This window comes from Pseudomonas sp. BNK-44-b (assembly GCF_047456245.1).
Taxonomy (GTDB): domain Bacteria; phylum Pseudomonadota; class Gammaproteobacteria; order Pseudomonadales; family Pseudomonadaceae; genus Aquipseudomonas; species Aquipseudomonas machongensis.
This window is the reverse complement of record NZ_CP179908.1, coordinates 4487223-4543925: the sequence shown is the minus strand read 5'-3', so window position 1 is coordinate 4543925 and position 56703 is coordinate 4487223. Positions and strand designations below refer to the sequence as shown.

Annotated in this window: 46 protein-coding genes, 2 tRNA genes, 2 rRNA genes and 2 pseudogenes (2 of these 52 running past the window's edge); 28 read left to right on the top strand and 24 right to left on the bottom strand. The window is 63.4% G+C overall.

Features of this window, described 5'->3' with window-relative positions:
• Positions 1–2847, top strand: the 3' portion of a protein-coding gene (locus ACMGGG_RS20725) for an alpha-2-macroglobulin family protein (RefSeq protein WP_414154345.1). It extends 2055 nt beyond the left edge of the window; 2847 of the gene's 4902 nt are visible here — the last part of the coding sequence; its start codon lies off the left edge, out of view; the stop codon is at positions 2845–2847.
• A gap of 58 nt (positions 2848–2905) precedes the next feature.
• Here the strand turns inward: ACMGGG_RS20725 and ACMGGG_RS20720 are convergent, their stop codons facing one another.
• Positions 2906–3199 (bottom strand): hypothetical protein, encoded by a 294-nt coding sequence (locus tag ACMGGG_RS20720; protein WP_063546294.1) that lies wholly within the window; start codon positions 3197–3199, stop codon positions 2906–2908.
• 59 nt (positions 3200–3258) lie between these two features.
• On the opposite strand from ACMGGG_RS20720, the gene pbpC reads away from it, so the two are divergent.
• The 5 genes from pbpC (at position 3259) to ACMGGG_RS20695 (ending at position 10477) form a co-directional block, all read left to right on the top strand.
• Positions 3259–5619 carry a peptidoglycan glycosyltransferase PbpC gene (gene pbpC, locus ACMGGG_RS20715; protein WP_414154344.1) on the top strand — a complete coding sequence of 787 codons (2361 nt, stop codon included), beginning with the start codon at positions 3259–3261 and terminating at the stop codon, positions 5617–5619.
• Between the two features lie 252 nt (positions 5620–5871).
• Positions 5872–7458 (top strand): collagen-like triple helix repeat-containing protein, encoded by a 1587-nt coding sequence (locus ACMGGG_RS20710; RefSeq protein ID WP_414154343.1) that lies wholly within the window; start codon positions 5872–5874, stop codon positions 7456–7458.
• A 136-nt stretch (positions 7459–7594) separates the two neighbouring features.
• Positions 7595–9265 (top strand): ShlB/FhaC/HecB family hemolysin secretion/activation protein, encoded by a 1671-nt coding sequence (locus ACMGGG_RS20705; protein WP_151926114.1) that lies wholly within the window; start codon positions 7595–7597, stop codon positions 9263–9265.
• Between the two features lie 178 nt (positions 9266–9443).
• Positions 9444–9902: a helix-turn-helix domain-containing protein gene (locus tag ACMGGG_RS20700; RefSeq protein WP_125931330.1), complete on the top strand. Its 459-nt coding sequence runs from the start codon at positions 9444–9446 to the stop codon at positions 9900–9902.
• A complete protein-coding gene (locus ACMGGG_RS20695; protein ID WP_414154342.1) occupies positions 9902–10477 on the top strand; it encodes a PIN domain-containing protein in 576 nt (191 codons plus the stop codon). The genes ACMGGG_RS20700 and ACMGGG_RS20695 overlap by 1 nt, the downstream gene beginning before the upstream one ends.
• Positions 10478–10487: 10 nt before the next feature.
• On the opposite strand, the gene ACMGGG_RS20690 is transcribed toward ACMGGG_RS20695, so the two are convergent.
• Both ACMGGG_RS20690 and ACMGGG_RS20685 read right to left on the bottom strand, forming a co-directional pair.
• A complete protein-coding gene (locus tag ACMGGG_RS20690; protein ID WP_054894187.1) occupies positions 10488–10898 on the bottom strand; it encodes a response regulator in 411 nt (136 codons plus the stop codon).
• A gap of 48 nt (positions 10899–10946) precedes the next feature.
• Positions 10947–11123, bottom strand: coding sequence for a Flp family type IVb pilin (locus ACMGGG_RS20685; protein WP_112899257.1), 177 nt, complete (start codon positions 11121–11123; stop codon positions 10947–10949).
• A 283-nt stretch (positions 11124–11406) separates the two neighbouring features.
• Between ACMGGG_RS20685 and cpaB the strand changes: the two genes are divergently transcribed.
• Genes cpaB through ACMGGG_RS20645 form a run of 8 tightly spaced genes read left to right on the top strand, consistent with a single transcriptional unit; the run spans position 11407 to position 18814 of the window.
• On the top strand, positions 11407–12354 hold the full coding sequence (cpaB, locus tag ACMGGG_RS20680; protein ID WP_063546280.1) for a Flp pilus assembly protein CpaB: 948 nt from the start codon (positions 11407–11409) through the stop codon (positions 12352–12354).
• 18 nt (positions 12355–12372) lie between these two features.
• Positions 12373–13617, top strand: a complete 1245-nt coding sequence (locus tag ACMGGG_RS20675) for a type II and III secretion system protein family protein (protein WP_414154341.1) — start codon at positions 12373–12375, stop codon at positions 13615–13617.
• Entirely contained in the window at positions 13614–14804 is a 1191-nt protein-coding gene (locus ACMGGG_RS20670; RefSeq protein ID WP_112899255.1) for a pilus assembly protein, read from the top strand. Before ACMGGG_RS20675 ends, ACMGGG_RS20670 begins: the two co-directional genes overlap by 4 nt.
• The gene (locus ACMGGG_RS20665) at positions 14801–16057 is read left to right on the top strand and encodes a CpaF family protein (protein ID WP_054894182.1); all 1257 of its coding nucleotides are present in this window, start codon (positions 14801–14803) and stop codon (positions 16055–16057) included. The genes ACMGGG_RS20670 and ACMGGG_RS20665 overlap by 4 nt, the downstream gene beginning before the upstream one ends.
• Positions 16054–16935 carry a type II secretion system F family protein gene (locus tag ACMGGG_RS20660; RefSeq protein WP_414154340.1) on the top strand — a complete coding sequence of 294 codons (882 nt, stop codon included), beginning with the start codon at positions 16054–16056 and terminating at the stop codon, positions 16933–16935. The genes ACMGGG_RS20665 and ACMGGG_RS20660 overlap by 4 nt, the downstream gene beginning before the upstream one ends.
• Before the next feature lies 1 nt (position 16936).
• Positions 16937–17824 (top strand): type II secretion system F family protein, encoded by an 888-nt coding sequence (locus ACMGGG_RS20655; RefSeq protein ID WP_414154339.1) that lies wholly within the window; start codon positions 16937–16939, stop codon positions 17822–17824.
• A 10-nt stretch (positions 17825–17834) separates the two neighbouring features.
• Positions 17835–18536 (top strand): tetratricopeptide repeat protein, encoded by a 702-nt coding sequence (locus ACMGGG_RS20650; protein ID WP_063546270.1) that lies wholly within the window; start codon positions 17835–17837, stop codon positions 18534–18536.
• 17 nt (positions 18537–18553) lie between these two features.
• Positions 18554–18814 (top strand): DUF3613 domain-containing protein, encoded by a 261-nt coding sequence (locus ACMGGG_RS20645; protein ID WP_414154338.1) that lies wholly within the window; start codon positions 18554–18556, stop codon positions 18812–18814.
• A gap of 127 nt (positions 18815–18941) precedes the next feature.
• Here ACMGGG_RS20645 and ACMGGG_RS20640 read toward each other — a convergent pair whose 3' ends face one another.
• Positions 18942–19718 (bottom strand): response regulator transcription factor, encoded by a 777-nt coding sequence (locus ACMGGG_RS20640; RefSeq protein WP_054895205.1) that lies wholly within the window; start codon positions 19716–19718, stop codon positions 18942–18944.
• A 122-nt stretch (positions 19719–19840) separates the two neighbouring features.
• Positions 19841–20311: a prepilin peptidase gene (locus ACMGGG_RS20635; protein ID WP_054895204.1), complete on the bottom strand. Its 471-nt coding sequence runs from the start codon at positions 20309–20311 to the stop codon at positions 19841–19843.
• Positions 20312–20387: 76 nt separating this feature from the next.
• On the opposite strand from ACMGGG_RS20635, the gene ACMGGG_RS20630 reads away from it, so the two are divergent.
• Both ACMGGG_RS20630 and ACMGGG_RS20625 read left to right on the top strand, forming a co-directional pair.
• On the top strand, positions 20388–20831 hold the full coding sequence (locus tag ACMGGG_RS20630) for a TadE/TadG family type IV pilus assembly protein (protein WP_063546264.1): 444 nt from the start codon (positions 20388–20390) through the stop codon (positions 20829–20831).
• Positions 20828–23467 (top strand): ATP-binding protein, encoded by a 2640-nt coding sequence (locus ACMGGG_RS20625; RefSeq protein ID WP_414154337.1) that lies wholly within the window; start codon positions 20828–20830, stop codon positions 23465–23467. Before ACMGGG_RS20630 ends, ACMGGG_RS20625 begins: the two co-directional genes overlap by 4 nt.
• Here the strand turns inward: ACMGGG_RS20625 and ACMGGG_RS20620 are convergent.
• From ACMGGG_RS20620 to ACMGGG_RS20590, 7 genes are all read right to left on the bottom strand, one after another.
• Positions 23452–25416 carry a pilus assembly protein TadG-related protein gene (locus ACMGGG_RS20620; RefSeq protein ID WP_414154336.1) on the bottom strand — a complete coding sequence of 655 codons (1965 nt, stop codon included), beginning with the start codon at positions 25414–25416 and terminating at the stop codon, positions 23452–23454. The genes ACMGGG_RS20625 and ACMGGG_RS20620 overlap by 16 nt on opposite strands.
• A gap of 253 nt (positions 25417–25669) precedes the next feature.
• Positions 25670–26230, bottom strand: a complete 561-nt coding sequence (locus ACMGGG_RS20615; protein ID WP_054895201.1) for a DUF4136 domain-containing protein — start codon at positions 26228–26230, stop codon at positions 25670–25672.
• Positions 26231–26248: 18 nt separating this feature from the next.
• The gene (locus tag ACMGGG_RS20610; protein ID WP_151926126.1) at positions 26249–26881 is read right to left on the bottom strand and encodes a DUF4136 domain-containing protein; all 633 of its coding nucleotides are present in this window, start codon (positions 26879–26881) and stop codon (positions 26249–26251) included.
• A gap of 22 nt (positions 26882–26903) precedes the next feature.
• Positions 26904–27653, bottom strand: a complete 750-nt coding sequence (locus ACMGGG_RS20605; protein WP_414154335.1) for a methyltransferase domain-containing protein — start codon at positions 27651–27653, stop codon at positions 26904–26906.
• Complete coding sequence (locus ACMGGG_RS20600; RefSeq protein WP_054895198.1) at positions 27650–27955, bottom strand: MazG-like family protein; 306 nt, start codon at positions 27953–27955, stop codon at positions 27650–27652. The genes ACMGGG_RS20605 and ACMGGG_RS20600 overlap by 4 nt, the downstream gene beginning before the upstream one ends.
• A 110-nt stretch (positions 27956–28065) precedes the next feature.
• Positions 28066–28917, bottom strand: coding sequence for a MaoC family dehydratase (locus ACMGGG_RS20595; protein WP_414154334.1), 852 nt, complete (start codon positions 28915–28917; stop codon positions 28066–28068).
• A 2-nt stretch (positions 28918–28919) separates the two neighbouring features.
• Entirely contained in the window at positions 28920–30272 is a 1353-nt protein-coding gene (locus tag ACMGGG_RS20590; RefSeq protein ID WP_414154333.1) for a 3-oxoacyl-ACP reductase, read from the bottom strand.
• A gap of 162 nt (positions 30273–30434) precedes the next feature.
• Between ACMGGG_RS20590 and ACMGGG_RS20585 the strand changes: the two genes are divergently transcribed.
• The 3 genes from ACMGGG_RS20585 (at position 30435) to ACMGGG_RS20575 (ending at position 34826) form a co-directional block, all read left to right on the top strand.
• Positions 30435–31712, top strand: a complete 1278-nt coding sequence (locus ACMGGG_RS20585; RefSeq protein WP_414154332.1) for an acetyl-CoA C-acetyltransferase — start codon at positions 30435–30437, stop codon at positions 31710–31712.
• A 39-nt stretch (positions 31713–31751) separates the two neighbouring features.
• Positions 31752–32540 carry an AraC family transcriptional regulator gene (locus ACMGGG_RS20580; protein ID WP_054895195.1) on the top strand — a complete coding sequence of 263 codons (789 nt, stop codon included), beginning with the start codon at positions 31752–31754 and terminating at the stop codon, positions 32538–32540.
• 150 nt (positions 32541–32690) lie between these two features.
• The gene (locus ACMGGG_RS20575) at positions 32691–34826 is read left to right on the top strand and encodes an autotransporter outer membrane beta-barrel domain-containing protein (RefSeq protein WP_414154331.1); all 2136 of its coding nucleotides are present in this window, start codon (positions 32691–32693) and stop codon (positions 34824–34826) included.
• Between the two features lie 43 nt (positions 34827–34869).
• On the opposite strand, the pseudogene ACMGGG_RS20570 reads toward ACMGGG_RS20575, so the two are convergent.
• From ACMGGG_RS20570 to ACMGGG_RS20550, 5 genes and pseudogenes are all read right to left on the bottom strand, one after another.
• Positions 34870–35466, bottom strand: a pseudogene (locus ACMGGG_RS20570) (methyl-accepting chemotaxis protein); the annotation flags it as partial.
• Between the two features lie 261 nt (positions 35467–35727).
• Positions 35728–36660, bottom strand: a pseudogene (locus ACMGGG_RS20565) (cache domain-containing protein); the annotation flags it as partial.
• A gap of 346 nt (positions 36661–37006) precedes the next feature.
• Complete coding sequence (gene cueR, locus ACMGGG_RS20560; RefSeq protein WP_414154330.1) at positions 37007–37411, bottom strand: Cu(I)-responsive transcriptional regulator; 405 nt, start codon at positions 37409–37411, stop codon at positions 37007–37009.
• A complete protein-coding gene (locus ACMGGG_RS20555) occupies positions 37408–39810 on the bottom strand; it encodes a heavy metal translocating P-type ATPase (protein ID WP_414154329.1) in 2403 nt (800 codons plus the stop codon). Before ACMGGG_RS20555 ends, cueR begins: the two co-directional genes overlap by 4 nt.
• 53 nt (positions 39811–39863) lie before the next feature.
• Entirely contained in the window at positions 39864–40250 is a 387-nt protein-coding gene (locus ACMGGG_RS20550; RefSeq protein WP_054895190.1) for a hypothetical protein, read from the bottom strand.
• Positions 40251–40397: 147 nt separating this feature from the next.
• Here ACMGGG_RS20550 and ACMGGG_RS20545 point away from each other — a divergent pair, with 147 nt between their 5' ends.
• Positions 40398–40595 (top strand): heavy-metal-associated domain-containing protein, encoded by a 198-nt coding sequence (locus ACMGGG_RS20545; protein ID WP_323453441.1) that lies wholly within the window; start codon positions 40398–40400, stop codon positions 40593–40595.
• Positions 40596–40723: 128 nt separating this feature from the next.
• On the top strand, positions 40724–41905 hold the full coding sequence (locus tag ACMGGG_RS20540; RefSeq protein ID WP_054895188.1) for a multidrug effflux MFS transporter: 1182 nt from the start codon (positions 40724–40726) through the stop codon (positions 41903–41905).
• Here ACMGGG_RS20540 and ACMGGG_RS20535 read toward each other — a convergent pair.
• Positions 41856–42053, bottom strand: coding sequence for a hypothetical protein (locus ACMGGG_RS20535; protein WP_081255318.1), 198 nt, complete (start codon positions 42051–42053; stop codon positions 41856–41858). The two genes, ACMGGG_RS20540 and ACMGGG_RS20535, sit on opposite strands and share 50 nt — an antisense overlap.
• 510 nt (positions 42054–42563) lie before the next feature.
• Here ACMGGG_RS20535 and ACMGGG_RS20530 point away from each other — a divergent pair.
• Complete coding sequence (locus ACMGGG_RS20530) at positions 42564–43277, top strand: ArsR/SmtB family transcription factor (protein ID WP_063546244.1); 714 nt, start codon at positions 42564–42566, stop codon at positions 43275–43277.
• Between the two features lie 33 nt (positions 43278–43310).
• Here the strand turns inward: ACMGGG_RS20530 and ACMGGG_RS20525 are convergent, their stop codons facing one another.
• From ACMGGG_RS20525 to ACMGGG_RS20500, 6 genes are all read right to left on the bottom strand, one after another.
• Positions 43311–44258, bottom strand: coding sequence for an adenosine deaminase (locus ACMGGG_RS20525; RefSeq protein ID WP_063546242.1), 948 nt, complete (start codon positions 44256–44258; stop codon positions 43311–43313).
• Between the two features lie 94 nt (positions 44259–44352).
• Positions 44353–45708 (bottom strand): 8-oxoguanine deaminase, encoded by a 1356-nt coding sequence (locus ACMGGG_RS20520; protein ID WP_414154328.1) that lies wholly within the window; start codon positions 45706–45708, stop codon positions 44353–44355.
• Positions 45709–45828: 120 nt separating this feature from the next.
• Positions 45829–46515 carry an SDR family oxidoreductase gene (locus ACMGGG_RS20515; protein WP_414154327.1) on the bottom strand — a complete coding sequence of 229 codons (687 nt, stop codon included), beginning with the start codon at positions 46513–46515 and terminating at the stop codon, positions 45829–45831.
• 365 nt (positions 46516–46880) lie between these two features.
• Complete coding sequence (locus ACMGGG_RS20510) at positions 46881–47465, bottom strand: IMPACT family protein (protein ID WP_112899241.1); 585 nt, start codon at positions 47463–47465, stop codon at positions 46881–46883.
• Positions 47466–47474: 9 nt separating this feature from the next.
• Positions 47475–48137: a TetR/AcrR family transcriptional regulator gene (locus ACMGGG_RS20505; RefSeq protein ID WP_414154326.1), complete on the bottom strand. Its 663-nt coding sequence runs from the start codon at positions 48135–48137 to the stop codon at positions 47475–47477.
• A 72-nt stretch (positions 48138–48209) separates the two neighbouring features.
• Positions 48210–49127 carry a LysR family transcriptional regulator gene (locus tag ACMGGG_RS20500; protein ID WP_414154325.1) on the bottom strand — a complete coding sequence of 306 codons (918 nt, stop codon included), beginning with the start codon at positions 49125–49127 and terminating at the stop codon, positions 48210–48212.
• Positions 49128–49245: 118 nt separating this feature from the next.
• On the opposite strand from ACMGGG_RS20500, the gene ACMGGG_RS20495 reads away from it, so the two are divergent.
• The 6 genes from ACMGGG_RS20495 to ACMGGG_RS20470 form a co-directional block, all read left to right on the top strand.
• Positions 49246–50592 carry an aspartate aminotransferase family protein gene (locus ACMGGG_RS20495; protein ID WP_414154324.1) on the top strand — a complete coding sequence of 449 codons (1347 nt, stop codon included), beginning with the start codon at positions 49246–49248 and terminating at the stop codon, positions 50590–50592.
• Positions 50593–50658: 66 nt separating this feature from the next.
• Entirely contained in the window at positions 50659–52152 is a 1494-nt protein-coding gene (locus ACMGGG_RS20490; RefSeq protein WP_063546230.1) for a CoA-acylating methylmalonate-semialdehyde dehydrogenase, read from the top strand.
• Between the two features lie 932 nt (positions 52153–53084).
• Positions 53085–54621, top strand: a 16S ribosomal RNA gene (locus tag ACMGGG_RS20485).
• A 76-nt stretch (positions 54622–54697) separates the two neighbouring features.
• Positions 54698–54774 (top strand) — tRNA-Ile (locus tag ACMGGG_RS20480).
• 6 nt (positions 54775–54780) lie between these two features.
• Positions 54781–54856: transfer RNA gene (locus tag ACMGGG_RS20475), tRNA-Ala, on the top strand.
• A 222-nt stretch (positions 54857–55078) separates the two neighbouring features.
• Positions 55079–56703 (top strand): 23S ribosomal RNA (locus ACMGGG_RS20470); it runs 1268 nt beyond the window's last position.
• The 16S and 23S rRNA genes sit together here with 2 tRNA genes alongside, the layout of an rRNA operon.

The window sequence follows — 56703 nt, the reverse complement described above, 5'->3', positions numbered from 1 at the left end:
GCCGGTTCCACCGCCAAGCTGACCTTCCCGGTGGAATGGGGTCCATACCGCGTCGAGGTCGAGGACCCCGAGACTGGGCTGGTATCCAGCGAGCGCTTCTGGGCTGGCTACCGCGCCCAGGACAACGCCGAAGGCGGCGCGGTACGCCCGGACCAGGTCAAGCTGGCACTGGACAAACCGTCCTACGCCGACGGTGCTACCGCCAAGGTCACCGTCACCCCGCCTGCCGCAGGCAGCGGCTACCTGATGATCGAGTCCAGCGACGGCCCGCTGTGGTGGCAGGAGATCGACGTACCTGCCGAGGGCAAGACCTTCGAGATCGAGCTGGACAAGAAATGGGCCCGTCACGACCTCTATATCAGCGCCCTGGTGATTCGTCCGGGTGAGCGCAAGGTCAATGCGACGCCCAAGCGCGCCGTCGGTGTGCTTCACCTGCCGCTGGACCGTGCCGAGCGCAAGCTGGCGGTCAGCCTGCAGGCGCCGGAGAAGATGCGTCCCAAGCAGCCCCTGACCGTCAAGCTCAAGGCCGTCAATGCCGATGGCAGCGTGCCGAAACAGGTGCATGTGCTGTTGTCTGCGGTGGATGTGGGCATCCTCAACATCACCGACTTCAAGACCCCCGACCCCTTCGCCAGCCTGTTCGGCCGCAAGGCCTACGGCGCCGACCAGTTGGACATCTACGGCCAACTGATCGAAGCCGGCCAGGGGCGTCTGGCGAGCCTGGCCTTTGGTGGCGACGCCGCCATGGCCAAGGGCGGCAAGCGCCCGAACACCACGGTCACCATCGTCGCCCAGCAGAGCCTGCCGGTAACGCTCGATGAGAAAGGCGAAGGCCAGGCCACGGTCGATATTCCTGACTTCAACGGCGAACTGCGCCTGATGGCGCAAGCCTGGACCGACGAGCACTTCGGCATGGCCGAAGGCAAGACGGTCGTAGCGGCACCGCTGATTGCCGAGCTGTCGGCGCCGCGCTTCCTTGCCGGTGGCGACCAGACCCGCCTGGCCCTGGACCTGGCCAACCTATCTGGCCGCGCCCAGCAGCTCAACGTGCAGGTGACCACCGACGGGCAGCTCGACCTCGCTGGGGCTGCCCAACAGAACATCAACCTCGCCGAGGGCCAGCGCAGCACGTTGATGATCCCTGTCCAGGCCCGTGGTGGCCTGGGGCAGGGCAAGGTACACGTGCGTGTCGATGGCCTGCAGTTGCCGGGCGAGACGGCCACCGGCTTCGAGCGCGAATGGACCCTGGGTGTGCGCCCGGCGTATCCGGCCATGCTCAAGCACTACCGCGTGGCGCTGAAGGACCAGCCTTGGACCCTGCCAGAGAACGAGCTGGCCGAGTTCGAATCGGCAGGCCTTGAAGCCAGCCTGGCGCTGTCGAGTCGCCCGCCGCTGAACCTGGCCGAACAGATCCGCGCTCTGGAAGCCTACCCTTACGGATGCCTGGAGCAGACCACCAGCGGCCTGTACCCCTCGCTCTATGCCGATGCCGACAGTCTCAAGCGTCTGGGTATCAAGGGCGAACCGGCCGATGTGCGCAAGCGCAAGATCGAAATGGGCATCGAGCACCTGCTGGGCATGCAGCGCTACAACGGCAGCTTCGGCCTGTGGAGTTCGGACAGCGAGGAAGAGTACTGGCTGACCGCCTACGTCACCGACTTCCTCCTGCGTGCGCGTGAGCAAGGCTACGGCGTGCCTGCCGATGCCTTGAAGAAGGCCAACGAGCGGCTGCTGCGCTACCTGCAGGAACGCAACCTGATCGAGGTCGACTACAGCCAGGACGCCGAGCACACCCGCTTCGCCGTGCAGGCCTACGCCGCCCTGGTGCTCGCCCGCAGCCAGCAGGCGCCGCTGGGTGCGCTGCGCAGCCTGTTCGAGCGCCGCAGCGACGCCCGCTCCGGCCTGCCGCTCGTGCAACTGGCGGTGGCACTGGACAAGATGGGCGACAAGCCGCGTTCGCAGCAGGCGTTGCAGGCAGGTCTTTCCATCGGCCGCGGCAAGGGTTGGCTGGCCGACTACGGCAGCGCCGTGCGTGACCAGGCACTGATCCTGGCCCTGCTGCAGGAGAACAACCTGGCCAGCAACCAGGTCGATCAGCGGCTGTTTGCGCTGTCCGACGAACTGGCCTCCAACCGCTGGCTGTCGACCCAGGAGCGCAACGCGCTGTTCCTCGCCGGTCGTGGCCTGCTGGGCAAGCCCGAAGGCAACTGGCAGGCGCGCCTGGACAGCGCCGGCGAGGTTCGCGAGTTCAACAACGCCGAATCGGGCATGAAGCTCGAAGGCCCGTTGCTGGCATCGCCGCTGAGCATCCAGAACCAGGGCAGCGAGACCCTCTACCAGCAACTGACCCTGTCCGGTTATCCGCGCCAGGCACCTGCGGCCAGCAGCAATGGCATGGAGATCCGTCGCGAATACCTGGGCATGAACGGCCAGGCCCTGGACCTGCGCAACCTGCGCAGTGGCGACCTGGTGCTGGTGCACCTGGCGCTCAAGGCCCAGAGCCAGGTGCCAGATGCGCTGGTGGTCGACCTGCTGCCGGCGGGCCTGGAGCTGGAAAACCAGAACCTGGCGCAGAGCGCGGCCAGCCTCGACAACGCCAGCAGTGCGGTCAAGCAATGGCGCGAATCGATGCAGAACGCCAGCGTGGTTCACCAGGAGTACCGCGACGACCGTTATGTGGCCGCCCTCAAGCTCGACAGCTATGGCACCACGCACCTGTTGTACCTGGCGCGTGCGGTAACGCCGGGCAGCTATCGCATTCCGCCGCCGCAGGTGGAGTCGATGTACCGGCCGAACCTGCAGGCAGTGGGGGATAGCCAGGGCGAGATGGTGGTGCGTAGCCGTTGATGCGACTGTGGGAGCGGGTGAATCCGCTCCCACAGGTTCATGGATGGCGGGCCTTGGGTCAGTGAATGATCCAGCTCAACACCCACAAGCCCAGCACCAGCCAGATGATGCCCATCACGATCGACGCCCGCATGAACGCCCGGATCGCCGAGTACAACAGCATCAGCCCGACGATCAGCGCAAGGATGCTGACCAGCGAGGTGTCCATGCCCAAGGTGCGCGCCAGCCCGTCGATGAAATTGCCGCCGGCATTGGCCAGCAGATTGAACAGCCCGCTCATGACATCGACGATGAACTTGATCACCGCGCCCAGCGCCTGGCCCAACCACTCGAAAAACCCTTCTACATGCATAGCTGCTTCCTGATGATCATCCCAAGCCTTTGGCCATCGTTCGATGGGGTCGGTTCCCGATGCCAGGCGCAAGCATAGTTCGCCCGCGTACGCGCAGCGCAAGGATCTTGCGTGGTATCGGCATTACTGTGTTGTCGAGCGTCGTCTTGCTGTGGCTGGCGGATCGCCTGTGGCCGTTGCCGATGCCGGGTGACGACCTGGCGCGGGTGGTGCTCGCCGAGGACGGCACGCCGCTGTGGCGCTTCGCCGATGCCGATGGCGTGTGGCGCTATCCGGTCAGCCCCGAGGAAGTATCGCCTTTGTATCTGGAGGCGCTGCTCACCTACGAAGATCGCTGGTTCTACGACCATCCCGGGGTCAACCCGCTGGCCCTGGCGCGCGCGGCCTGGCTGAACCTGCGTGGCGGGCGCGTGGTGTCCGGCGGCAGCACGCTGTCGATGCAGGTGGCACGTTTGCTCGACCCCCATGATCGCACCCTGGCCGGCAAGCTGCGTCAGCTGTGGCGTACGGCGCAGCTGGAGTGGCACCTGTCCAAGCGCGAGATCCTGCAGATCTACCTCGATCGCGCGCCCTTCGGCGGCACCCTGCAGGGCGTCGCTGCCGCCAGTTGGGCCTACCTGGGCAAGTCGCCCAAGCACCTCACGCCTGCCGAGGCGGCATTGCTCGCCGTACTGCCCCAGGCGCCCAGCCGCCTGCGCCCGGATCGCCATCCCGAGCGTGCGCAGCGTGCCCGCGACAAGGTGCTGCAACGCCTGGCCGATTACCAGGTGTGGCCTGAGCAGCGGATTGCCGAGGCGCGCGAGGAGCCTTTGCTGCTCGCCCCACGCCAGGAGCCAGCGCTGGCGCCACTGCTGGCTCGGCGCCTGAACACGGCGGACAGCCCGACGCTGATCCGCACCACGCTCGATGCATCGTTGCAGCGTCGTCTCGAAGACCTGCTGCTCGGGTGGCGTGCACGCTTGCCCGAGCGCACCTCGGCGGCAATCCTGGTGGTCGAGGCGCAGACCATGGCCGTGCGTGCCTACCTGGGTTCCATCGACCTGGGCGATGAGCGCCGCTTCGGCCATGTCGACATGGTGCATGCCCTGCGCTCGCCAGGCTCGACCCTCAAGCCGTTTCTCTATGGCATGGCCCTGGACGATGGGCTGATCCACTCCGAATCGTTGTTGCAGGATGTGCCGCGTCGCTATGGCGACTATCGTCCGGGCAACTTCTCGATGGGCTTCACTGGGCCGGTGTCGGCCAGTTCGGCGCTGGCGTTGTCGCTCAACTTGCCTGCGGTTCAGTTGCTCGAGGCCTATGGGCCCAAACGCTTTGCCGCGCAGATGCGTATCGGTGGGGTGCCGCTGATACTGCCGCCACTGGCCGAGCCGAACCTGTCGCTGATCCTCGGCGGCGCGGGCAGCCGCCTGGAGGACCTGGTGGGTGGCTATGCCGCGCTGGCGCGTGAAGGCAAGAGCGCGAGGATCCGCCTGCAGCCCCAGGACCCGCTGCTGGAGCGGCGCCTGTTGTCGCCGGGTTCGGCGTGGATCGTGCGGCGTATTCTCAGCGGCCAGGCACGTCCGGACCGCGATCCGCACGCCGAGCTGGTGCAGCGCCCGCAACTGGCCTGGAAGACTGGCACCAGCTATGGCTTTCGCGATGCCTGGTCGGTCGGGGTCGGCCCGCGGTACATCATTGGCGTTTGGATAGGCAGGCCCGATGGCACGCCGGTACCGGGCCAGTTCGGCCTGGCTTCGGCAGCGCCGCTGATGCTGCAGGTGCACGACCTGCTGAGCAACCGCGACAGCCAGCGCGGTGTTGCCGTGCCCGTGGAGAACGTGCCGGGCAGTGTCGGCGTCGCAGCGATCTGCTGGCCGCTGGGGCAGCCGATGAATCGTCAGGACCCGCAATGCCGCCGCCAGCGTTTTGCCTGGACCCTCGACGGCACCACGCCACCGACCTTGCAGGCTGCCGACCAGCCGCTGGGGTTGGGCCTGCGGGAAACGGTATGGGTCAATGAGCGCGGCTTGCGGGTCGATGCCAGCTGTCCTGGGGCGAAAGCACTGGAAATTGCCCTCTGGCCTGCGCCTCTGGAACCTTGGCTGCCACGGGTAGAGCGCCGTAGTGCGCGGCTGCCGATGGTCGATCCTGCCTGTCCACCGCAGGTGCCGCCCAGCGCGCCGCCGCTGTCGATCGTCGGTGTGCGCGCAGGCGACAACTTGCGCCGGCCGCTCACCAGTCACGAGCCACTGCAACTGCACGTATCGGCACTGGGTGGGGCTGGGCGGCGCTGGTGGTTCCTCAATGGCCGGCCGCTGGGCGAGACCGAAGGGCAGGACAGCCTGCTGGTGCGTTTCGAGCAGTCAGGACGCATCGAGTTGAGTGCGTTGGATGAGAGCGGCGAGACGGCACGGGTCGAGTTCCAGGTGGCGGAGTAGCCGCTCTCAGCCAGCGCTTCCTTGTACTAATGACATGGTATTAAACCTTTCGGTCAGCCATTCGGGCTGCCCTCACAACTCACTGAATTTCATAGGCTTTCCAGCGCCGTCAGCGCCTTATTCCCCCGTATTAATACCAACTTACGACCTACCGCCGGCGAACCGCCAGAGCTTCACTGCTGACTGAAGGCATAACGCTGGCCAGCCTGGCCAGCGCGCCTATCCAACAACAAAGCAGTGCGGGAGTCGCCCATGAAAACTCAGGTTTGGATGAAAGCGAGTACGGCATTGGCGCTGGTCATGGCCCTTGGGCTTGCCGGGTGCAGCAGCGGTGGTGGTGGTCATCACAGCGAGGTTGATGGCTCGTCCACCGATGGTGGCGCTGGTGCAGGTGCAGGCGGCGGCTCCGACGGATCGGGCGGCAGCGGTGGTGATGGCGGCGGTATGGCGGGTGGTGGCAACGGCGCAGGCAACGGTGGCACTGGTGGTGGCACCGGTGGTGGAGGAGATGGTACGGGAGGCGGCGGTACCAATCCTGGTAACGGTGGCGGAACGCCAGGCGGTGGTGATGGTGGTACGGGTGGCGGTAATACGCCGACCCCGCTGGTCACCGGTCAGGTCGTCGGCCAGGTCGGCAATACTGTTTCCGGCTTGGGCGATGGTGTCAGCAACCTGGGTGAGATGATCGGCTCGCTGCCGGTGGCGGGGAACACTTCGCTGACCGGCGGCGTAGGTTCGTTGGTGTCGTCCACGGGTGATGCCGTCAGTAGTGTCGGCTCCGGCTTGAGCGAGGGGCTTGGGCAACTGGGCACCGGAAACAATGCCGTTGGTACGACACTCGGCGTGGTGGGGGCAGCTACCTCCGACCTCGGGACCGGCGTATCCGGCCTGGGACAGGGCATAGGGGCGTTGGCAACGAGCTCACCGGTCGAGCAGGTTCCGTTGGTCAACCAAGTGGTGGCAGGCGCCGGGCAAGGCGTGGACCGTGTCGGTCAGGCGGTCACCATGCTGGGCAATACCCTGACACCGGTCGGCACCAGTGGGCCGCTTTCCGGTGCCACGCAAGGTGTGAGCGATGCCCTGGTACCGGTGGTGTCGCTGGTGGAAAACACCACAGCCAACGTCACCCGGCAAACCGGGCTCGCGGGCCCCCTGAACCAGACCCTCAACCAGGTCGGCGGGGCCCTCGACCAGGCCGGGCAACAGGTTGCAGGTACCGGCAACGGCAATCCATTGACCAGTACGCTCGGGCAAGTGGTGAGCAATGTGGGTAGCACCGTCAGCACCACCAGCGGCCTGGCCCCGACAACCGGCGGCGCACGCACTGGCCTGCTGGAAACCGTTGGCGGCGTGGTTGCTGGCGCTGGCAGCGGGCTGGCGGCGGGCACTGGTAATCCGGCGGTAGCGTCGGTAGGTGGCAGCACGGGTCAGGTTGGCAACACCGTCGCTGCGCTCGGCACGGTGCTCGGTGGCAATGGCGTCACCAATACGGCAGCAGGTGCTCCGGTGGCCGCGGTGACGCAACAGGTGAGCGCCGGTGTGACGCCGGTCGTCAGTGGCGTGGCCAGTGTCACCCAGCAGGTTGGTGCTGCGACGGGCGTCGGTGCGCCGGTCGCCGGTTTGCTCAATCAGGTGGGCGGTGCGGTGGCCAGTGCAGGCAGCCAGCTTGGCGCGGCCACCGGCAACCCGGTAGTCAGCCAGGTGGGCACGACGGTCAGCGCAGTCGGTGGCACCGTTGGCCAGGCCGGCACGCTGGTCAATGCCAGCGGTAGCCAGGGTGGCGGGCTCGGCGGCGTACTGGGCGGTGTGACCGGTGCCTTGGGCGGCGCGCAGCGCTGATAAAGTGCCCGGCGGATCTTTTTCGCTGATCCGCCGGGCGCTCGGTTAGACGACGGCGCGCTCAGCACCTACGCTTGCATTGACAAGGGCGTCCCTGCCGGGCGCCCCTGGTTCCACAGGATCATGGAGTGTCCGAATGCGTCCACTGCTGGTGACGATGCTGGCGCTGTCCTGGGCCTGCGTGGCCCGCGCCGAACCCCTCCCGAGTTTTCTCAACAGCAACGAAACCGAACGCCGCCTGCCCACGCCGAATCTACCGGTGGACGCCTACCGTCCGGGCAAGCCTGGGCTGAATGTACCGGCACCAGCGGCACCCCAACAAACGCCATTGCAGATGAACACCCAGGTCCTGGTGCGCAAGGTGCGCTTCGAGGGCGGGACCGTCTACCCCTTGGCAGATCTGCGCGAGCATTACCAACCGATACTCAATCGCAGCGTGACCCTCGCTGAACTGATCGAGGTCACCCGACGCCTGACCCAGCGCTATCAGCAGGACGGCTATCTGTTGTCGTACGCCTATCTTCCGCCGCAAGACTTCGCCGATGGCCGCGTGCGGGTGGTGCTGGTGGAAGGTTATATCCGCGACTACGAGGTTCAGGGCGATATCGGCTCCGCATCGGGCTATGTCGAGCGTCTGGTGAACAAGCTCAAGGCCGAACGGCCGCTGACGCGCAAGACCTTCGAGCGCTACACCAGCCTGATCAGCCGTATCCCCGGTGTCACCTTCCAGGCCCAGGTGCCGCCACCAGGCACCACCGACGGTGCCACGCGCCTGATTGCCCAGGCTTCGCGCAAGCCCTTCACCACCACGCTCAACCTCAGCGACGGCAACCGTGACGACCTGCAAGCGCTGCTGGGCGCCAGCAGCAATGCCCAGACTCGCTTCGCCGAGCAGTTGAGCGCCAGCGTGCTGGTGCCACCGGGCGAGGACAAGGAACACTATTACCGCGTCGACTACAGCCAGTTCCTGGATGACGAGGGTACGCAACTGCTGTTGTCGGCATCGCGCTATCGCAGCGACCCGAAGGCGCGCATTCGCCTGGACAACGGTATCGACCTGACCCAGCACCGCGAGAACGAGCGTTACTCGATCGGGCTCAGCCAGGCGTTGATCGCCTCGCCGACCGAATGGCTGGATGTGGTCGGGCGCTTCTATGCGGTCAATGACCAGATCGACTACCAGGTCGTGGGCTTCCCGCTGAAGCTCGACAGCCACACCGACATTCGCGCGCTGTCGTTCGAGGGTGATTGGCGCAAGGCCGAGGCCAAGCGCCTGCGCATCCTCAGCGCCGGGGTTTACCAGGGCCTCGACCATTTTGGCGCACGCACCAATGCAGGCTACGACCTGGACTTCCTGCGCCTGCGCCTGTCCGGGGTGCAGAGCGACAATTTCCTCGAACACTGGCAAGGGGTCGTGTCCGCTGCCGGTTACTGGAGCAACGACAGTTTGCCCGACAGCGAACGGGCGGTGTTCGGCGGGCAGAATTTCGGCCGTGGCTACCCCAGCGACCAGGCATCCGGCGACAAGGGCTGGGGCCTGGCCTATGAGCTGAACTACAGCATCCAGCGTGAGGGCCAGTGGCTGAAGGTGCTGCAGCCCTATGTGGTGCTCGATACCGCGCGGGCTTGGTTCAACGAACTGGAGGTGCAGAAGGCGAAGATGTCGTCGGCGGCGGTAGGGCTGCGGTTTGGCGATGCGCGCTATTACAACATCGCGCTGGAGGTAGCCAAGCCCATGTCGGACATCGCCCTCGACAGCCTGAACCGGCGGCCGCGGTTCACGGTGAGCTTCAGTTATCAACTGTAGGGGGGATGGATCTTCCTAGGAACTGTCTGACCTGATCTGTCGAATAGCGTCTGATTGCCGCTCATGGGGGGCCTGTCTAGTCTTTGCGAGGACGTCAGGGAAGGGAAGTTGGTGATACTTGATTTTTCGTTTATTTCGAATATGTTGAAGTGAACAGAAGTCTTCAGCGAGAAAGTTCATGACTGTGCCTATCCGTACCGAGTTTCCCGAGGCCCGTGAAGTAGCAGCCGCTGTGCAGGGGCAACGAGACCTGGCAGCCGTGCTATGCACCCAGGCTGACATGCAGCGCATCGAGATCTACGACGCCGATAACAAGGCGCATGCCGTCGAACTGCCAACCAGTGCGCTGCGGTTGCTCCTGGACATACTGGGAGAGTTGGCACAGGGCAACTCTGTGCGGGTAGTGCCGGTCCACGCGGAGCTGACCACGCAGGAGGCCGCGGATCTGCTGAGCGTTTCGCGCCCTCATCTGGTGAAACTGCTCGAGGAAGGAGCATTGCCCCATCACAAGGCCGGTCGACATCGTCGTGTTCTCTTCTCTGACCTGATGACCTACAAACAGCAGCGGGATCAGGCCAGCCGCAAGGCGATGGACGACTTGACCGCGCTATCGGAAGAGCTTGACCTGGGGTATTGATGCGTCACTCACCGTTCACCACGATTTACGACGCATGCGTTCTTTATCCCGCCCCTTTGCGCGACTTGTTGGTCAGGCTCGCTGGCAAGGGCCTTTACAGAGCCAGATGGAGCGCCCAGATCGATGATGAATGGAAAAGGAATCTATTGCTGAAACGGCGGGATCTTACCCGGGGGCAATTGGACCGTATTTCCACACTGATGGAAGCGGCGATTCCCGATGCACTGGTTGTCGGTCATGAATCCTTGTACCCGGCTCTGAATCTGCCCGACCCCGATGACGTACATGTTCTTGCCGCCGCGATCAGAAGCAACGCGGAAGTCATCGTGACGTTCAACCTGAAAGTCTTTCCCCCATCCGCATTGCGCTGTTTCGGTGTAGAGGCACAGCACCCTGACGAATTCATCATGGACTTGTGGGACCTCGATCAGGCTGCTGTTCTGGAGGCTGTGGCTGAAATGCGGCGCAGCTTGGTTCGTATGCCTTACACCGCCGAAGCCCTGCTGGAGTGCTATTCGAGGCAAGGCCTACCGCAGACGGCAGGAGTTTTGCGCGACTTCGCCTTGTTGATCTGAACGCATTGGCCTACCGCCCCACCACCTGCATCACCGACTTGGGAAACAGATTGTCGAGTGTCTCCAGCAAGCGGGCGTGGTAGATCGGTTTGCGAAACAGGTCAAGTACGTGCAGGCGCAGCAGGTCGCTGACGTCGTCCATATCGGCATGGCCGGACATGACGATCACCGGCAGATGCTGGCGGGCGGTGTGGTCGCGCAGGCGCTTGATCAGGCCGATGCCGCTTTCTTCGGGCATGCGCAGATCGGTGATCACCAGGGCCACATCAGGGTAGCGGGTGAGCTGTTGCAGGGCGGTCTTCACCGAGTTGGCGGTGTGGCACTTGAAACCTTCGTTTTCCAGCAGTTCAGCCAGCTCTTGCAGTGCCTCTTCCTCGTCGTCCACCAAAAGAATCTGCTGGCGCGAGGAAGAGTTCGGCATGCTTGGCTCCTGTTGGCCTGGCGTTATGCTGCGGCGTGCTGCTCAAGGTCATAGCGCCCCGGAGATGGCGGTGAACATCGTGGTGATCTTGCCGGAGATCGTCGGTACGAATGGCACCAGCACCACCGCGACCATTGCGGCGATCAGCGCGTATTCGATACCGGACGCGCCGTCCTTGCGGGTGATGAAGTTCTTGCAGTGCTGAAGGATCCGTTGCAGTTGCATGGCACATCTCCTTGCGCCGACGGCGCGGGGTAAGGACGTGGCTAAGTAACGTCCATTTGCCATCATAGAATTGCCAAGCTGGCGAAGCCTGCAAATGTAAAAAGGCATTAACCCTAAAGTATTGGAAGCCAAGGCTTTTTCTAAGTACCTGTTTTCCCTGCATGTGCGCGTGCCAGACGAAAAAATCCCGTTTCCGCTCATGGCGAACGGTGAGGTCTGCGCTACCGTTCAATAGCGAAATAGTTTCGTTTTGCCAGCAATCTAATGGCGCAGGGGGGCGGAGATGAGCAGTCGCTTGACCATGGTCCTGGCTGTCCTGTTTCTTCTCGGCGCAGTACTCGCAGGTTACTGGGGGCTGGTGCTCAGCCGCCCGTCCACACCCCCCGTCAGTCCTGCTCCCACAGTCGCCGAAGCGCCTGCCGAAGTGATTGCGCCACCTTCCCAACCGCCCGAACCGGCACGTACATCCATCGTTGTGTTGCGCAGGGCGCTCCCGGCGAACACGCCCCTGACCGAGGACGATGTGCTGCTCGAGCGCCTGCAAGTGGTGCCTGCCGGGGCGTTCCAGCACATCGACCAGGTGCTCGGTCGCTCCAGCGCGCGTGCGCTGTCGGCGGGCAGTTGGCTGGACGAGGCGAGCTTTCAGGCGGGCGGGCCACTGTCGCGGATGATTCGTGCCCACGAGCGCGCGGTGGCCGTGGGCGTCGACGATGTGGTGGGGGCGGCCGGACTGCTGCGCCCAGGCGACTACGTGGATGTGTTGCTGTTTCTGCGCGAGGAGAACAACAACCCGCAGTCTTCAGCCCAGGTGGTGCTGCCGGCCCTGCGCGTGCTGAGTGTTGGCGAGCAGATGGGGCTGGCCAACGATGGCCGGCCGGCGCAAACCGTCGAGGAGGAACAGGCCCGGCGCGAACAGCACGGGAGCCAAGGCAGCGTCGGCGCTACCCGCACCGTCACCTTGGCCGTACCCGAAGCTCTGGCCAGCCGACTGATGCTCGCTGCCCAGGCCGGTACCCTGCGCCTGGCCGTACGCAGCGCCGATGAACAGCGCTTGGCGCGTTACTGGGCCGAACCTGAGGCGCGACCGCAGGTCGAGAGTGCCGGACGCGAGCTCTATCGCTTCAGCCAGTTGTCCCAGTCTCCCGTGGCCAGCGCTGCTCCCGCCAACGCTGCGCCCAGCATGCAGATCATTCGTGGCGCCAAGGCTGCCGACACCGACAAGACTCCCTGACCAGGCAAGGATGCAGCGATGCGACGTTCCGAGCGTAGTTTCCGACATGCGTGCCGTGCACTGCTCCTGACGGCACTGGTGCCCCACGCCCAGGCGGCGGTGAAGGGGTGCGAGGCTTTCGGCCAGTTGCCCTCGGTGATCGAGATGGACCAGGGCCTGCAGCAGGAACTGCGCCTGCCGCTGGCGATCAGCCGGGCGGCGGTGGGCGAGCCCAAGGTCGCCGACGTGCAGGCCAGCGGCGATCACGCGGTGTTGCTGACCGCCGTGGGGCCGGGCAATACCACGTTGATGCTGTGGACCGCCTGCGCGCCAGCGCCGCATCGGACCATGCTGTTCGTCAAGGGGCGCGCCAGTGCCGACATGGCAGAAGGCAGCCTGCTACCGTCCCAGGATGCGCAGTTGCCAAGCCAGGTGCAGGCCGATATCCGCTTCGTCGAAGTGCGCCGCAGCAAGTACAAGGAGGCAGGTGCGCGGCTGTTCTTCAAAGGCTCGAACAACAGCCTGATCGGCTCGCCGGGAACGGTGCCGAATACTGCTGTCACTCCAGGCTCGGTGCCGATCACCCGCCCCGCGATCCCGCTCGACGACACCGTCTTCAACATCGTCTGGGGCGGTGGCAGCAGCAAGTTCCTGGCGGCGATCAACGCCCTGGAAAACAGCGGCTTCGCCTACACCCTGGCGCGCCCCAGCCTCACTGTGCTCAGCGGCCTGACTGCCAGTTTCCTGGCCGGTGGCGAGATCCCGGTTCCGGTGCCCAGCTCTGGCAGCGACAACGTGTCGATCGAATACAAGGAGTTCGGCGTACGCCTGGCGCTGACCCCGACCGTGGTCAGCCGCGACCGTATCACGCTCAAGGTCGCCCCCGAGGTCAGCGAGCTGGACTACAACAACGCGGTGAACATCGCCGGCACCCTGGTGCCGGGGCTCAGCGTGCGGCGCACCGACACCAGCATTTCCCTGGCCGATGGCGAGAGCTTCATCATCAGCGGCCTGGTCAGCAACAACACCCGCTCCTCGGTGGACAAGCTCCCCGGCCTGGGCAACCTGCCGATCCTCGGCGCGTTCTTCCGCCAGTCGGCGCTGGTGCGCGAAGAGACCGAACTGTTGATGATCGTCACCCCGCACCTGGTCCAGCCGCTGGCGGCCAATGCGCGCCTGCCGCAGTTGCCGGGCGAAGCGCTGCGCACCTACGACCCGAGCTGGGGCCAGCTGTTCTTCATGGAAAACGGCAACTTCGAAGGTCAGGGGGGGTTATCACGATGAACGACAGCCTCAACCAGACTTACCTGGCCATCACCCGCAACGAAGACGACCTGCAGTGGCTGCAGGACGCCCTGGCGCCGCAGGGGCAGGTGATCGGCGCCAGCGCAGGCACCCTCGACGAATTGCTGGCGCTGCTGGATGTGACGTTCAGCAACCTGGTGTTCATCGGCCTCGACCGCGAGCAGTTGGTCAGCCAGTGCGCGCTGATCGAAGGCGTGCTGGAAGCAAAGCCGATGCTGGCCATCGTCGCGCTGGGCGATGGCATGGACAATCAATTGGTGCTGCATGCCATGCGTGCCGGTGCGCGCGATTTCGTCGCCTACGGCTCGCGTGCCAGCGAGGTGGCCGGGCTGGTGCGCAGGCTCGGCAAGCGCCTGCCGACGGTGACCAACAACCCCAAACTGGGTGGCCTGACCGTGCTCTATGGTGCCCAGCGCGGCGCCGATGGCGCGCTGCTGACCACCCACCTGGCGCGGGTGGTGCAGGAGAGCGGCCAGCAGACCCTGCTGCTCGACCTGGGTCTGCCGCGCGGCGACAGCCTGGCCCTGCTCGGGCTGGAGGCGTCATTCTATTTCGGCGATGCCTTGCGCCACCTGCGCCGGCTCGACACCACGCTGATCGACAGCGCCTTCACCCGCGACAAAGGCGGCCTGCGCTTGCTGAGCTATGCCGAGAACGACGATCCGCTGCGCCAGACCAGCGCCGCCGAGCTGTACATGCTGCTCAGTGCATTGCGCCAACACTTCCAGCACATCGTCGTGAACCTGACCGGGCATGCCGACAGCGAAGCGCTGCGTACCATCGTCAGCCATTGCGACAAGCTGATCGTCTACACCGACCAGAACATCCTCGACTGCCGGCGCAACCTGGAAGTGCTCGAACAGTGGCGCGACCGCGGCATCAAGCTCGAGCATGCCAGCTTGCTGGTGGACCGCTACCTGCGCAACGTCGCCCCGGATGCCGAGGCGCTCGCCAAGCGCTATGGCCTGCCGCTGCTCAAGGTGATGCCGGACTGCCCCGAGGTGCGCCTGAACGTGAAGAACCAAGGCCTGAGCCTGTTCGAACTGGCCCCACGCGAAGGCCTGACCCAAGCCCTGCGTGCCCTCGGCGAGCGCCTGGCCCGGCGCTCGGAAAACCTCGCCCCACCGAGCTTCCCCTGGCTGCGTCGGCTGTGGGGTAGCAAATGAGCGGCGACGAACCCTTCGGCGGTCAGCGCCACGCCTCGGGCGACCCGCACGCGCTCAAGCGTGCGCTGCATCGCTTCGCGATCGACGCCATCGAAGACAGCGGGCGCAACCTGCTCGAAGGCGCACGCCCGGCGTTGACCCAGTTCGTCCTCGAACAGGTGGGTGACTATGTCGGGCGCTTGCGTCTGGCGTTGTCGCGCTACGAGATGGAGCGCCTGGCCGAGGAACTGGTCGATGAACTCACCGGCTTCGGCCCGCTGGAAGTGCTGCTGCGCGATGCCAGCGTCACCGAGATCCTGGTCAATGGCCCGCACCGGGTGTTCGTCGAGCGGGCCGGGTTGTTGCAGCAGACCGACCTGCGCTTCATCGATGCGCACCATGTCGAACGGGTCATGCAACGCATCCTTGCGCCCCTGGGGCGACGCCTGGACGAGTCTTCGCCGATGGTCGATGCACGTCTGCCCGATGGCAGCCGGGTCAACGCGATCATCCCGCCAGTGGCGCTGGACGGGCCGTGCCTGTCAATCCGCAAGTTCCGCCAGGACATGCTCAAGAGTGCCGACTTGCTGGCCACCCGCGCCATCGATCAACCCATCTTCGATTTCTTCGAGCGCGCCGTGGGCCGTCGTTGCAACATCCTGGTCAGCGGCGGCACTGGTACTGGCAAGACCACGCTGCTCAATATCCTCAGCCAGATGATCGCGCCGCGCGAGCGCCTGGTGACTATCGAGGATGTTGCCGAGCTGCAGCTTCACCACCCCCACGTGGTGCGTCTGGAAACCCGGCCACCGAACGCCGAGGGCCATGGCGAGATCAAGCCCAGCGAGCTGATCCGCAACGCCCTGCGCATGCGCCCTGACCGCATCATTCTTGGCGAGATTCGCGGCGCCGAGGTGCTCGATGTGCTCACCGCGATGAACACCGGCCACGACGGCTCGATGAGCACCGTACACGCCAACACTGCACAGGACGCCCTGCTGCGCCTGGAGACCCTGGTCGGCCTCAGCGGCCGACAGATCGCCGAGAAGACCTTGCGCCAGATGATCTGCGCGGCGCTGGATGTGGTGATCCAGTTGACGCGTTTGCCTGATGGCAGGCGTTGCGTCAGTGAAGTGCTGGAGGTGGTCGGCGTACGTGAGGATGTGTATGTGACCAATACCCTGTTCCGCCTCGACCGGCGCGGCGGCGAGACCTTCCAGCGCGAGGCGCCGAACCCGGCAGGCAGCAAACTGCGTCAGGACGGTGTGTCGTGATCGGGCCTTTGCTGCTGGCGCTGGCGCCGCTGCTGCTGGGGGCCGCCATGCTGCTGTTTCGCCTGGGCTTGTACAAGCGCGGCGAGGAGCGCGTCCTGCAGCGTCTGGGGCGCGCCTACCAGACGATTCGAACGGGCAGCGCCCGGCGCGACTGGCTCGACCCGCTGCTGCAACGGGCCGGCCTGATCAGCGCTGATGTGCGTCCGCAACGCTGGCTGCTGGCGTGGTGCGGGCTGGTGCTGGTGGCGGTGCTGCTGGCCGGTTGGCTGGCCGGCCTGATGGTGCTGCTCGGTGCGCCGCTGTCGGGCTATCTGTACTTGAGTTGGCGATGCCGTCGGCGCATGCGTCAGCTCGTCGAGCAACTGCCCGGTCTGCTCGACTACAGCGTGCGCAGCCTCAAGGCCGGTCGGACCCTGAGCGATGCGGTGCTCGGCGGCATCGACGGCACCCGCGAACCGTTGCATTCGACCATGGGCCGTGTGCGCCGCAATGTGCAGATGGGCGTGCCATTGGAGGATGCGCTGAGCGAGCTGGCCGAGCTGTACGACCAGGACGAATTGCGCCTGTTCGCCCTGGGCCTGCGCATCAATCAGCGCTATGGCGGCAATGCCAGCGAACTGATGGAAAACCTGATCAAGCTGATCCGCGAACGTGAGCAAGGCGCGCGCCAGCTCAAGGCCATGACCGGCGAAACTCGCGTTACTGCGTGGGTGCTGGGGGCCTTGCCGCTGTTCATGGTCGGCTACTTCCTGACGGTCAACCCCAACTACCTGATGAGCCTGTGGCGCGACAGCAGTGGGCAGTGGCTACTGTTCCTGGCCTTTGCCCTGCAGGCGATCGGCTGCCTGGTGCTGTGGCGCATGATGAGGAGTCTTTGACATGGCCCTGTTGATCTGCGCCTTGTGCCTGCTCGTCGTCGCCCTGTTGCTGGGGCTGCAGGCCTCGCGCCAGTTGCGTGCGCGCTACCTGGTTACACGGCGCCTGCAAGGGCGCCTGGCCCGCGATGAACGCCTAGGCGACATGCTCCACTGGCTGGGCAGCAGCCCGCTGGGGCAGCGCTTGCAGACGCTCGATGGGGAAACCCAGGGCCTGCTCGAACGGATCGGCTGGCGTCGCAGTCGCCAGCGCGCGCTGTTCGCCGCCGTGCAACTGGGATTGCCGTTGCTGGCCATGGGGCTGGCGTTGCTGCTGCAGCATGCCTTCATCGGCGTCGATGCCCTGCATTGGCTGGTGCTGCCAGTGTGCGCGCTGGTGATCGGCTACCTGTTGCCCAAGCGCCTGTTGGCGCTGGCTGCCACGCGCCGGCAACAGCGTATCGCCCAGGAGGTCAGCCTGATGATTCCGCTGCTGCGTATTCTCTTCGAGACGGGGCTGGCCGTGGAGCAGGCGTTGCGTGTGCTCAGCCAGGAGGGACGGACACTGGTGCCGGAGATCAGCGAAGAGCTGCGGCAGGTGTTGCAACGGGTGGATTCGGGGCTGTCGCTTGGCCCGGAGCTGGAGAAGACTGCGCGGGTGCTGGCAGTGGATGAGTTCGTCGACACCTGCGTGATCCTTCAGCAACTGCTGGTGCAGGGCAGTGGCGGGATGAAGTCGCTGCTGGCGCTCAAGGCGCTGCTCGACGATCGACGCCTCACGCACCTGCAGGAGCGAGTGTCGAAGATGTCGGCAAAGATGTCGGCGGTGATGATGGTATTCCTGTTCCCGGCCTTGCTCATCGTCCTGGCCGGGCCAGGTTTTTCTGCGTTGGCACGGGCCTTGGGCGTCTAGGGAGAGATGGATGAAAACGATCCTGTTGTTCACCGGCATGCTGCTGCTGGGCGGTTGTGCCGGGCAGTCGGCGCAGGGGCTGGGTGCATTGTTCGGCGGCCCGGGCTGTGGCAAGCCGGATGCCGATCAGCAACTGGCGTTGAACCTGGCGGACGAGATGCTCAATGAGGGGCGCCCGCATGCCAGCCTGGCGCACCTTGAGCAGTTGCCGAACACCCTCGACCAGGTGCGCCTGCGCAAGGCCAGGGTTTCGCGCCTGCTGGGGCGCAGCGAGGCCGAGCCCCTGTACCGTAGCCTGCTGGGGGGCTGCCTGGCGGCCGAGGGCGAGCATGGTCTGGGCCAGCTCGCCTCGGCGCGTGGGGACGATGCCCAGGCCTTGCAGAGCCTGCAGCGCGCGGTGCGCCTGGCGCCCACTGACGAGCGCGTGCGCAACGACCTGGGCGTGGTGCTGATGAACCTGGGGCGTTACGAGCAGGCACGCTTCGAGTTCCTCACGGCCATCGAGCTGAAGGACGACAACGCTTTGGCGGCGGTAAACCTGGTGACCCTGTCGCTGGTACAGGACAACTGGCAACAGGCGACCGATCTGGTCGGTCGCCTGCACTTGCGCCCTGAGCAGTTCGCCGATGCCCAGGCCCGGGCCAGGCAGGTGAAATCCACCGGGCGTGGTCCCATTGCGTTGGCCAATGGTGCCGAGGCGGTGGTCAATTGAGCAGGAGGAGGGTGGTCATGTTCAGGTATCTGATGGTGCTTGCCGGGTGTGCTTGCGTGTCAATGGCGATGGCCCAGGAGCCACCTCGCCAGGCAGAGGCGCAGACGGCCACCGAGGCGTTGCTGCGGGTGCAGTCCAGTGGTGAGCAGGCGTCGAACCGGTTGCAGGTGCAAACGGCGCAGGAGCGCGACCAGTCGATGCAGCGCTGGCTGGACACCTACAAGTATGTGATCCCGGATTTCTATCGTTGGACCAAGATGACGTCTTCGAACGACTGAGTGCGATAGCTGCTGGAGCGGCGGTTCGGCGCTCCGACATGTCCCGCGAGCACGGGCGTAGCCCGTGCCAGGCAGCGCGGTGTCTTTTTCGCGGGCAAGTCGGGGCGCCGAACCGCCGCTCCTGCACCTAGTGGGTAGTGAACCGCTGATGCACAGGCGAGGAGCGCGGCGTCAGAGCCAGGGCCAACTGGGTGCGGTTGTGCATATGGGTCAGGCGCAGCACCTGCGACACATAGAGTTTTACCGTGTTCTCGGTGATCCCCAGCTCACAGGCAATCTGGTAGTTGGTCTTGCCCTTGCTGACCAGCTTGGCCACTTCGAGTTGGCGCGGCGAGAGCTTTTCGAACACCGGTGGCAGTTCGCTCTCGAGCTCTTCCCCGTCACCGGCCCGGCGATGGGCACCCTGGCCACGGGCCTTTTCCAGGTCGTGGTAGAGGTCGTCGATGGATTCGGCCAGCTCCTGCAGGCGCTGGTTCAGGCTACCCAGCTCGCGGAAGTTGCGGCGCCGCTCCATCAGCGCTGCTTCCTGGCGGCGCAGGCCTTCGAGCAGTTCTGCCAGGTCCATGGGCTTCTGGTAGTAATCGGAAAACCCTTCGCGCAGCGCGCGAATGACATCCTGCTTGTCGGCGCGGCCGGTCAGCATGATCGCCTCGAACAGCCGTTGCTGCCCGGCGATGTCCTTCAGCGCGCGCATCAGCGCGATGCCGTCCTGTTCGGGCATGTGCAGGTCGCACAGCACCAGGCCAATGGACTCGTCCGCGCCGTAGCGCTCGATGGCCTGCGCAGTGGAGTGCGCTGGCACACAGTGGTAGCCCGCGCTTTCGAGATATTCGCAAAGCTCTTCGACGATCAACGGCTGATCGTCCACAACCAGTACTTTCACCTCACTAGCAGACTTGTTCACGTTCAACTCCCTGTTCGTACGTGCCCCGCTCCGTTGGCCAGACAGCCTGGCCCTTAAGAAAAGTAGTCGCACTTTGCAATTATGTACAAGGTCTATACACGCCGAATCGACCCACTGGTCATTCATTGGATCCAGACGGCGGTCAGGAGAAACCCGGCCAGCACATAGGGCGCGAACGGTTGCTTGTCGCCCACCTGTTCGGCCAGGCGCTGCAGGCGCTTCTTCACCTTGGGGTTGGCCAGGGTCCACAGGCGGCGTCGGCCAAGCATCCACACCAGCACTGTCACGCCTGCACCGATGAAGGTGCCGAGCACGTACTGGTGGCTGGTGGCCAGGGCCAGGGCGCCGAGCAGTTTCACATCGCCGGCGCCGAAGCGGCCGAGCATGTAGCCGGGAAGGGTCAACAGCATGACGATGGCCAAGGCCCAGCCCGCATCGCTGGCATCGGCACCTATCCAGCTGTGTCCGGTGGCGAACAGCCAGGCCAGGGCGCAGGCGGCGACACCCAGGGTCAGGGTGTTGGAGATCTGCCGTTCACGGACATCTTGTTCGGTGCACAAGGCAAGCCACATCAGGAGAACAATGCTTTGCATTGGCAATTGGCCATCCCTATTCGTTGAACGGGTTCTATGCTGTCACTCAGGACTTCTAGTCAGGGTAGACGTGAACATGCGAGCAAGCTTGGCAGTACGGCAAAAAGGCGCGGCAGCCATCGAGTTTGTCGCAGTCTTCATGATCTTTTTCGCGGTGTTCTACGGATTGGTCAGCTACAGCCTGCCGATGCTCATGCTGCAGTCGTTCAATCAGGCCAGCAGCGAGGCGGTACGGCGCTGCGTGGCGCTGGACCCGAACAGCGCGACCTATGCCAGCGATGTGCAGAACCTGGCGCGCCAGGTGATCGCCCAGCAACTGAGCTGGATGCCCGCTGCGCTGGACTTTCAGCCCGCCACCGATGCACGGATCGTACTGGCCCCCGGCAACCTGCTGACCGTGACCATCGACTACCCGAAAAACAAACTGACCAATGTCATGCCGGTGCTGGTGCTGCCGTTGATCGGCGAAGTGCCGCGGCTGCCCCAGCGCTTGCAGGCCCAAGCGAGCCTGCAACTGTGAGCGGCGTTTTCGATCGCTGGTTGGGTGGCCAGACATCGGTGGCCGAGGCGCCGTTGGCGGTCGGTCTGCAGGTGTGGCTCGACGAGCAGGGTGAGGTGCTGCGCTTGTCTGGCCCGCTGCGTACCCTGTTGGCCATGCCGCCCCAGCATGCCAGACGGGTGCAGGATTACCTGCAGCACCATAGCTGGCTGGTGCTCGAAGGTGATCCCGCCGATTGGCAGGGACAGCCGCTGGATCTGGATTTTCGTACCGTGTACGGCCATGCACTGCACACCCGTGGCTGGCTGCAACGACAGGCCGAGGGCTGGCTGCTGCAGTTGTTCGATATCGGCGACCTGGTGCGCGCGCACGACTACGAGGGGCAGCGCTTGAGCCTGCAGCGCCTGGCTGGCGACATCGGCCGAGCGGTACGCGACTGCGGCGAGGAGCGCCTGGCGCAGGTGACCGGCGAGCAGTTGCAGCGCCTGGTCGAGTACTGGCAGGCCGATTCGGTGCGGCTGATGCTGCTGGAGGCCGGCGTCTGGCGCAGCCATGCCGACAGTGGCGATGACTGGCCCTGGGCCGATGACGGGCAACTGCGGCCGTGGCTTGAAAAGTATGCGCTACGGGGCGAGCTCGATGCGTCCGAGCGCTACGAATTGCAGGTCTTGTGCGGCGGCTTGCCGGTGTCGCTGCTGCCCTATCGGCTGGGGCCGGACATCCAGGCCTGCCTGCTGTGCGTGGCGAGCGGGGCGCCGCCTGTACACGAGGCGGGAGAGCGGCTCTTGCAGGCGTTGCTGGACCCGTTGCTGGCGCGTCTTCGACAGCGCCAGTTGCAGCGCAGCGACCAGCACCTCGACGCGCTGCAGCGGCAGTTGGGCGCCGGTTGGTGGGAGTGGCCATTGCAGGGGCCGCTGCAGTTGGACCCAGCGTTGGCGGCGAGTTTCGACCTGCCGCGTGAAATCACCGTCGAGCAATGGCTGGCGCGAGTGCACCCGGCGGATCGCGAGGCCGCGCAGCTGGCGCTCGAGCAACTGCGTGAAGGTCGTGCCCTGAGTCTCAGCCTGCGCCTGCAGGAGCACGCCCCGCAGATCAGTCCGCGTTGGCTGCACTGGGTGGGGCAGATGCAGGGTCGCCAGGTCCGCGGTTTTTTACTCGACATCAGTGCGCTCAAGGCTCAGGAGCTGCAGGCTGGCGCCGCCCGTGCACGGCTGGAGAACCTGATCGCCAGCTCGCCGGCCGTGATCTATATCCAGCGCTATGCCGAGGGCGCGCTGCACAGCGAGTTCTTCAGCGCCAGCCTGGCCCCGATGCTGGGCTGGCACAGCGACAGCGAACAGGCTCGTCAGCCGGGGCTGGCAGTGCACCCTGACGACCGCAGCCTGTGGCTGGAGCGCACGCGCACACTGCTGCGCGATGGCCAGGCGCGCTGCCGCTACCGCCTGCGCGACCAGTCGGGTGGCTATCACTGGGTACTCGATGAAGCCCGTCTGCTGCGCGACGACCTCGGCCAGCCCGTGGAGGTGGTCGGGCTGTGGCTGGACGTCAGCGAGGCGACCGAGGCTGCCGAGCGCGTGCGCCACAGCGAGGAGCGTTATCGAGTGCTGGTGGAGGATTCGCCGGCGATGATCTGCCGCTATCGTCCAGATCTCGAACTCCTGTTCGGTAATCGTCCGCTGGCTGACCACCTGGAGTGTGCGCCGGAGCAACTTGCCGGCATGAACCTTGGCCAGTGGATGTCCGACGCGCAACGCAGTGCGTTCCAGCAGCGCCTGGCAACGTTGACTCCTGAGCAGCCCTTGAGCAGCGCGGAGATCTGTCTGCAACTGCCGGGGCGGGAAAACGCCTGGTGGGTGTGGGCTGACCGCGGCCTGTTCGACGCGCAGGGGCGGCTCCAGGAGATCCAGGCGGTGGGGCGTGACAACACCGAGGTACGACGCAGCCAGCGCCAGTTGCTGCAGGGCGCGAAGATGGCGACGCTCGGTGAGCTGGCGACCGGGCTGGTGCATGAGATCAATCAGCCGCTGAACGTGATGCGCATGGCCGTGGCCAATACCTTGAAGCGTCTGGAGAACGGCGCGGCGGATACCGATTACCTGACCGACAAGCTGCACCGCATCGAGGCGCAGGTGGAGCGGGCGGCGCGGCTGGTGGAGCACATGCGCGTTTATGGCCGTCGCTCTGAACTGGAGCGTCAGGCATTCGTGGCCTGGGACGCGGTGGAAGGTGCGGCCGCGTTGCTGGCCGAGGGGCTTCGGGGCAAGGGTGTGGCCTTGCATATCGTGGCGCCCGAGTCGGCGTTGACGGTGCTGGGGCATCAGGACCAGCTCGAGCAGGTGTTGATCAACCTGATGATCAATGCCCGCGACGCGTTGCTCGAACGCCAAGCCCTGGCGCCGGCCATACGGGTCAGCCAACAGCGGGTCGAGGGGCGCGTCTGCCTGCAGGTCGAGGACAACGCGGGCGGCATCGACCCGCGCCTGCTCGGGCGCATCTTCGAGCCCTTCTTCACCACCAAGCCCGCGGGTGTCGGCACGGGGCTCGGGCTTTCGGTGAGTCATGGCATCGTCGAGGCCATGGGCGGCAGCCTCGAGGTGCGCAACGGCCCGGACGGCGCGTGCTTCTGGATACTGCTGCCGCTCTACAGTGCCAGTTGAGCGCGGCCTGTCGAGCAACTGAGGTTGGCGCCGACTTCGGCGTTGACCAGGTCGACGCCCAGCACTTTCAGCAGCACGTTCAGCAAGGGGTCGAGCAGCGGGCTGAGCAGGCCTTTGATCAGCGGCTCGAGTATCGCCTTGACGCCATCGAGCACCCCACCCACGAGCACCAGCACCTGGCCCAGACCGCTGTTATTGGCGGTCGGCCGGTAGGCCTCCAACTGAATGCCCAGCAGGGTGTCGCTGAGGCTGCCGACCACGTTGTCGTTGGCGCTTCTCATGGGTAGATAGGCAGGTTGGAGACCGATGTTCGGCGGTACGCTGTCGGGGGCCTGGAAGGTCAGCGCGCGCTCCTGGGCGCCGCTGCCCAGCACCTTGCTGTCCACCCGCAGGCCGATGCCGCCGCCGACGAAGGGGATGCGCTCCTCGCACTGGCCGAGCGGCAGGATCAAAAGCCGGGTGCAGCGCTTGGTGCCGATGTCGATCAGGGGCAGCGCCTTCACCGCAGTGGTGCCGTTGGTGAAGAACTCATCCGGTGAGGCGAACTGGCCCACCGCGATCTTGACCGCCGAGCTCTGGTTGCGGGTGGTCAGGCGCTTGGGTGAGCAACTGAAGGTATCGGGGGCTGCAGGATTGAGGCGGGTGCTGGCTTCGGCGACTTCCAGGCCGATGTCCAGGTGCAGCTTGCCGGGCACCAGGACGATATCGCTGACCGTACAGGGCACGCCGAGCAGGCAGAGCACCGATTGCACGGTGGCGGCGAGGTTCAGGCTGAGCAGGTTGTTGATCACGTTGGTCAGCGGCGCGGCGAGGTCGAGCACGGCGTTGACCAGGCCGAAGATGCCATCGAGCAAGGGCAGGTCGAGGGAGATCATCGCCCGCACCTGGGCAGTGTGCACACGCAGTTCGTCGGTACGCGGGTCGCCGACCGAGGAGATCTGCTGCGGCTCGATGACCTTCAGGCGAACCCGCCCGTTGACCAGGCCGAGCACGTTGAGCGGCAGGTCGACGTTGGCGGCGCTTTCGCTGGCGGCCAGCTGGATCACCCCTTGCACCAGTTGCAGCAACTGGATGCTGGCATCCAGGCCGGCCTGGGCGGTGCCGTTCTGGATGTCGAGGATATCGCCCAGGCGCACCAGCGTGCCGTTGCCGGCCCCCAGGGCGACCTTGCCCAGGTTGGTCACCACCTCCAGCGCCGCACCGCTTTGTTGCAACACCTTGACCGCTGCCTGCAGCAGTTGGGTGGCGGTGGCGTTGGCGTTGAGCAACTGCTTGTAGTCGCCGACCGTGAGGTTGAGGTCGACTGCCAGTTGATCGAGATAGCTGAGCAACTTGATGTCTGTGGCGGCGATGCCTTTCCAGCCGGCGAGGTCCAGCTGCACACCACCACCGAGGGCGCCGAGCAGGGCGTTGAGCAGTACCGACTGGCGCGAATCGACCGTGGCCAGGGTGGTGCGGATGCTGAGCATCGCCTGCGGCGGCAGTGGCGCCGAGGCGACAGCGTGGGCCTGCAGGGTGGTGGTCAGCGGCACGCCGTTGCCCTGGACCAGGGCATACACCCCCGCCGCGACACTGGTGGTGACGGTGTTGCTGACATCGACCCGGATCGCTTCGTTGCGGTTGTCGTCGCGGGTAAAGCTGCGCAGGCTGTTGGCGCCGGTCTGCACGTAGCCGCAACTGGCCTGCAGCGGGTTGCCGGGGGCGTGCCCGTTGCGGGTGGCTGCATTGCGGGCGATGGCATTGGCCTGTGGGCCGGTGCCGATGCACACGGCGAACTGCCCGGCGGCTTCCAGCGCAGCCATGTCGGCGATGCGCTGCAGCTTGCGTTGTTCGAGGTAGAGCCGCCCACTGTCGATTGCCAGCAACAGGAACAGCAGGGCCATACCGAGGGTGATCACGGCCATCAGGCCGATCGCGCCGCGTTGGCGCGCAGCGGAAGAGGAAACCACGGGCACTCCTTTGCAGGCCGAAGGCCAGGCATCGCGATTGCGATTACAGGAGTGTAGTCAGGGTGATGGCATCTTGCCTTTTCTCTGCCTTCACGCCGCCCGGTTGTAGGAGCGGGCTTGCCCGCGAAAAAAACACCGCGCTGCCTGGCACGGGCTACGCCCGTGTTCGCGGGACCAGCCCGCTCCCACAGGGATTGGGCTGGTCTTTAGATTTTGAGCAAGACAGTTGCTCCTACAGATAGGGCGTCGGGTCTCAACGCGGTGGGTAGTTGCTCATCACCTGGGTCACTGTCTTCTGGATCGCGGCATTGCGCTCCTGCGGGCTTGGCGGGTAACTGTTCATGATCTGCTCGGCACTGCCGCGCCAGACCAACTTGCCGTCACGGCCATCGAACAGGTCGACCTGGATGGTCGCCACCTTGTAGTCGACGCTACGGGTCTCGTTGTACATCGGCCCCCCCCAGTAACCGCCCCAGTAGCCACCCCAGGCCCCGCCATAGTTGGTGGTGACCTGCTGCTGGCGGTCTTCGACGATCAGGTAGGCGCGCACTTTCACATCGGGCCGGGCGCTGCCTTGTGCCGGACGCAGGCCGCGCTGGTCGAGCTGGTCGGCCACGGCCTGGCGGATGCGCTGCTCGGTGAGATCGCTCTTGATCCGCGGATCGTCCGGGCGGTATTGCAGGGCCGGCTCCTGCCAGGCCCAGCTGCGGTAGGCGGCGAAGTCACGGCTGGCATCGAAATCCTGGGTGACGTTGTTGCTGGAGCAGGCGGCGACCAGCAGCGCGAAGGACAGCAGAACGAGGCGGCGCAACATGATGATTCTCCTGACGCGTTAACTGGGAGGGTACCCACTGAGGGCCTTGCGTACCGACTCGCGCAAGGCGTTTTCACGGTCGCGCGGCGAACCTTTTTCGCTGCCGCTTTCGGCGCTGGCACTCCACACCGGCTGGCCGTTGCGGGCATCGAACAGGTCGATGCGCACCACCATCACCTCGACTTCGTAGGTGCGCACGATCGGTACGCTGCCGTAGGCACCATAGCCGTTGCGGTAGCCGCCATAGCCGATGCCGCCGTAGGGGGCGGGGCCGTAGTAGGGATCGTAGTCGTAATCGCGGACCTGGCGCAGGCGACGTTCCAGACGCAGGTTCGCGCTGACCAGCAGATCGCCGCTGGCGCCGCGTGCCGGGCGCAGGCCATGCTGGTCGAGCGCACCGCTGATGGCATCGGCCAGTTGCGCGGGATCGGCATTGGCACTGCCGCTGGGTAACTGGCCGTTGCGCCAGCTCCAGCTGCGATAGCGCCCATAGTCGCGTGGCGCGGCCGGGTAGGCGCTGGCATCGAAGGTGGTCGCAGCCTGGGGCGGTGCCGGTGGCAGTGGCCGGGAACTGGCGACATAGGGATTGCTGCTCTGGCACGCCGCCAGGGCGAAGGAAAGCAAGGCCAGGCACAACAGACGGTACGGCATGTATTCCTCCCGGCAGGCGAGATCAGCGTGGGCGACAGGTCCAGTGCAGGTAACGGCCGAGCCCGGCGAAGCTCGGATGACGGCGGTGGGCCAATTCCATTTCCAGCAGGTCGAGCAGCTCGGCCTTGTCCTGGAATTCCTTGGGCATGTAATCGTGGAAAACCCTGACCCCACTCTCGCTTTCGACCTGCCACATGGGTTCAAGTTGCGTGCGCAGTTCTCGCGGATCAAGAGGTTTTTGCGGGGTGAGACTCTGTTTTTCGCCGGCCAGGCGGTCGCTGCGCAGCTTGCGGAAGTGACCCTTGAGCAAGTTGCGGTAGACCAGCGCATCGCGGTTGTAGAACGCCAGCGACAGCCAGCCGCCCGGTGTGGTCAGCTGGTGCAGCACCGGCAGGATGCTGTGTGGTTCGGCCAGCCATTCGAGCACGGCGTGGCACAGCACCACATCGAAGGGCTCGGTGAGCTGACCGAGCAGGTCCTGCCAGGGCGCCTGGATGAAGGTGGCGGGTTGGTTGGCCTCGGCGAAGCGCGCGCGGGCGCCGTCGAGCATCGGCGCGGCGGGCTCGGCCAGGGTTACCTGGTGCCCGCGCTGTGCCAGCCACAGCGCCATGTGGCCCAGACCCGCGCCGATATCGAGGATGCGCAGGGGGCGGTCGGGCAGGCTTTCGGCGAGGTCCGCCTGCAGCACCGCCAGGCGGATCGCGCCTTTGGCACCGCCGTAGATCTTCTCGGCGAAGCGGCTGGCCAGCTCATCGAAATGACGGTCGTTCATCGGGCGAAGCGCCTCTCGCTGTCGGCGAGCTTGGCCCGCACCACGGTTTCCATGTCCAGCCCCAGCTCGCTGCACAGCAGCAACAGATAGAGCACCACGTCGCCGACTTCCTGGCCGGCATGGGCGAGCTGCTCGGGAGCGAGCTGGCGTGACTGGTCTTCACTCAGCCACTGGAAGATTTCCACCAGCTCGGCCATCTCGACGCTGGCGGCCATGGCCAGGTTCTTCGGGCTGTGGAAGCCGCGCCAGTCGTTGTTGTCGCGGATCCGGTGCAGGCGGTCGGTCAGTTCTTGCAGGTTCATCGAGGGCTCTCCTTCTGGCGCATAGCTTCGGGGGCGCCAGGGAGCAAATCAAGTGAATTGGCGGCCATTGTTGAAGCCGAGGCAGAGGCCCTGGCGCGTGCTTGATTTGGTTACAGGGCGCTCCATTTGCCGGTCATGTGCAGCAGGCCCCCGTGCCCGGTCAGATTCAGTTGCCCTTGCTGCCCAGCGGCAGTCGCGCCGAGTACCACCTCCGAGGGCAGGCGCACCGGCTTGTGGAAGTCCACCGCGAACTCATAGCCCGCCACCGGCAGGTGCCCGCGCAGTGCCGCCAGCGCCATGGCCTTGTTCCACATGCCGTGGGCGATGGCCTTGGGGAAGCCGAACAGCCGGGCACTCGCCGCGCTCAGGTGGATGGGGTTGTAGTCGCCGCACACCTTGGCGTAGCGGCGGCCGATATCGCTGTCGGCATACCAGCGCGTCACTTCCGGCGTTTCGATGGCTGGCTCGTCGTCGTCCTCGTGCGTTTCGCCTTCGAGCTTCAGCCCCCGCACCAGCATGCGGCTGGTTTCGCGCCAGAGCAGACCCAGCCCGTCCTGGGCCTCGGTGACCAGGTCGAAGGTGCCACCCTTGGGATGTGCCTGCAGGTTGTCGGCATGCACGGCAAAACGTAGGCCTTCGATGGCGCCCAACGGGCGCAGCACCTGGATCTCGTTGTGCAGGTGCACCAGCCCGAGCAGGGGGAAGGGAAAGTCGCTGGCGGTCAGCAGTTGCAACTGCAGGTTGAACGCGATCACGTGCGGATAGGTGGGCGGCAGGCGACCATCGTCGCTGAAGTGGCACAGGCGACGATAAGCCGCAAGGTTTGTCGGGTCGACCCGCAGGAAACAACGCAGGCCACCTGTGGGCAGGCGGTCGCCACTGATCTTGCGCTTGCCGAGCGCTCGCAGGTAAAGCCGGGTGCGAGTATCGGGGGTGTGCAGGTCCTGCCATGTCCGGTTCATGTTCATGCCCCCATCAGTGCTTGCCCGCAGACGCGCAGGTACTGGCCGCTGACCGCACCAGTGCCGGGCTGGGCGAGCCAGGCGACAGCCTCGGCGACGTCTTGTGGGCGTCCGCCCTGGCCCAGCGAACTCAGGCGACGGCCAGCCTCGCGCAGACCCATGGGCATGGCGGCGGTCATGTGGGTTTCGATGAAGCCGGGTGCCACTGCGTTGATGCTGATGCCGTGCGCACCGAGTTTAGGCGCCCATGCCTGGGCGAAACCGATCAGGCCGGCCTTGCTCGCGGCGTAGTTGGCCTGGCCCCGGTTACCGGCGATGCCACTGACCGAGGCGAGCAACACGATGCGCGCGTTGTCGTGCAACTGGCCGGCGTCGAGCAGGGCCTGGGTCAGTACCTGGGGAGCCTTGAGGTTCACTGCCATGACCGCGTCCCAGTATTCCGGGGTCATGTTGACGAGGGTCTTGTCGCGGGTAATGCCGGCGTTGTGCACCACGATGTCGATGCCCTCAGGTAACCCTTCGAGCAGTTTGGCCGAGGCATCGCTGGCGCAAATGTCCAGGGCCAGGGCGTGGCCGCCGATACGTGCGGCGAGGGCATCGAGGTCCTTCTGCGCGGGCGGCACGTCCAGCAGGATCACCTCGGCGCCGTCACGGGCGAGGGTTTCGGCGATGGATGCACCAATGCCGCGGGCAGCCCCGGTGACCAATGCGCGTTTGCCTGCCAGCGGTCGCGTCCAGTCCTGCACCTGGCTTGCACAGGCTTCAAGACGTAGCACCTGGCCGGAAATGAACGCGCTCTTGGGTGAAAGGAAGAACCGCAGCGCGCCTTCGAGCTGATCCTCCGCGCCGGACGCGACATACAGCAGTTGCGCCGTTGCGCCGTTGCGCAGCTCCTTGGCCAGCGAGCGGCTGAAGCCTTCAAGGGCGCGCTGGGCGACGCTGGCCTGGGGCGCTTCGACCTGCTCAGGGGGGCGCCCGAGGATCACTACGTGGGCACAGGGTGCCAGGCTGCGCAGCAGCGGCTGGAAGAATTCGCGCAACTGCCGAAGCTCGTCGCTGTCGGACAGATGACTGGCATCGAACACCACCGCCTTGAGTTTCGGGCCGAGCCCGGCGACCCAGGCGGGAGCCTCGAGGTCTTCGCCGGCAAAGCTGTAGCGCTCGTCGGTGAGTGCCGGGGCGATGGCTTCGACCTTGCGTACCAGCGGCCCGCCGCCCAGCACCAGCGCGCCTTCGATCGGGCGCAGGCGTCCGGCCTGCCAGCGCTCCAGCGGCGCCGGGCGCGGCAGGCCGAGGGCATCGACCAGGCGGCGGCCGAGGTTGGAGTTGGCAAAGCCGAGATAGCGGTCACTCATGGTGCGGGTCTCCCTGAAGGCAAGCATGCAAGTGTGGACCATGTTTGTGGCAAGGTCGTTCGAATGCGGCAAAAACGCCTAGGCTGTAGCCAACCTAGCCGAAGTGACAGGCCTTGAGCTCGTCATCCAATCGGATCAAATTGTTTCAGGAGGAATCAGCGCATGCATTCACCTCGACGGGTCGCGATCCTGGGAGGCAACCGTATTCCCTTCGCCCGCTCCAATGGCGCCTACGCCACCGCCAGCAACCAGGCGATGCTCACTGCCACTCTCGAAGGCCTGGTGGAGCGTTACCGCCTGCATGGCCAGCGCCTGGGCGAGGTGGTGGCGGGGGCGGTGCTCAAGCATTCGCGGGACATGAACCTGACCCGCGAGTGTGTGCTCGGTTCACGCCTGTCGCCGCAAACCCCTGCCTACGATATCCAGCAAGCCTGTGGCACGGGCCTTGAGGCGGCGCTGCTGGTGGCCAACAAGATCGCTCTAGGGCAGATCGACAGTGGTATTGCTGGCGGCGTGGATACCACCTCGGACGCGCCGATTGCCATCAATGAAGGGCTGCGCCGAGTCTTGCTGCAGGCGAACCGGGGCAAGCAGTTGAGCGAGCGCCTGAAGCCCTTCCTGAAGGTGCGTCCGAGCTTCCTGAAACCTGAGTTTCCACGCAACGGCGAGCCACGCACTGGGCTGTCGATGGGCGAGCACTGCGAGCGCATGGCGCAGACCTGGCAGATCGGCCGTGCCGAACAGGACGAACTGGCACTGCTCAGTCATCGCCATCTGGCTGCGTCCTACACCGAAGGCTGGCACGACGACCTGCTCACGCCCTACCTCGGCCTGACCCGCGACAATAACCTGCGCCCGGACCTCACCCCTGAGCAGTTGACCAAGCTCAGACCGGTGTTCGACAAGGACGCTCAAGGCACCCTGACTGCCGGCAACTCCACACCGCTGACCGATGGCGCCTCGCTGGTGTTGCTGGGCAGCGAGGCATGGGCCGAGGCGCGCGGGTTGCCTGTACTCGCCTATCTGGTCGATGGCGAGACCGCGGCGGTGGACTTCGTCAAAGGCCAGGAGGGGCTGCTGATGGCGCCGGTTCATGCCGTGCCGCGGCTGCTGGCGCGCAATGGCCTGAGCCTGCAGGACTTCGACTACTACGAAATCCACGAGGCCTTCGCGGCCCAGGTGCTGTGCACGCTCAAGGCCTGGGAGGACGAGCGCTACTGTCGCGAGACACTGGGGCTGGAGGGCGCGCTAGGCTCGATTGATCGCAGCAAACTCAACGTCAAGGGTAGCTCGCTTGCGGCAGGGCACCCGTTCGCCGCCACCGGCGGGCGCATTCTGGCCAACATGGCCAAGCTGCTGGCCACGGCGGGCAAGGGGCGCGGTTTGATCTCGATCTGCGCGGCGAGCGGGCAGGGGGTGACCGCGATCGTCGAGCGTTGAGGTGTTAACCTTGTCGGACCCACGACAATAAACAGTGCCATGCAGACCCTCGGACAGATTTCCGCCCCCCGCGCCATCCCCGACCTCGAGCAACTGCCCAGGCCACTCTACGCCCGTGCCGAAAGCCTCGGCGCGGGTTCCTGGACCACCCGCCACCGGCACGATTGGGTGCAGTTTTCCTACGCGATCAGCGGTGTGCTGGGGGTCTACACCAGCGGTGGCAGCTACTTCGCGCCACCGCAGTGGGGGGTATGGATCCCGGCCGGTCTCGAACACGAAGTGGTGACCTCGATGCAGGCCGAGATGCGCAGCCTGTATGTGCGTCGCGATGCCTGTACCTGGGCTGCCGACGAATGCCGGGTACTCGAAGTGACTCCGCTGGCGCGGGAGCTGATCAAGCAGTTCTGCCAGATGCCCGCGTCGTATCCCGAAGGCGACAGCGCCGAGGCGCGCCTGGTAGCCGTCTTGCTCGACCAGTTGCAGGCGTTGCCGCAGGTGGGGTTTTCGCTGCCGCTGCCACGCCATGCCGGGTTGCTCGCACTGTGCAATCAGTTGATCGCCGCGCCAGACCAGGCACAGACCCTGCAGCAATGGGCGCTGCAGTTGGGCTGCTCGGAGAAGACCCTGATGCGCCTGTTTCAGCGCGAAACGGGGCTGAGCTTCCGTAACTGGCGTCAGCGCATGCGGCTGTTGTCATCGCTGGCGTTGCTGGAGGCGGGGGAGAGCGTGACCGATGCAGCACTAGGCTGCGGGTATGACTCGACATCGGCCTATATCGCGGCGTTCAAGCAACTGTTCGGTGCGACGCCTGGGGAGCTTCGTTTCTAGCGACGACCGACCAAGTCTTACCCGGCGTTACTTCGAACGGTTAATGCGAACAACTCGCTTCTCACGTTCAATACGGAACTGTCTGACCGATCTTCCTTTTGCTCCAACGTAACGTCCGCCTCTCGAGCCAATATCCTGAGAGGCATTTCCATGACTGGATCACTGATTTTACTGCGGCGCCATCCGCTGGCGGCAACCCTGACGTTCACCTTGGGCGCAAGTCTGGCTGCCAATGCCGCGGACTTGGGGCCTGGCGAGTTTGCGCAGGTCTCCCCTGGAGACCCTGTCGAGGATTGGCACCTGGGCAGCGGAGCGCGTCTTGACGTGCGCCCGGGCGCCGAGACCGGGCGTATCACTGGATTCGACGGCGGTCAGGTCAACGTCGAGGGAGCCAAGGTGAGTTCGACCGACAGGGCTGCAATCAGCATCGTGGATGGTGCGGTCAACCTGACCAATGCCACGGTAGTCAGCACCGGCTCCATCGGTATGGCCCTTGGAACGCTGGGCGATGACACTTTGACGTCTACGGCAATCTTGAGCGGCAGCAGTGTGCGCGGTGCCACCACTGGGGTGGAGTTGGACTCGGCTGATCTGCACGCGCGCAGTTCGCGCATCCACGGTGACAGAGCAGGTGTTGTACTCAAGGGCGGAACACTTGCGTTGCATGAAGGGACCGTGGTGTCGGGGGGCGTCGGCCTGGAAGTTGGTACACCGGAGTTCTGGCAAAAGGATCTGTCCAATCAGGTCGTTGTTCAAGCAAGTCTGATCGAGGGTCTGCAGGGTAGTGCGGTAGTGGTTCGTGACGCACAGGTGGACATCCGGGTGGCCGACGGAGGCCAACTCAAAGGCGCCAACGGCGTGCTGCTTGAGGTCATCGAGGGGGGCGAGGCCTCGCTTCACGTGAGCAACAGTCGCCTGGAAGGCGACATCCGCGTCGAGCAGGGTGCCAGTGCTGATATCACCCTGGACAATGCGGCGCAGTTACGCGGTCAGCTACATAATGTCCAGCAGTTGCAGATTGGCGCGCAGTCCAGGTGGGAGACGGTAGCGGACGCTCAGGTCGGCGCTCTCGACTTGCGCCAGGGTTCGGTAGTCGTGCAGTCAGGCAGTATTTTGCGAGCCGAGACCTTGCAAGGAGAAGGCACGTTCTGGCTCGACCATGGCCGCTTGCAGATAGACAGTCATGCCAGCGGCAGCTTTGCTTTGCACCTGGCAAGTTCTGGCCATGAGCCACAGGGGCCGGTGGTCGGAATCGGCAGTGGTGATGCGACGTTCGATCTGGCATCCGGCCCGGTCGATGCAGGGGCCTTTGCTCACGAGTTGGTCCGCGAAGGCGACCAGTGGAGTTTGCGGCCACAGGTCGACATGCGGGGCAAGGCGAGACTGAGCAATGCCGGTGAGACGGCGATGGCGTTCGACAGTTCGCTTGAAGCCGCGTCGCAGGTCGAGTCCCGATGGGTTGTCGGACGCCTCGAAAAACTGCGGACCAATGGTGGTTCAGCCGGGTTGTGGATGCATACCGGCACGACCGGCTTTGATGTCGACAGTGCCGTCGGCACCCGCTATACCCAGCGCGTTGGTGGCTTTGCCCTGGGCGCTGATACTTTGCTCGATGATACTTGGCGGGTCGGTGCGGCAGTGGGACTCAGTCATTCGGCGATTGGCCTGCAGCGCGGCTCATCTGCAACACTGAACAGCTACTTCTCCGCGTTGTATGCCGGTTGGGGCGACAACTCCGGTTACTACGGCGATGCTGCGCTCAAGCTCAACCTGTTCGATGGCACCCTCGATGCCCGGGCCCACGATGGACGCAAGGTGTCCGGCAATCGCCGTCAGGGGGGGTATGGGCTCACGCTGGAGACTGGTCGTCGCTTGAGCCTTGATCAAGGTTGGTATGTGCAGCCTTTTGTACAACTGAGTGCCGCGATCGTGCAGGGGCAGCGCAGCAGCTTGAGTAATGGGCTTGAGGTCGAGTCATCCAACCAACACCTGAACATGGGGGCGCTCGGTATCAAGGGGGGGCGCGTCATCGTCTTGAACAATGGTCTGGAACTGTCGACTCATGGCCGCATCGCGGTGATGGACAACCTGGGTGGCACGCGCAGGGTCAGCCTCAACGGTCATGAACTCGACAACAGGTTCAGCAGCGGGCGCACCGAGATGGCATTGGGCGTATCGTCCGAGGTGCTGTCAGGCTGGACAATCAGCACGGAGGTTGAGGCGGCCCGCGGGCGCAATGTTGATCAGCGTTATGGGATCAACCTCGGCCTGAGCCACTCGTTCTGAGTGAGGCGCGCCACACCGAGGGTTGCGGTGTGGCGCGTGAACGTCAGGTCCTGAACCGCCGCACCAACGCATCCAGCTCGTTGGACAACCCTTCCAGGCTCTGGGAGTCCTGCCGCGCTGCTTGCGCAAGCTCGGCCACCAACTGCGCATCGCCGTGAATCTGGCTGATATGCCGATTGATGTCCTCGGCCACCTGGTGCTGCTCTTCGGCGGCGGTGGCGATCTGGGTGTTCATGTCACGGATGATGTCTACCGACTCGCGGATCTGCCCGAAGCTGTCGCGCGCCAGGCCGATGCGGTTGACCGACTGCTGCGACACCTCAAGGCTGGCATGCATCTGCTCGGCCACTTCGGCGGTACGGTTGGCGAGGTTGCCCAGCAGCCCGTCGATCTCGGAGGTGGAGTCGGCGGTGCGCTTGGCCAGGGCGCGGACTTCGTCGGCTACCACGGCAAAGCCACGGCCCTGCTCTCCGGCGCGGGCCGCTTCGATGGCGGCGTTGAGGGCCAGAAGGTTGGTCTGCTCGGCGATCGAGCGGATGGTGCCGAGAATCGACTGGATCGCGTTGCTGTCGCGCTCCAGTTGCTGGATCGACTGCGCCGATTGCTCGATCTCCTGGCTCAGGCGGTCGACGCTCTGTACGGCCGCATCTATCTGCTGTTGCCCTTCGCGTGCCTGTTGCTGACCGCTGTCGGCCGACTGCGCAGCCTGGCTGCAGGAGCGCGCCACTTCGTTGGCGGTGGCGACCATTTCATGGAAGGCGGTGGACACCATGTCCACCGCCTCGCGCTGACGGCCGGCGGCTTCGGCCATGTCGCCGGACACCCGGGTGGAGCTGGCCGAGGTGCTGAGGATCTTGCCGGCGGCGCCGCCGATATGCTGGATCAGGCTGCGAATCGCCCCCAGGAACTGGTTGAACCAGTTGGCCAGTTGCGCGGTTTCGTCGCTGCCTCGCACTTCGAGATTACGGGTCAGGTCGCCTTCGCCCTGGGCGATGTCTTCCAGGCCGCTGGTGACGCTGTTGATCGGCCGGACGATGAGCTTGGCGAAGGCAGCGCCAGCCACGGCGAAGACTGCCGCCAGCACCAGTGCGAGGGTGCCGATCAGCCAGGTCAGGCGGGTGGTGGTCTGCATCACCTCGTCCTGGCGGATCAGGCCGATGAAAGTCCAGCCCAGGCGCTCGTCGGGGTAGATGTTGGCCATGTAGCGCTCGCCGTCGAGTGTCACTTCGGCCAGGCCCTTGCCGGCCTTGGCCAGCTCGGCGTAGCCGCCGCCGAAGCTGTCCAGCTGCTTGAAGTTGTGGCTGGCGTCTCGCGGGTCGACCATGACGTTGCCGTTGTTCTCCATCAGGATCAGGTAGCCGCTGTCACCCAGCTTGATCTGCTTGACGATCTCGGTCAGCCCCTTGAGCGAGACGTCGATGTTGACCACGCCGCCCGGGCTACCGAGCTGGTTGGCCACGGTGCGCACGGTGCTGACCAGCACGGCGTCGTCGCCGGCCCAGTAGTAGGGCGCGGTGCGCAGGGTCTTGCCGGGGCTGGCCATGGCGGCCTGGTACCAGGGGCGGGTGCGTGGGTCGTAGCTGGCCATCTTCGGATCGCCCGGCCAGAACGCATAGCCGCCGTCTTTCACGCCGTAGGACACGTACGCGTAGTCGGGGTGGCTCTGGGCCAGGCGGGTGAACTGGTCGTACAGCGCCTTGTCCTGCTCGCCCAAGGGAATCTGCGCGGCGTCGGCGGCAATGTACTTCTTGAGATTGTCGGCGCTGGCGGTGACCAAGTGCTGGCTGGCGAGGTACTCGACGTTCTGTGCAATGCCCTGGAAGAAGATGTTCATCGCGTTGCCGACCTGGCGGATCTCCCGGCTGCTGCCATCCAGGAAGTCGTCCTGCGCTTCTTCACGCAGGTTCAGTACCACTACGGTGGCGACCAGAACGATGGGCAGGCCGGCAATGACGGCGAAGGCCCAGGTCAATTTTTGCTTGATGTTCATCCACGCTCCCGGAATTTTTCTTGTCGACGCATGAAACTGGTATACAGGGCATCGGCAGGGCGCAGGAATTTCTGAGTGAAACTCCCGTATTTATTGGATGAAACTTGAAATTGAGGTCGGTTCGGCCAGGGATGGCTAATATGGCATACCAAAATACTGCCACGGGCCGTCAGGCAGCCCCCGGCAGCGCTCAGTGGGAGCATTCACCTTCGTTCGCCAGGTCCCTGAGAATCGGGCAGTCGGGGCGATCATCGCCCTGGCAGTGGGCGACCAGTTCGCTCAAGGTATCGCGCAGGCTCACCATCTCCTCGATCCGCCGGTTCAGTTCGTCGATATGCTGTGTCGCCAGCGCCTTGACGTCGGCGCTGGCGCGCTGGCGGTCCTGCCAGAGTGTCAGCAGCCGGGACACTTCTTCCAGGGAAAACCCCAGGTCGCGCGAGCGCTTGATGAACGCCAGGCTGTGCAGGTCTTCCTGCTGGTACAGCCGATAGCCGCTGTCGCTGCGCAGCGCCGGCTTGAGCAGTCCGATGGACTCGTAGTAGCGGATCATCTTGGCGCTGAGCCCGCTGCGCCGGGCGGCTTGGCCGATGTTCATGGCGTCTCCTTCGAAGCGATGCCGGTGGGCTTCCAGGTCTTGAGCCACAAGGCGTTGCTCACCACGCTGACGCTGGAGAGCGCCATGGCCGCGCCAGCCAGAACCGGGTTGAGGAAGCCAAAGGCGGCAAGCGGGATACCGATCAGGTTGTAGATGAACGCCCAGAACAGATTCTGACGGATCTTGGCGTAGGTCTTGTTGCTGATTTCCAGGGCCGCAGGTACCAGGCGAGGGTCGCCGCGCATCAGGGTGATGCCGGCGGCCTGCATTGCTACGTCCGTGCCGCCTCCCATGGCGATGCCGATATCGGCGGCGGCCAGGGCCGGGGCATCGTTGATGCCGTCGCCGACCATGGCCACCACGGCGTTCTGCTTGAGTGCGTTGACGGTGGCCGCTTTGTCGGCTGGCAAGACTTCGGCGTGCACATCATCGATGCCCAGCGCCTCGGCGACCACCTTGGCGCTGCCGCGGTTGTCGCCGGTCAACAGGTGACTGCTGATGCCCTGTGAGCGCAGTGCCGCGATCGCCTGCTCGGCGCCGGGCTTGAGGCTGTCACCAAAGGCGAACAACCCGAGCACGCGGGCATGCGGTGCGCGCTCGATCAACCACGACAACGTGCGACCTTCGGCTTCCCAGGCCTGGGCCTTATCGAGCAGGGCGCCGGGCTCGAGGCCGCTTTCGTCGAGCAGGCGTCGGTTGCCCAGGGCCAATACCCGGCCTTCGACCGTACCGGCGATGCCGCGCCCGGTGAGCGACTGGCTATCGCTTACCAGGGGAATCTCCAGCCCTTGCTCAGCGCCACCATCCAGCACGGCCTTGGCCAGCGGATGCTCGCTGCCGCGTTGCAAGGCTCCGGCCAGGCGCAGCAGGTCGTGTGCATCGCCGACGGCGGCTTCGCTGTGGACGATGCGGGGGCTGCCGGAGGTCAGGGTGCCGGTCTTGTCGAAGACCACGCGATTGACCGCATGGGCTCGCTCCAATGCATCGGCGTCCTTGATCAGGATGCCATGGCTGGCTGCCACACCGGTGCCGGCCATGATCGCCGCTGGTGTGGCCAGGCCCAGAGCGCAAGGGCAGGCGATCACCAGCACGGCCACGGCGTTGATCAGTGCGCTTTCCAGCGGTGCGTCGGCCAGCCACCAGCCGACCAGGGTGATCAAAGCCAGCACCAGCACTGCCGGGACGAACACTTGGCTGACCCGGTCGACCAGCTTCTGGATCGGTGCCTTGGCGGCCTGGGCGTCTTCGACCAGGCGAATGATCCGCGCAAGTACGGTTTCGGTGCCCAGGGCCAGGGTGCGCACCAGCAGGCGTCCTTCACCGTTGATCGCACCGCCTGTGACCTTGTCGCCGGGCTGTTTGGGCACTGGCAAGCTTTCGCCGCTGATCAGCGCTTCGTCGGCGTGACTGCTGCCTTCGATCACCTCGCCGTCGACCGGGAAGCGCTCGCCGGGCTTGACCAGCACCAGATCGTCCAGGCGCAACTGGCTGATCGCTACGTCTTCCTCGCGGCCTTCGACCACGCGCAATGCGCGTTCGGGGCGCAGGGCTTCCAGGGCGCGAATGGCACTGGCGGTCTGGCGCTTGGCACGGCTTTCCAGGTGTTTGCCCAGCAATACCAGGGCGATTACCACGGCCGAGGCTTCGAAATAGAGGTGAGGCTCCATGCCCACGTGGGCCTGCGACCATTCATACAGGCTCAGGCCATAGCCAGCGCTGGTGCCGAGCGCCACCAGCAGGTCCATGTTGCCTGCGCCGGCACGCACGGCTTTCCAGGCGGCCTTGTAGAAGCGTGCGCCGAGGATGAACTGCACCGGTGTCGCCAGTACGAACTGAGCCCAGGCCGGCAGCATCCAATGCAAGCCGAACGGCTGCACCAGCATTGGCAGTACCAGGGGCAAGGCCAGCAGCAGGGCGGCGATCACCGCGAGGCGTTCGTTGCGCAGGCGTCGCTGCGCGTCATGGCGATCGTCGTGGGCGGTACGTGGCAGGCTGGCGCTGTAGCCGGCCTTTTCCACGGCGCCGATCAAGGCGTCGTCGCTGACGCCCTTGAGTACCCTGAGGTGGGCGCGTTCGCTGGCCAGGTTCACGCTGACCTGCTCGACGCCGGACACCTTGCCCAGGGCGCGCTCGACGCGGCCGACACAGCTAGCGCAGGTCATGCCGCCCACCTGAAGTTCAAGGGTGCGGCTCGGCACGCTGTAGCCGGCCTTGCGCACGGCCTCGAGCAGGTCCGGCAGGCTTTCGGCCGGAGCCTGGACCCTGGCCTGTTCGGTGGCAAGGTTGACACTGACCTGTTCGGCGCCGTTGACCTTACGCAGCGCGCGCTCGACGCGGCCGACGCAACTGGCGCAGGTCATGCCGCTGATCGGCAGGTCGAAGGTAGTTGATGCGGACATGGGCTTTCCTCCGTGATCGAGCCTGCAGCATCAAGCTTGCCATGTTGGTAAGGTCAATACCCCAGGCCGGCTCGCTTCAATTCCAGTCCATTCTGGCCCACGGCGATCCGGTATTTGTTGATCTGCCCCGCTTGCAGGTTGAGGCGGGTGCTGCGCTGGTCTTCGACGCCGGGTGCACAACCGGGCACCTGCCCGGGCAGCAGGCGCAGGCGCACGTCCACCGGTCCAGGCGGCAGGTTGAACGAGGTCGATTGTTCCTGGAACACACGGCCGGAAAGCTGGTCGTTGAGATACACACCGATTTCGCAGCTGGTGGCCACTTCCAGGCGTTCCCGGGAAATGATCAGCACGCTGTAGTCCGAATTGCCCTCGGCGCTGACCGGTGGCACGACGGCCACGGCACTCAGCAGCCCGACGAGGCCCAATGCTGCCCTGATCATGAAACTTCTCCTGGTTGGCGAGTCGTCAAAAGCGCAGCTTGGCTGAGCCGCTCGCGGATTTCCAGCCCGGCCGTTTTGTGCAGAACTTGACCTTTCCATGATGGCAAGCTTGAAACTCTCCGCAAAACCCAGATGGAGGTAGTTCCAATGCAAGTCTTCAATGTGCAGGGCATGAGCTGCGGTCATTGCGTCAAGGCAGTGACCCGTGCGGTTCAGGAGCAGGATGCGACGGCGCAGGTGGAAGTCGACCTGGGCGCCAAACAGGTGCGGGTGCAGAGCCAACTCGGGGTGCAGCAGATCCTGGAAGCGATCCGTGAAGAGGGTTATCAGGTCGAGCCGGCCTGACGGCGATGAACGGTGGTACCTGCTGCGGGTATCACCGTTTTCGGGCGTAACTGTTACAAAGCTTTTCATACCAGGCCGACCCCAGTGCAGTTAGACTAGCCCGTTGCTTAGCCTGCTATGGATTTCCGATGAACCTGCGCATCCTGTTGATCCTCGGCGCTCTCTCGGCCTTCGCGCCATTGGCGATCGATTTCTATCTCCCCGCGTTCCCTGCCATGGCCCAGGCCTTCGGCACCGATGAACAGCACGTCCAGACGACCCTGGCTGCCTATTTCCTTGGTTTGTCGCTTGGCCAACTGGCCTATGGTCCGATCGCCGACCGTTTCGGCCGACGCAAGCCACTGTTGTTCGGTATCAGCCTTTTCACCCTGGCGTCGCTCGCCTGCGCCTACGCCCCGGACCTCGACACTCTTGTGGTGGCGCGGTTCATCCAGGCATTGGGTGGGTGTGCGGGCATGGTGCTGTCGCGTGCCATCGTCGTCGACAAATGTGACGCGGTGGGGGCAGCCAAAGCGTTCTCGCAATTGATGCTGGTGATGGGGCTCGCGCCGATTCTCGCGCCGATGCTCGGTGGCGTGCTGATCAATGTGTCTGGCTGGCAGTCGATCTTCCTGGTGCTCAGCCTGTTCAGCGCTGCTTGCCTGCTGGCGGTGAGCCTGGGGCTGCCGGAAAGCCTGCCAGCCCATGTGCCCCGCCAGCCGCTGTCGGGTGCCTTGCGTCAGTACCTGCGGCTGCTGGGCGATCGTGTGTTCCTGGGGCATGCGCTGACGGGCGGCATCGCCATCGCCGGCATGTTCGCCTATATCGCCGGTTCCCCGTTCGTGTTCATCAAGCTCTATGGTGTACCGGCCGAGCATTACGGCTGGCTGTTTGGCACCAATGCTGCCGGTTTCATCCTCTGCGCCCAGGTCAACGCCCGACTGCTGGCCAAGCGCGGCCCTGCCTTCCTGCTGGCCCGAGCGGTATGGCTCTACCTGGCTGCCGGGTTGGTACTGCTGGGGGTGGCGCTGCTGCGTCCGACGCAGTTGTGGCCATTGCTGGTGCCGCTGTTCGTTTGCATCGCCAGCCTGGGCTGCATCATTCCCAACGCCTCGGCCTGTGCCATGAACGGGCAGGGGGCCAGGGCCGGCAGCGCATCGGCATTGATGGGCAGCCTGCAGTTCAGCGTCGCTGCAGGCGCGGCAGCGTTGGTGGGGGTTCTGCACGATGGCAGCGCAGTGCCGATGGCCTTGGTGATCAGCTTGTGCGGTGTGCTGGTGGTCAATGTCGCGATGCTGACTCGACGCCTCCAGTCCAGGCAGGCTGCATGAGGGGGTGAGGGGCCTTCAGGCGTGTCTCCAGAACGGCGACGAATGCCCGGGCCTCCGCCTCGCTGCGAAAACTCACCACATGTTGATCGAGCTGTACCTGCCAGGGGCAGTTGGGGTGGCGGTTCGATGTACTGACGACAATCTTCATCGCGGCATCCTCCAGTCGGGGTGAGAGCGAAATCAGTGTAGCGCCGTCCCTATTGCCCGCCACATGCCGGGGTGACGTCCTGACTGACGGTCACCCGAGGGACGAAAGGCTTATTCAACCAAGATGCGAACCTTCGCTTTTTCTTGCCCTACTTGTGGAACTCGACTGTCGGCATTGTTCCTCTGTTGTGGCCTTTATCTGGCAAGGAATCTGGCCAGGTCCGGGATGTTAGAGGGGATGCTGATAGCGCTTGTCATTTACCGGCTTTTTTCGATTTCGCGAAGGGTGCTACTACCCTCGGTCTTGTGTCGCGAAACGTTGGCCAAACCCAGCTAGTACAGGGCTTTCGGCGGCTTATACTTGCCCCCAAGAGCGGTTTCCCCACCAGGCGGTGTTTCCCACACTGCCTGACAGGCTGCAACCCACACTATCTGCTGCAACCTCTGGCCAGTCCCACTGCCATGATGGCCATTGGATAAAAAACGGATCTCGCAATGGAGTTGATAGAGTATGAAAGCAGTCAGCAGTATCAGTCAGATCGCCGGTCTGATGGCCGAGCCCAAGCGCAGTGCCATGCTCTGGGCCCTGATCGATGGATCTTCTCGGCACGCTGACGAGTTGGCACTCATGATTGGCGTTACGCCGTCATCGGCCTGCGCGCACTTGTCCTTGTTGTCTGCTGCCGGCCTGCTGCGCCTCGAGGCACGTGGGCGCAAGCGCTATTTTCGACTGGCCACCCCCGAGGTGATCGCCGCGGTCGAGGCACTGGCCAGCGTGCAGCTTGGCGGTCGTGGCGAATGCCAGGGATCGGTCAGGCCGTTGCAGGTGCCGCTGTCGTTGCGCAGGGCGCGACGTTGTGGCGATCACCTGGGTGGCGAAATTGCGGTAGACCTGTATCGGCGCATGGTGTCCGCTGGTTGGTTGGAGGGCAATGACCTGCACCCTACCGTGAGCCTGGAAGGGCGTGTGCAACTGGCCGCGATTGGCGTCTACATCGATGCGCTGGCGCCGCGCCAACGCGGTGCCTGTGTGGTCTGCCACAGCAGCGAGTGGAGTGACAACGGCCCCCACCTGGGCGGTGGTGTTGGGCAAGCGATGCTCAGGTTGTTCATGCAGTCTGGCTGGATACGCGAGCAGGAGGGGTCCCGCGTGATGCAGATTTCTTCCCTGGGTATTCAAGAGATCAACCGTATCGCGCGGGTGCCGGCATTGCAGGTGGGTTGAAGTGCCCCTTTAATGCCGGCTGTGCTCGTCCACTCAAACCAGACGTGCATCCAGGCTGTTCTGTGCCAGGCGCATTGCCTGCTCTTGGGACATGCCCAGATGCTGGTACAAGGCGTGGAAGTTTTCCGTGACATATCCGCCGAAGTAGGCCGGATCATCGGAGTTCACCGTGACTTTGACCCCACGCTCGAGCATGTCGAGGATGTTGTGCTGGCTCATATGATCGAACACGCAGAGCTTGGTGTTCGACAGCGGGCAGACGGTCAGCGGAATCTGCTCGTCGATGATGCGTTGCATCAGCCGCTCATCTTCGATAGCTCGCACGCCGTGGTCAATGCGCTTGATTTTCAGCAGGTCGAGGGCTTCCCAGATGTACTCGGGCGGCCCTTCCTCGCCGGCGTGGGCAACGGCGACCAGGCCTTCGTTGCGGGCTCGGTCGAAGACGCGCTGGAACTTGCTTGGTGGATGGCCTTTCTCCGAGCTGTCCAGGCCCACGGCAATGAAGGCATCGCGGAATGGCAGGGCCTGGTCGAGGGTCTTCTCGGCCTCCGCCTCGCTGAGGTGGCGCAGGAAGCTCAGGATCAGGCCGCTGCTGATACCCAACTGCTCGCGACCATCCTTGAGCGCCTGGTTGATGCCGCCGAGCACCACCTCGAAGGGGATACCCCTGTCGGTATGGGTCTGTGGGTCGAAAAAGGGTTCGGTGTGAATGACGTTCTGCGCCTTGCAGCGTTGCAGGTAGGCCCAGGTCAGGTCGTAGAAGTCCTGCTCGGTGCGCAGTACATCAGCGCCCTGGTAGTAGAGGTCGAGAAACTCCTGCAGGTTGTTGAACGCGTAGGCGCTGCGCAGCGTCTCCACGTCGGCCCAGGGCAGGGCGACCTTGTTGCGTTCGGCCAGGGCGAACAGCAGTTCCGGCTCCAGCGAACCTTCCAGGTGCATATGCAGTTCGGCCTTGGGCAAGGCATTGAGCCAGTCATACATAGGGTGTGATCTCGAATCAGGTACGGTTGGCCGACATTCTACAGGGCTATGCGCTATTCGGTAGGGCGGGGCTGACCGACAGCCCCGCTGTGCTTCAACCGGCGATCAGTGCGGCTGCCGCCTGACGATGGTCGGCGATCAGGCCCTGGACATCGAGTCCCTCGATCTGGCCATCAATCACGCGCCAGTGTCCGCCGACCATGACTCGGTCAGCCCGGTCCGCCGCGCACAGCAGCAGCGCCGACAGCGGATCGTGGCTTCCGGAGAAACGCAGTTCGTCGAGCTTGAACAACGCCAGGTCCGCCTGCTTGCCCACCGCCAGCTCCCCAATATCGCTGCGGCCCAGCAGTTGCGCCGAGCCACGGGTTGCCCAGCCCAGCGCGCGCTCGGGCGTGATCTGCTCGGCGCCGTAGCGCAGGCGTTGCAGGTAGAGGGCCTGGCGCGCTTCGAGGATCATGTTCGAGGCATCGTTGGACGCCGAGCCGTCTACACCCAGGCCGACTGCGGCCCCGGCCGCTTCGAGCTCGATGGTCGGGCAGATTCCCGAGGCCAGGCGCATGTTCGAGCTCGGGCAATGGCAGATACCGGTGCCGGCAGCGCCCAGGCGCGTGATTTCGTCCGGGTTGAAATGGATACCATGGGCCAGCCAGGTGCGTGGTCCGAGCCAGCCGACACTGTCCAGATAGGCCACGGTGCGTAGGCCGAAGCGCTGCAGGCAGAAGTCTTCCTCATCGAGTGTTTCGGCCAGGTGGGTGTGCAGGCGCACGTCCAGCTCTTCGGCCAGGCTGGCGCTGGCGCGCATGATCTCTGGCGTGACCGAGAAGGGTGAGCAGGGCGCCAAGGCGATCTGGATGCGCGCACCTTCGCCACGCTCATGATAACTGTGGATAAGTCGCTGACTGTCGGCCAGGATCACTTCGCCTTGTTGCACTGTCTGCTGCGGGGGCAAGCCGCCGTCCGCTTCACCCAGGCTCATCGAGCCGCGGGTCAGCATGGCGCGCATGCCGAGCTTGCGTACGACCTCTACCTGTACGTCGATGGCGTGGTCCAGACCTTCCGGGAACAGGTAATGGTGATCGGCGGCGGTGGTGCAACCCGACAGCAGCAGTTCGGCCAGTGCAACCTCGCTGGCGAGCGCCAGTTTGGCCGGGGTTAGCCGTGCCCACACCGGGTAGAGGGTCTTGAGCCAGGGAAACAGTGGTTGGTTGACCACAGGAGCCCATGCGCGGGTGAGGGTCTGGTAGAAGTGGTGGTGAGTGTTGATCAGACCTGGCAGCACAACGTGCTCACGGGCATCGAACACTTGGTCACAGGCGGTGTCGGGCTGTTCGCCGAGGGCGAGCAGTTGGCTGATGCGGCCGTTTTCAATGACCAGGCCACCGCGGGCATCGGTACCGTTGGCAGTGAAGATGGCAAGGGGGGATTTCAACCAGATACGGGTCGCAGGCATGGTGCCGGCTCCTCTGAAAGTGGGTTCAGGGTTAGCCAGCTCAGTGTTGCCCTGTCTGCTGATCCAGGTCCGCCGCGAGGCGAGGCATCGAGTCTACTGCCTCGCCACGTGGCTTTCAATTCACCAGGTCAGGGCGTCACCCTTGTAGTTGATAAAGCGCAGGCCGCCCTGGCCGCTTTGCTCGTTGATCCGGTCGAGCATGCCGCGTGTGCTGGTGAACACGTCGATTTCCGCGTTCTCGCCGCCCATGTCGGTCTTCACCCAGCCTGGGTGCATGGCCAGCACGCTCAGGTCGGAATGCTGCAACTCAACCACGAAGCTGTTGATCATCGAGTTGAGCGCGGCCTTGCTGGCCTTGTACAGGCAGATCTCGTTGCCATCAGGGCTGGTCACGCTACCCAGGCCCGAGCTCATGAACGCCAGCACCCCGGTGTTTTCGCGGATCTGCCCGACCAGGCGACGCGCCACACGGATGGGCGCAACGGCATTGGTCATGAACAGGTCGCCGATCTGCGTGTCTTGCACGGTTTCCAGGTCTTGTGGCAACGGTCCCATGACTCCGGCATTGACGAAGACCAGGTCGAAAATCTCGTCTTGCACACGCTGCTTGAGGTCGTCGAGCAAGGCGGTATCGTTCATTTCCAGGGATTCGATGCGCACACCTGCGACATCTTTCAAGGCACCCGGCTTGCTTGCATCGCGCACGGTGGCTGTCACGTTCCAGCCGTCTTCACGCAGACGTTGTACCAAGCCCAGTCCCAATCCGCGGGAGGCGCCGATGATGAGGGCGTTTTTGCTTGTGGACATGTGGATGCTCCGAGGTCGCTTGAAGAAGGGTATCGAGGATACTCCAGGCGGGGGCGACTCGCCTGCGTTGCGTTTGTACAAAAAATGATCAGACGCTCCGCGCCGTGTGCTGGTGGGCGCCCTGCCTGTTGGCGCACGGGTTATCCACAGGCTGTTCCACAGTTATTGTGTGCAAGCACGTGGGCGGCGGGAAAGCTCGTGAAAACCGGGCGATGGGGATAACTCTCCGGGTTTCAGTCGTTTGCGGGTGTCATCAAACAGTGATCAAAATATGCTCAATCGGCTGAAAGCCATACGTGGCAAGGCTTGCCAAAGAATGCCCCAAGCTTATCCACAGGCAGGCCCACAGTAGTTGTGGGCACCTTTCAGCGAGGTTCGAGACGAATCCGGCCACGGCTGAGGTCGGACAATTGCTGCTGGAAGGTCTGTACGTGCTCTTCGCCCAGCGCCAGGAGTAGATCGACGCCGTTTGCCGTGAACTGTTCGTCCAGCACCAGCCCGTCGGCCTCGGCCAGGCGCAGCTTGAGCAAGGTCAGTTCGCTGAACGTGCAACTGCAGGTGAATTCGCTGCGCTGTACCAGCAGCCGTTTCGGCGCCTGTTGCAAGCACTTGTTGGCGCCCCCGCCATAGGCACGGGCCAGGCCTCCGGTGCCGAGCTGGATACCGCCATACCAGCGGATGACCAGCACCACCACCTGATCGCAGTCCTGGGCTTCGATCGCCGCAAGAATTGGACGTCCGGCGGTGCCGCCCGGCTCGCCATCATCGCTGCTGCGGTATTGCGCGCCGATTTTCCAGGCCCAGCAATTGTGGGTGGCGGCCAGGTCGCTGTGACGTTCGATGAAACTCATCGCCTCGGCGGCACTGCTGACAGGGCCGGCGAGGGTGATGAAGCGGCTCTTGCGGATGTCTTCGCGGAACTCGCAGAGCTCAAGCAGGGTAGAGGGCATAGGTCCGGGTCACGCGGGCGGGTTGATGCCGCAGCCTTTGAGAATGATGTGGATAAGGTTGTTGCTGGCGTCTTCCATGTCCTGCTTGGTCAGGCGGCTGCGGCCGGTGACCTGGCAGATCTGGGTGGCGAAGTCGGCGTAGTGCTGAGTACTGCCCCAGAGCAGGAAGATCAGGTGCACAGGGTCTACCCGGTCCATCTTGCCGGCCTCGATCCAGGCCTGGAACACTGCGGCGCGCCCGCGGAACCACTCGCGGTAGTCGGCGCTGAAGTATTCGCTCAGGCACTGGCCGCCGCTGATCACTTCCATGGCGAAGATCCGAGATGCCTGCGGGTTGCGCCGGGAGAACTCCATCTTGGTGCGAATGTACTGGCTCAACGCCACGGCTGGGTCGTCCTCGACGCTCAAGGCGTTGAAGGTGCTGTCCCACAATTCGATGATGTTGCTGAGCACGGCAATATAAAGGCCGAGCTTGTTGGTGAAGTAGTAGTGCAGGTTGGCTTTGGGCAGGTTGGCCTTCAGCGCGATGGTGTTCATGCTGGTGCCCTTGAAGCCATGGCGGGCGAATTCGTCCTCGGCGGCCTGGATGATGGCCTGTTCGTTCTTTTGGCGAATGCGGCCGGCGGGCTTGCCCGAGGCGGAGAGGCGATGCGCAGGGACTTCAAAGGTCATGGACGTTTCCGTACGGGGTCTGTGGGCAACGGATGTCGGACAGATTACCTGCCTGTGCCGAAGTGACAAGCATTAGCGCGTTGCCGCGAGGCTTTCGAGAAAACTTTCCAGCACCAGATTCGGACGGCGTCCCTTGCGCGTCACCCAGCTCAGGCTCAGGTCATAGAAGCGTTGCGTCGGTTTCAGTGCCCGCAGGCGGCCCTGCTGGACCCAGAACATGGCGTAGTGATCGGGCAGGTAGCCGATGTAGCGCCCGGTGAGGATGAGAAAGGCCATGCCCTCGCGGTCCGAGGCACTGGCAGTGCAGTTCAGTGCCTGGTAGTGCGCCTGGATATCGGCTGGCAAACGGAAGGTCGGAGCGATGGCTTCCTGGCTGTTGAGGCGCTGATCGTCGATTTTCTGATCCTCGGCATAGAACAGGGGGTGGCCGACTGCGCAGTAGAGCAATGAACGTTCGCTGTACAGGGGCTGGTATTCCAGGCCCGAGAGCGGACTGGTCTGCGGCACCACGCCGACATGCAGGCTGCCGTCCAGCACCCCTTGTTCGACCTGGCTCGGGGCGATCATGCGAATCTGGATGCGTACATCCGGCCCACGATCCTTGAGCTCAGCGAGCGCGTGGGTGATGCGCATGTGAGGCAAGGTAACCAGGTTGTCGGTCAGGCCGATATTGAGTTCGCCACGCAGGTGCTGGTGCAGTCCGTTGACCTCGGTGCGAAAGCTCTCAAGGGCGCTGAGCAGTTGCAGCGCCGATTGGTAGACCTCGCGGCCTTCTTCGGTGAGCGAAAAGCCTGCCCGGCCACGCTGGCACAAGCGCAAGCCCAGGCGCTGTTCCAGGTCGTTCATCTGCTGGCTGATGGCCGAGCGTCCAATACCCAGTACGTTTTCCGCCGCCGAAAAGCCGCCGCACTCGACGACACTGCGGTAAATCTTCAGCAGACGAATATCGAAATCGCTGACTTGCGCGAGAGGATTGGGGCGACGACTCATAAGTTTAGTCCGCTGCTAACTGAAGATTAGAAATGTTGGCTTTTTCAGACTTTATCCCCGTGACAATTTAGCTGCAACAACAGCCATCGTTGCCTAGTCGTCTTCCGAGGAACCGCCGATGAACATGCCCGAAACCGCCCCGTCCGGCCTGGCCAGCCAGCTCAAGCTGGATGCTCACTGGATGCCCTACACCGCCAACCGCAACTTCCAGCGTGATCCACGCCTGATCGTGGCCGCCGAAGGCAATCACCTGGTTGACGACAAGGGGCGCAAGATCTTCGACGCACTGTCGGGCCTGTGGACCTGCGGCGCCGGGCATACCCGCAAGGAAATCACCGACGCGGTGACGCGCCAGCTGAGCACACTGGATTATTCGCCGGCCTTCCAGTTCGGCCATCCGCTGTCGTTCCAGCTGGCCGAGAAGATCGCCGAGCTGACGCCGGGCGACCTCAACCATGTCTTCTATACCAACTCCGGCTCCGAGTGCGCCGACACCGCGCTGAAGATGGTGCGTGCCTACTGGCGCCTGAAAGGCCAGGCAACCAAGACCAAGATCATTGGTCGTGCCCGTGGTTACCACGGCGTGAACATCGCTGGCACCAGCCTGGGTGGGGTCAATGGCAACCGCAAGATGTTCGGCCAACTGCTGGATGTCGACCATCTGCCTCACACCGTGCTTCCGGTGAACGCTTTCTCCCGCGGCATGCCGGAGGAGGGCGGTATCGCCCTGGCCGAGGAGATGCTCAAGCTGATCGAATTGCATGACGCTTCGAACATCGCCGCTGTGATCGTCGAGCCGCTGGCCGGCTCCGCTGGCGTGCTGCCTCCGCCGAAGGGTTATCTGAAACGTCTGCGTGAAATCTGCACCCAGCACAACATCCTGCTGATCTTCGATGAAGTGATCACTGGCTTCGGTCGTATGGGTGCGATGACCGGCTCCGAAGCCTTCGGTGTCACTCCGGATCTGATGTGCATCGCCAAGCAGGTGACCAACGGAGCCATCCCGATGGGGGCGGTGATCGCCAGCAGCGAAATCTACCAGACCTTCATGAACCAACCGACGCCGGAGTACGCCGTGGAATTCCCCCATGGCTACACCTATTCGGCTCACCCTGTGGCCTGCGCTGCCGGTATCGCTGCGCTGGACCTGCTGCAGAAGGAAAACCTGGTGCAATCCGCCGCCGAACTGGCGCCGCACTTCGAGAACCTGCTGCACGGCGTCAAGGGCACCAAGAATGTCATCGACATCCGTAACTACGGCCTGGCTGGCGCGATCCAGATCGCAGCGCGCGATGGCGATGCGATCGTGCGTCCATACGAGGCGGCCATGAAACTGTGGAAGGCCGGCTTCTATGTCCGCTTCGGGGGGGACACCCTGCAGTTCGGCCCAACCTTCAATACCAAGCCGCAGGAACTGGATCGCCTGTTCGACGCGGTAGGCGAAGCCCTGAACCAGATCGACTGATCTTTCCGACGCTGACGACAGGCGCCTGAGCGCGCCTGTTCCAACCTTCTTTATCTGGAGTTCTGCATGAGCATCGTTCAGCACCTGATCAATGGTGAGCTGGTTTCCAAGGGCGGTCGCACCGCCGATGTCTTCAACCCGTCGACCGGCCAGGCTACGCGCAAGGTCGAACTCGCCAGCCGCGCCACCATCCAGGAAGCCATCGACTCGGCCAAGGCCGCATTCCCGGCCTGGCGCAACACGCCCCCGGCCAAGCGCGCCCAGGTGATGTTCCGCTTCAAGCAATTGCTGGAGCAGAACGAGGCGCGCATTTCGCAGATGATCAGCGAAGAGCACGGCAAGACCCTCGAGGATGCCGCCGGCGAACTGAAGCGTGGTATCGAGAACGTCGAGTTCGCCTGTGCTGCGCCCGAGATTCTCAAGGGTGAATACAGCCGCAACGTCGGCCCGAATATCGACGCCTGGTCCGACTTCCAGCCGCTGGGCGTGGTGGCTGGCATTACCCCGTTCAACTTCCCGGCGATGGTGCCGCTGTGGATGTACCCACTGGCGATCGTCTGCGGCAACGCGTTCATCCTCAAGCCGTCGGAGCGTGACCCGAGCTCGACCCTGTTCATTGCCCAACTGCTGCTGGAGGCCGGCCTGCCCAAGGGCATCCTCAATGTGGTGCACGGCGACAAGGAAGCGGTGGATGCGCTGATCGAAGCACCGGAAGTCAAGGCTCTGAGCTTCGTGGGTTCGACACCGATCGCAGAATACATCTATGCCGAAGGCACCAAGCGCGGCAAGCGTGTGCAGGCGTTGGGTGGTGCGAAGAACCATGCGGTGCTGATGCCCGATGCCGAGCTGGACAATGCGGTGAGCGCCCTGATGGGTGCGGCCTATGGATCGTGTGGCGAGCGCTGCATGGCAATTTCGGTGGCGGTGTGCGTGGGCGACCAGGTCGCCGATGCGCTGATCGCCAAGCTGGAGCCACAGATCAAGGCGCTGAAGATTGGTGCCGGCACTTCTTGCGGGCTGGACATGGGGCCGTTGGTCACTGCCGCTGCACGTGACAAGGTCGTAGGCTATATCGACGATGGCGTGGCTGCGGGTGCCAAGCTGGTGGTGGATGGCCGTGGTTTCCGCGTTGCGGGCAATGAAGACGGTTACTTCGTTGGGGGGACGCTGTTCGACAACGTCACTCCGGAGATGCGCATCTATAAAGAGGAGATCTTCGGGCCGGTGCTGTGTGTGGTACGAGTGCAGAGCCTGGAAGAGGCGATGCAGCTCATCAACGATCACGAATACGGCAACGGCACTTGCATCTTCACCCGTGACGGTGAAGCGGCGCGTTTGTTCTGTGATGAGATTGAAGTGGGCATGGTAGGGGTGAACGTGCCGCTGCCAGTGCCGGTGAGCTATCACAGCTTTGGCGGCTGGAAGCGTTCGCTGTTTGGTGACCTGCACGCCTATGGGCCGGATGGGGTGCGCTTCTATACCCGTCGTAAGGCGATTACCCAGCGTTGGCCGCAGCGCAAGAGCCATGAAGCGTCGCAGTTTGCGTTCCCGAGCTTGTAAGGTTGTGGTGATGTGAGAAGCGGGGAGGCCGACAGGCCTCCCCGTTTTGGTTTGTGGGGTGGGTGAGGCCTGGTTTGGATTAATGGGTGACTGCAAGGTGCCTGCCTTGGGGTTTCTGGCACCGTTAAAATCGAGCGCCGCCCGCGCGGCGCTTCGCGGGCAAGTCGGAGCGCCGAACCGCCGCCCCTACATTTGTTTCGGGCCAGTTATGCCTGTGCCACAGGCGCGCGACCGCCTGGTGTGTACGACTCGGTACCGCGCCGTGCGCCAAAGGGGGCGCGCGAAAATGCCACAGGACTCACTGGCCAGAAACAAACTGTGGGAGCGGGCTTGCCCGCGAAGCGCCGCGCGGGCGGCGCTCGATCTTGTAGGCGCAGCAGAGTTTGAGGCAGGCACTTGGTGGCCTATATAAGGTCTGCGCCGAGGATCTTTCAAATAACTGAAATAAAAGGTTGACGCCCTCTCAGATCCCCTTATAATGCGCCCCACTTCCGCAGCAAACGGAACGCAAAACTCTTTGTTAATCAACGAGTTAAGCGATTTCGGTGAGGCGTGAAGCGCTTCGATCACCTGATCGGCAGCGGTGAAAAAGGCAGTTGACAGCATCTTCGAGTGCTGTATGATTCGCCTCCCGCTACGAGAGATCGCAGCGAGTCAAGTGTTTGAAGCTAAACGAGTTTCTCGCGAAAAACTTCAAAATAAACGCTTGACAGCCAATGAGGAAAGCGTAGAATGCGCGCCTCGGTTGAGACGAAAGGCTCTTAACCAAACGCTCTTTAACAAATCGAATCAAGCAATTCGTGTGGGTGCTTGTGAGTACGGACTGATAGTCGCCAAGATTATCAGCATCACAAGTGACCATGCGAGAAATCACATAGTCATTTGAGATTGCTGAGCCAAGTTTAGGGTTTCTTAAAAACCCAAGCAGTATTGAACTGAAGAGTTTGATCATGGCTCAGATTGAACGCTGGCGGCAGGCCTAACACATGCAAGTCGAGCGGATGACGGGAGCTTGCTCCTTGATTCAGCGGCGGACGGGTGAGTAATGCCTAGGAATCTGCCTGGTAGTGGGGGGCAACGTTTCGAAAGGAACGCTAATACCGCATACGTCCTACGGGAGAAAGCAGGGGACCTTCGGGCCTTGCGCTATCAGATGAGCCTAGGTCGGATTAGCTAGTTGGTGAGGTAATGGCTCACCAAGGCGACGATCCGTAACTGGTCTGAGAGGATGATCAGTCACACTGGAACTGAGACACGGTCCAGACTCCTACGGGAGGCAGCAGTGGGGAATATTGGACAATGGGCGAAAGCCTGATCCAGCCATGCCGCGTGTGTGAAGAAGGTCTTCGGATTGTAAAGCACTTTAAGTTGGGAGGAAGGGCAGTAAGTTAATACCTTGCTGTTTTGACGTTACCGACAGAATAAGCACCGGCTAACTCTGTGCCAGCAGCCGCGGTAATACAGAGGGTGCAAGCGTTAATCGGAATTACTGGGCGTAAAGCGCGCGTAGGTGGTTCGTTAAGTTGGATGTGAAAGCCCCGGGCTCAACCTGGGAACTGCATCCAAAACTGGCGAGCTAGAGTATGGTAGAGGGTGGTGGAATTTCCTGTGTAGCGGTGAAATGCGTAGATATAGGAAGGAACACCAGTGGCGAAGGCGACCACCTGGACTGATACTGACACTGAGGTGCGAAAGCGTGGGGAGCAAACAGGATTAGATACCCTGGTAGTCCACGCCGTAAACGATGTCAACTAGCCGTTGGAATCCTTGAGATTTTAGTGGCGCAGCTAACGCATTAAGTTGACCGCCTGGGGAGTACGGCCGCAAGGTTAAAACTCAAATGAATTGACGGGGGCCCGCACAAGCGGTGGAGCATGTGGTTTAATTCGAAGCAACGCGAAGAACCTTACCAGGCCTTGACATGCAGAGAACTTTCCAGAGATGGATGGGTGCCTTCGGGAACTCTGACACAGGTGCTGCATGGCTGTCGTCAGCTCGTGTCGTGAGATGTTGGGTTAAGTCCCGTAACGAGCGCAACCCTTGTCCTTAGTTACCAGCACGTTATGGTGGGCACTCTAAGGAGACTGCCGGTGACAAACCGGAGGAAGGTGGGGATGACGTCAAGTCATCATGGCCCTTACGGCCTGGGCTACACACGTGCTACAATGGTCGGTACAGAGGGTTGCCAAGCCGCGAGGTGGAGCTAATCTCACAAAACCGATCGTAGTCCGGATCGCAGTCTGCAACTCGACTGCGTGAAGTCGGAATCGCTAGTAATCGCGAATCAGAATGTCGCGGTGAATACGTTCCCGGGCCTTGTACACACCGCCCGTCACACCATGGGAGTGGGTTGCACCAGAAGTAGCTAGTCTAACCTTCGGGAGGACGGTTACCACGGTGTGATTCATGACTGGGGTGAAGTCGTAACAAGGTAGCCGTAGGGGAACCTGCGGCTGGATCACCTCCTTAATCGAAGACATCAGCCTGCTGATGAGCTCCCACACGAATTGCTTGATTCATTGTGAAGACGATCAAGACCCTATATAGGTCTGTAGCTCAGTTGGTTAGAGCGCACCCCTGATAAGGGTGAGGTCGGCAGTTCAAATCTGCCCAGACCTACCAATATGCGGGGCCATAGCTCAGCTGGGAGAGCGCCTGCCTTGCACGCAGGAGGTCAGCGGTTCGATCCCGCTTGGCTCCACCACTTACGCTGTACCTTGATCAGAACCTAGAAATGAACATTCGTCGATGAATGTTGATTTCTGGCTTTTGTCAGATCGTTCTTTAAAAATTCGGATATGTGATAGAAATAGACTGAATGCCAGTTTCACTGCTGGTAATTCAGGCTAAGGTAAAATTTGTGAGTTCTCACGAATTTTCGGCGAATGTCGTCTTCACAGTATAACCAGATTGCTTGGGGTTATATGGTCAAGTGAAGAAGCGCATACGGTGGATGCCTTGGCAGTCAGAGGCGATGAAAGACGTGGTAGCCTGCGATAAGCTTTGGGGAGTCGGCAAACAGACTGTGATCCAGAGATCTCTGAATGGGGGAACCCACTCAGCATAAGCTGAGTATCTTGTACTGAATACATAGGTGCAAGAGGCGAACCAGGGGAACTGAAACATCTAAGTACCCTGAGGAAAAGAAATCAACCGAGATTCCCTTAGTAGTGGCGAGCGAACGGGGACCAGCCCTTAAGTTGATTTGAGATTAGTGGAACGCTCTGGAAAGTGCGGCCATAGTGGGTGATAGCCCCGTACACGAAAGTCTCTTTTCAATGAAATCGAGTAGGACGGAGCACGAGAAACTTTGTCTGAACATGGGGGGACCATCCTCCAAGGCTAAATACTACTGACTGACCGATAGTGAACCAGTACCGTGAGGGAAAGGCGAAAAGAACCCCGGAGAGGGGAGTGAAATAGAACCTGAAACCGTATGCGTACAAGCAGTGGGAGCCTACTATGTTAGGTGACTGCGTACCTTTTGTATAATGGGTCAGCGACTTATATTCAGTGGCGAGCTTAACCGAATAGGGGAGGCGTAGCGAAAGCGAGTCTTAATAGGGCGCTTTAGTCGCTGGGTATAGACCCGAAACCGGGCGATCTATCCATGGGCAGGTTGAAGGTTAGGTAACACTGACTGGAGGACCGAACCGACTACCGTTGAAAAGTTAGCGGATGACCTGTGGATCGGAGTGAAAGGCTAATCAAGCTCGGAGATAGCTGGTTCTCCTCGAAAGCTATTTAGGTAGCGCCTCATGTATCACTGCTGGGGGTAGAGCACTGTTTCGGCTAGGGGGTCATCCCGACTTACCAAACCGATGCAAACTCCGAATACCAGCAAGTGCCGAGCATGGGAGACACACGGCGGGTGCTAACGTCCGTCGTGAAAAGGGAAACAACCCAGACCGTCAGCTAAGGTCCCAAAGTCATGGTTAAGTGGGAAACGATGTGGGAAGGCTTAGACAGCTAGGAGGTTGGCTTAGAAGCAGCCACCCTTTAAAGAAAGCGTAATAGCTCACTAGTCGAGTCGGCCTGCGCGGAAGATGTAACGGGGCTCAAACCATGCACCGAAGCTACGGGTATCACCTTTGGTGATGCGGTAGAGGAGCGTTCTGTAAGCCTGTGAAGGTGAGTTGAGAAGCTTGCTGGAGGTATCAGAAGTGCGAATGCTGACATGAGTAACGACAATGCGAGTGAAAAACTCGCACGCCGAAAGACCAAGGTTTCCTGCGCAACGTTAATCGACGCAGGGTTAGTCGGTCCCTAAGGCGAGGCTGAAAAGCGTAGTCGATGGAAAACAGGTTAATATTCCTGTACTTCCAGTTATTGCGATGGAGGGACGGAGAAGGTTAGGCCAGCCTGGCGTTGGTTGTCCAGGTTTAAGGTGGTAGGCTGAAATCTTAGGCAAATCCGGGATTTCAAGGCCGAGAGCTGATGACGAGCGCTCTTTAGAGTGCGAAGTGGTTGATACCATGCTTCCAAGAAAAGCTCCTAAGCTTCAGATAACTGGGAACCGTACCCCAAACCGACACAGGTGGTTAGGTAGAG

Bases quoted from the DNA above. Each gene is read 5' to 3' on its own strand.
- ACMGGG_RS20555 (WP_414154329.1), bottom strand. From the start codon at position 39,810: ATGTCCGCATCAACTACCTTCGACCTGCCGATCAGCGGCATGACCTGC.
- ACMGGG_RS20670 (WP_112899255.1), top strand. From the start codon at position 13,614: ATGAACGACAGCCTCAACCAGACTTACCTGGCCATCACCCGCAACGAA.
- ACMGGG_RS20710 (WP_414154343.1), top strand. From the start codon at position 5,872: ATGAAAACTCAGGTTTGGATGAAAGCGAGTACGGCATTGGCGCTGGTC.
- ACMGGG_RS20655 (WP_414154339.1), top strand. From the start codon at position 16,937: ATGGCCCTGTTGATCTGCGCCTTGTGCCTGCTCGTCGTCGCCCTGTTG.
- ACMGGG_RS20580 (WP_054895195.1), top strand. From the start codon at position 31,752: ATGCAGACCCTCGGACAGATTTCCGCCCCCCGCGCCATCCCCGACCTC.
- ACMGGG_RS20665 (WP_054894182.1), top strand. From the start codon at position 14,801: ATGAGCGGCGACGAACCCTTCGGCGGTCAGCGCCACGCCTCGGGCGAC.
- ACMGGG_RS20510 (WP_112899241.1), bottom strand. From the start codon at position 47,465: ATGCCCTCTACCCTGCTTGAGCTCTGCGAGTTCCGCGAAGACATCCGC.
- ACMGGG_RS20685 (WP_112899257.1), bottom strand. From the start codon at position 11,123: ATGCAACTGCAACGGATCCTTCAGCACTGCAAGAACTTCATCACCCGC.
- ACMGGG_RS20575 (WP_414154331.1), top strand. From the start codon at position 32,691: ATGACTGGATCACTGATTTTACTGCGGCGCCATCCGCTGGCGGCAACC.
- ACMGGG_RS20545 (WP_323453441.1), top strand. From the start codon at position 40,398: ATGCAAGTCTTCAATGTGCAGGGCATGAGCTGCGGTCATTGCGTCAAG.
- ACMGGG_RS20645 (WP_414154338.1), top strand. From the start codon at position 18,554: ATGTTCAGGTATCTGATGGTGCTTGCCGGGTGTGCTTGCGTGTCAATG.
- ACMGGG_RS20515 (WP_414154327.1), bottom strand. From the start codon at position 46,515: ATGTCCACAAGCAAAAACGCCCTCATCATCGGCGCCTCCCGCGGATTG.
- ACMGGG_RS20500 (WP_414154325.1), bottom strand. From the start codon at position 49,127: ATGAGTCGTCGCCCCAATCCTCTCGCGCAAGTCAGCGATTTCGATATT.
- ACMGGG_RS20540 (WP_054895188.1), top strand. From the start codon at position 40,724: ATGAACCTGCGCATCCTGTTGATCCTCGGCGCTCTCTCGGCCTTCGCG.
- ACMGGG_RS20525 (WP_063546242.1), bottom strand. From the start codon at position 44,258: ATGTATGACTGGCTCAATGCCTTGCCCAAGGCCGAACTGCATATGCAC.
- pbpC (WP_414154344.1), top strand. From the start codon at position 3,259: ATGCCAGGCGCAAGCATAGTTCGCCCGCGTACGCGCAGCGCAAGGATC.
- ACMGGG_RS20650 (WP_063546270.1), top strand. From the start codon at position 17,835: ATGAAAACGATCCTGTTGTTCACCGGCATGCTGCTGCTGGGCGGTTGT.
- ACMGGG_RS20695 (WP_414154342.1), top strand. From the start codon at position 9,902: ATGCGTCACTCACCGTTCACCACGATTTACGACGCATGCGTTCTTTAT.
- ACMGGG_RS20495 (WP_414154324.1), top strand. From the start codon at position 49,246: ATGAACATGCCCGAAACCGCCCCGTCCGGCCTGGCCAGCCAGCTCAAG.
- ACMGGG_RS20490 (WP_063546230.1), top strand. From the start codon at position 50,659: ATGAGCATCGTTCAGCACCTGATCAATGGTGAGCTGGTTTCCAAGGGC.
- ACMGGG_RS20635 (WP_054895204.1), bottom strand. From the start codon at position 20,311: ATGCAAAGCATTGTTCTCCTGATGTGGCTTGCCTTGTGCACCGAACAA.
- ACMGGG_RS20705 (WP_151926114.1), top strand. From the start codon at position 7,595: ATGCGTCCACTGCTGGTGACGATGCTGGCGCTGTCCTGGGCCTGCGTG.
- cpaB (WP_063546280.1), top strand. From the start codon at position 11,407: ATGAGCAGTCGCTTGACCATGGTCCTGGCTGTCCTGTTTCTTCTCGGC.
- ACMGGG_RS20530 (WP_063546244.1), top strand. From the start codon at position 42,564: ATGAAAGCAGTCAGCAGTATCAGTCAGATCGCCGGTCTGATGGCCGAG.
- ACMGGG_RS20610 (WP_151926126.1), bottom strand. From the start codon at position 26,881: ATGCCGTACCGTCTGTTGTGCCTGGCCTTGCTTTCCTTCGCCCTGGCG.
- ACMGGG_RS20700 (WP_125931330.1), top strand. From the start codon at position 9,444: ATGACTGTGCCTATCCGTACCGAGTTTCCCGAGGCCCGTGAAGTAGCA.
- ACMGGG_RS20595 (WP_414154334.1), bottom strand. From the start codon at position 28,917: ATGAACCGGACATGGCAGGACCTGCACACCCCCGATACTCGCACCCGG.
- ACMGGG_RS20605 (WP_414154335.1), bottom strand. From the start codon at position 27,653: ATGAACGACCGTCATTTCGATGAGCTGGCCAGCCGCTTCGCCGAGAAG.
- ACMGGG_RS20505 (WP_414154326.1), bottom strand. From the start codon at position 48,137: ATGACCTTTGAAGTCCCTGCGCATCGCCTCTCCGCCTCGGGCAAGCCC.
- ACMGGG_RS20690 (WP_054894187.1), bottom strand. From the start codon at position 10,898: ATGCCGAACTCTTCCTCGCGCCAGCAGATTCTTTTGGTGGACGACGAG.
- ACMGGG_RS20600 (WP_054895198.1), bottom strand. From the start codon at position 27,955: ATGAACCTGCAAGAACTGACCGACCGCCTGCACCGGATCCGCGACAAC.
- ACMGGG_RS20520 (WP_414154328.1), bottom strand. From the start codon at position 45,708: ATGCCTGCGACCCGTATCTGGTTGAAATCCCCCCTTGCCATCTTCACT.
- cueR (WP_414154330.1), bottom strand. From the start codon at position 37,411: ATGAACATCGGCCAAGCCGCCCGGCGCAGCGGGCTCAGCGCCAAGATG.
- ACMGGG_RS20550 (WP_054895190.1), bottom strand. From the start codon at position 40,250: ATGATCAGGGCAGCATTGGGCCTCGTCGGGCTGCTGAGTGCCGTGGCC.
- ACMGGG_RS20615 (WP_054895201.1), bottom strand. From the start codon at position 26,230: ATGTTGCGCCGCCTCGTTCTGCTGTCCTTCGCGCTGCTGGTCGCCGCC.
- ACMGGG_RS20675 (WP_414154341.1), top strand. From the start codon at position 12,373: ATGCGACGTTCCGAGCGTAGTTTCCGACATGCGTGCCGTGCACTGCTC.
- ACMGGG_RS20590 (WP_414154333.1), bottom strand. From the start codon at position 30,272: ATGAGTGACCGCTATCTCGGCTTTGCCAACTCCAACCTCGGCCGCCGC.
- ACMGGG_RS20535 (WP_081255318.1), bottom strand. From the start codon at position 42,053: ATGAAGATTGTCGTCAGTACATCGAACCGCCACCCCAACTGCCCCTGG.
- ACMGGG_RS20630 (WP_063546264.1), top strand. From the start codon at position 20,388: ATGCGAGCAAGCTTGGCAGTACGGCAAAAAGGCGCGGCAGCCATCGAG.
- ACMGGG_RS20720 (WP_063546294.1), bottom strand. From the start codon at position 3,199: ATGCATGTAGAAGGGTTTTTCGAGTGGTTGGGCCAGGCGCTGGGCGCG.
- ACMGGG_RS20585 (WP_414154332.1), top strand. From the start codon at position 30,435: ATGCATTCACCTCGACGGGTCGCGATCCTGGGAGGCAACCGTATTCCC.